The following is a 57,201-nucleotide window of genomic DNA, read 5'->3' as shown; positions in this document are numbered from 1 at the left end:
ATTCTAAAATATACATGGGAGAAGTTTCTTTTTATGAAGGGCCTAATGCTTTAGGCTACAGTAAATTCTTAACTGATAAACTTGTTGACTTAGGATTAAGAATGAGAAGATTTAAAACAGGAACTCCTGCTAGAATACATAGAGATAGCATAGACTTCTCTGTTATGGAATTGCAAAATGGAGATGAGCGTATAACTCCATTCTCATTTTTAAATAATGAATTAGCTAGAAAACAAGAGCCATGTTATTTAACAAGAACAAATTTAAATACTCATGAAATAATAAAGAGTAACCTAGGAAGATCTCCTATGTATGCAGGTGAAATAGATAGTACTGGTGCTAGATATTGTCCATCTATAGAAGATAAAATTGTTAGATTTAGTGACAAGGAATCACATCAAATATTTATAGAGCCAGAAGGAGAAAGTACTAAAGAAATGTACATCCAAGGTATATCAACAAGCTTACCTTACGAAGTACAAATTCAAATGTATAAGAGTGTTCAAGGTCTTGAAAATGCAAGAATAATGAGACCTGCATATGCAATAGAGTATGATTGTATAGATCCAACTCAATTAAAAACAACACTTGAGATAAAAGGTGTAGACAACTTATTTAGTGCTGGTCAATTCAATGGAACTTCAGGTTATGAAGAGGCAGCATCTCAAGGTTTAATTGCAGGTATAAATGCAGCATTAAAAATTCAAGGAAAAGAACCATTTATATTAGATAGATCAGAAGCTTATATAGGTGTTTTAATAGATGATTTAGTTACAAAAGGAACTAATGAACCGTATAGAATGATGACATCTAGATGTGAGTATAGATTATATCTAAGACAAGATAATGCAGATATGAGACTTACTGAAAAGGGTCATGAAATAGGTCTTGTAGATGAAGATAGATACAATAAATATTTAGATAAAAAAGATTTAGTTGAAAAAGAATTAGAAAGATTAAAGACTGAAAGAATTACTCCTAAAGATATAAATCATCTATTAGAAGAAAAGGGGGCATCTCCTATAAAAGTGGGTTACTCTTTATATGAATTCTTAAAAAGACCAGAAGTTGATTATGAAATGATAGAAGCTGCTGGTAAAGGAGCAGGAGAAGAGGTTCCTTATTCAGTAAAAGAACAATGTGTAATAATGACTAAATATGAAGGTTATATAGATAAACAATTAAAACAAATAGATCAATTTAAAAAGCTAGAAAATAAGAAGTTAAATGAAGACTTAAATTATTCAGCTATAGATGGTTTAAGAATAGAAGCTAGACAAAAGCTAGATGCTATAAAGCCTATATCAATAGGACAAGCATCTCGTATATCTGGAGTTTCGCCAGCTGATATATCAGTTTTACTTATCTATCTTGAGCAACAAAGAAGAGGTAGAGGTGAAAAAAATGACTAATGCTGATATATTAAAAAGGTATTGAAGATCTAGGACTAAAATGTAGCGATGAAACTATAGATAAGTTTAGTAAATATAGAGAAATCTTAGTTGAATGGAATCAAAAAATGAATCTTACTGGAATAGAAGAGGAAAAAGAAGTGTATATAAAACACTTTTTAGACTCTGTAGCCGCAGTTAAAAAAGGGTATATAAAAGATGGAATGTCTATAATTGATGTAGGAACTGGAGCTGGATTCCCAGGACTTCCATTAAGAATTTGCTTAGAAAATTCGAAAGTAACTCTTTTAGATTCATTAAATAAAAGAATAAATTTCTTAAGTGAAGTTTGTACAAGTATTAATGTAGATGATATTGAATTAATACATGGAAGAGCAGAAGACTTTGGAAAAGATGAAAAATATAGAGAACAATATGATATAGCGACAGCTAGAGCTGTTGCAGGATTACCTATTTTAATGGAATTTTGTGTACCTTTTATAAAGGTTGGGGGTTACTTTGTATGTTTAAAAGGACCAAATGCAGATACTGAATTAGAAGAATCTAGAAAAGCTATGGAAGTTTTAGGTTTAGAATTTGTAGAAAAGATAGATGTAGAGCTTCCAGAAATAGAGCTAAAACACAACATAGTTGTTTTCAAAAAAGTAAATAGTACGCCAGCAAAATACCCAAGAAAAGCAGGTAAACCAGTAAAAAGCCCAATAAAATAGAATGAAAATGTATATTTCCAAAGAAATATTTTTAAATTATATGTTAAAAAAAATATTTTAGAAGGAATATGTAGTTAAATGAAGAAATATTATACAAATAAGTAACTAAGGTAATTTCGTGTTTTAAATATATTTAGTTTTGGATGAGAGAGGGATGTTATGGAAGATAAAAGAGTTATGGAGATACCTATAGATAATATAGTTCCAAATCCATACCAACCAAGAAGAGTATTTTCACAAGCGGCATTAGAAGAGTTAAGTGAATCTATAAAGGTATATGGTATATTACAGCCTATAACTGTTAGGAGTAAAAGCAACAATGAGTATGAATTAGTAGCAGGAGAGAGAAGGCTTAGGGCATCAAAACTAGCTGGATTAAAAACTATTCCTGCTATAATAAATAATATGTCTGATGAATCTTCAGCTGTATTAGCATTATTAGAAAACTTACAAAGAGAAGATTTAAATTTTATAGAAGAAGCTATGGGTTATGAGAACTTAATAAAAGAGCATGAGTTCACACAACAACAGCTTGCAGCAAAGTTAGGAAAAAATCAATCTACAATAGCTAATAAAATTAGAATACTAAGATTACCAACAGATATAAAAATAAAATTAGTAGAGAATAGTTTAACGGAGAGACATGCTAGAGCTTTATTGAAATTGCCAAATGAAGAACTTATGAGAGAAGTTTTAGAAAAGGTAATAAAATCAGATTTAAATGTAAAGAAAACAGAAAAGCTAATAGCAGATATATTAGAAGATTTAAAACAACCTAAAGATGGTGAAGATAAAAAACAAACTGTCAAAGGTATAATGGGAATGAGAATATACCTTAATACTATCAAGCAAGCATACGAAGCTATAACTAATACAGGATTAGAAGCTAAGTATAAAGAGGTTGATAAAGGTGATCACATAGAGGTTGTTGTAAAGATTCCTAAAAAATAAAAGATTACTGCTTAGCAGTAATCTTTTTTAAAAGGTTAAAGGGGGTTAAGTCTTATGAGCAAGGTAATAGCAGTGTTTAATCAAAAAGGTGGAGTTGGAAAAACAACTACAAATGTAAATTTAAGCGCTAGTGTAGCTAAAATGGGTAAAAAAGTTTTAGTATTAGATCTAGATCCACAGGGGAATTCTACTAGTGGATATGGGATAGAGAAAAATGAAGTCGAAAATACAATTTATGAAGTATTAATAAATAATGATAGTATAGAGAATGCAATAATCAAAACTGAATTTGAAAATATTGATATAGTAGCATCAGCAACAGAATTAGCTGGAGCAGAAATAGAGTTTACAACTGTTGAAGAAAGAGAATATATATTAAAAAAGCAATAGATAAAGTAAGAGATAAATATGATTACATATTTATAGATTGTCCTCCATCTTTAGGTATGCTAACTATAAATTGTTTAACAGCAGTTGATAGTGTTTTAATACCTATACAGTGTGAATACTATGCTTTGGAAGGTGTTAGCCAGCTAATGGAAACTATATCACTAATTAAGAGAAGTCTAAATCCTAATTTAGAGATACAAGGTGTAGTTTTAAGTATGTTTGATGGAAGGGCGAACCTGTCAATTCAAGTAGTAGAAGAAGTAAAAAAATACTTTAAAGGAAGTGTGTATACAACTTTAATTCCAAGAAATGTAAGGTTAGCAGAGGCTCCAAGTCATGGTAAACCAGTTATATACTATGACTCTAGATGTAAAGGTGCTGTTGCATACTTAGAATTAGCAGAAGAATTTATAGATTTAGAGGAGGATGTGATATAGAATGGAAAAAACGACAAGACGTTCAAATAGACTAGGAAAAGGGCTAGGAGCTTTAATTCCAACTATAAAAGAAGAAATAGATTCAAAAGACATTGTTAATATAGATATAAAGAAAATTTATGCAAACCCAGAACAACCTAGAAAAGTTTTTGATGGGGAAAAAATAGAGATATTATCAAATTCTATAAAAAACTATGGAGTTTTACAGCCTATAGTAGTTAAACCAGATGATGAAGGTAAATACATGATAATAGCTGGTGAAAGAAGATACAGAGCTTCAAAAAAAGCTAATTTAAAAGAAATGCCAGCTGTTATAAAAGATATACCTATGAAAGATTTAATGGAAATAGCCCTTATAGAAAACTTACAAAGAGAAGATTTAAACTCTATAGAGGAAGCAATAGCTTATAAAAGTTTAATAGATCATTATAGTGTAACTCAAGAGGAAATTTCTGAAGCAGTCGGAAAAAGTAGACCTCATATAACAAATACTTTAAGACTTTTAAACCTTAGTAAAGAAGTTATGGCTATGGTGGAAGATAATAGAATTACCCCAGGGCATGGTAAAGCTCTTTTGAGAATAACTGATTCAAAAATCCAATTAGAGTTAGCTAACAAAATAATAGAAGAAGAGCTATCTGTTAGAGAAACTGAAAGACTAGCTAAAAAAATAGTAGAAAGCGAAACTCCAGTTGTTGAAAAAAGTAAAAAACAAAAAGATATATATATTGTGGATGTAGAAGAAAGACTTACAAGTCTTTTAGGAACAAAAGTTAATATCTCTAAAGGCAAGAAAAAAGGTAAAATAGAGATAGAGTACTATAATGATGATGATTTAAATGGCATAATATCATTATTATTAGAAGGACAAGAAGCATAAGAGAGGGGACTTAACATGATTTACTTAGATAATGCAGCAACTACATTTCCAAAACCTAAGGAAGTATATTGCGCAGTTTTAGATTGTATGGAAACTTATGGAGCTAATCCAGGGAGAGCTGGTCATAAATTAGCTATGAGAGCAGGAAGAGAGATTTACGAATGTAGAGAGAATATAGCTAAACTTTTAAATGTATCTAATCCTATGAATATAGTGTTTACACATAATGCTACAGACTCTTTAAATCTTGCTATAAAAGGAGTTGTTAAACCTGGAGATCATATTATAACAACAAGCATTGAACATAACTCAGTTATAAGACCTATAAAGTCTTTAGAGAAAAAAGGAGTAGAAAATACTATTGTTAAATGTGATAAATTAGGACAACTAGATCCTGAAGATATAAGAAAAGCAATAAGACCAAATACAAAATTGATTGTTACAACTCATGCATCAAATGTATGTGGAACTATTGTTGATATAGAATCTGTAGGTAATATAGCTAAAGAAAATAATATAGTATACTTAGTGGATGCATCTCAAACATTAGGGGTATATGATGTAGATGTTCAGAAGCTAAATGTAGATATGATAGCAGCTCCAGGGCATAAATGTTTACTTGGACCACAAGGTACAGGTATTTTATATATAAGAGAAGGACTTAATGTCGATATATTAAAAGAAGGTGGAACAGGTAGTAATTCAGAAGACTTATTCCAACCTAACATGATGCCTGACAGATATGAGTCAGGAACTCATAATACACCTGGTATAGCAGGTTTAAATGCAGGAGTTAAGTTTGTTTTAGAAACAGGAATAGATAAAATTAGACATCATGAAGAAGAATTATGTGATTATATGTTAAAAAAATTAAATGAGGTTCCTAATGTTAAAATATATGGACCTTTGGATAGTAAAAAAAGAGCAGCTGTAATTTCTATAAACATAGGGGATATAGATTCAGGAGAATTAACGTACTTGCTAGACGATATGTACGATATTGCTACAAGATCAGGAATTCATTGTTCACCACTTACTCATGAGACAATAGGAACGCTTATACAAGGTACTGTAAGATTTAGTTTTGGATACTTTAATACAAAAGAGGAAATAGATAAAACTGTCGAAGCTTTAATAGAAATAGAAAAAGAAATTAATATGTAAAAATATGGGTGATTTACCTTAGTAGTATGGCTATAAAGGTGGAATCACCTGTATTTTTATGTACTAAATTAAAAATAAATGGCATCTAAAAAAATAAATTAGTGTATTTATGATAAATATAAGTTATAATTTTATTATAAGAAAATGTTTTCTAGGGGGGACAGGCATGGAAATTTTAAGCTTAGGAGAAAAAATTAAGAAATTAAGAAAAGAAAAAACTTAACGCTTAAAGAATTAGCTGGAGAAAGAATTACTGCAGCTCAAATTAGTCATATAGAAAGAGACAAGTCATACACTAGTTACGAGTTATTAGAATATTTAGCAAGCCGTCTTGGTGTAAGTGTAGACTATTTACTAGAAACAAAGGAAATGCAAGCTAAAAAGATAACTGATAATTTAATAATACAAAGTGAAATTTATATAAAATGCAAAGACTTAGAAAAATCAAAAGAAGAAATAAATAAAGTTATGTCGATATGTACAAAGTATCAATTAATAGATAATTATGGGAGATGCAATCTATTACTTGCTACGATAAACCTAAAACAAAAAGATTATAATGCTGCTATAATTAACTTTGAAAAATCATTATATTTTTTCATACAAAATAATGATAAAGAGAATATAGCTAAATGCTATATAAACATAGGTAAAATTTATATGGAAGAAAACTTCCATAAAGGAGCAGTAAGTAACTTTAAATTTGCTGAAGATATTTTAGAAGAAAATAAATTAAATGATTCAAGTGTTAAAAAAGATTTATACAGCAACATATCATTTTGTTATACACAACTAAACAAAGATGATGAAGCTTTAGAGTATATAGAAAAAATTAAAAATTTAGATATAACAGTTAACACAAAAGAAGAAGCTGAGTTAATGGTATCTAAAGCGAATAAATTAATGGGTATGGGTAAATATGAAGAAGCTAAGCAACAATTTAGATTAGCTTTAGAACTTTTAGAAGAAGAAGATAATAAGAATGAATTAGCTAATGTTTATTTGAGAGTATGTGAAGTTTATGAAAATATAGGCGATAGTGAAAAAGCATTAGATTATTCAAAAAGAGCTTATGAAATAAAGAAATATGATGAAGATGAATGTTCAATTAATGTTATTATAAAAATAATACAATCATACATTCAATTAGAAAACTATGAAGAAGCTAGAAAGTATTCAAAGTTAGCACTAGCTAGTTCAATAAAAAATAAAAATAAGTATTTTGAATATAAAGCTCTTAAATATTATTCTCAAATATATAAAAAGAAGAAAATATTAAAATGGCAATAGAATATATACTAAAATGTATAAATATAGTAAATGAACTAAACGATAGGAAAACTCTTGCAGACTTATATATAGAATTAGGTCAACTATATACAGATATCTCAAAAGAAAAAGAACTTGAGTATTATCAAAAAGGTGTTTGTTTATATAAAAACTTAGAAATTATTTAAAAAGACTCTTTAATAAAAGGAGTCTTTTATTTTTATATAGAAAATATTAGGTATAAATGGGCTTGGGGGGATTAGATGTGAAAAGAAATGGTTATTAATAATTGTATTAATTATAATAGTTTTAATAAATCCTAAGACAATAGGGAATGTTAGCAAAAAACTAGGTAAAAAATCTGTGGAGATGCAAGATAAAAAAAGTATAGAAATTAGTCAAAAGTTTAATTGTATAGAATATGAAGATAGTATTGTATATTATGATGGAAAGACATTAAAAAGTGTAGATGAAAATGGAAAAGAAATATTTAAGATAAATCTAAATATAAAAAATTTAAGGCTAGATAGCAATAAATATATAGATGTACTAGATAAAGATAAAAATACTATATATAGTATAAATAAAACTGGAAAAGTTGTTTCAAAAAAAATGTACCGAATAATGGACTTATGTATGTAAGCTTAGATAATGATTCATATGTGTATGCATATAAAAAAGAAAATAAAGATAGTATAAATATTTACGATTTTGAGGGTAACTTGCAGAAAAACTTAGATTTAGAAGGAAAACTAACGGATATAGAATATACATCACAAGGTATATACGTGTGTGATTTAAAAACTGAAAAAGATTTAGAAAGCACAATAACTAAATATGATTACAATGGAAACTTAAAAAATAAAAAAGCATAAAAGACTCTATAATTTTAGATAGTATAGTACAAAAGGATAATATTTACTTAATTGAAAAAATAAGATAAGTAGGGTAGATTATAATTTAAAGGTAATCGATGAATTTGATGTTAAAAATATAAAATATTATAGCAATATAAATAGTGATGGAATTTATGTTATAGAAGAAAACAATAATATAAAACATATAAGCAAGAAAGTTGAAGATATATCTACATCAAGTAATATTGAATATATAGATGGTATTGTTAATATGAAAGAGAACTTTATATTGTATAAAGATAATAAAATAATTAATAAAAAAGGTGAAGAATTAAAAGGTTTTGAAAAGGACATAAAAAGTATAATGTTGATTAACGACTCAACTATAGGTGTTGAATTGGATGATAAAATACAAATATTAAAAGTTAAATAGACAATAGAACAATGAAATAATTTAAATCTATGGTATAGGAATAATCTATAACAAAATATGTCTATATATGTTAAAATTAAGGAAGTATTGTATTATATTAAGGAGATGAGTATTTATGAGAATAGAGTTAGATGCAAAAGGACTGGCATGTCCGAAACCAGTTATAAATACTAAAAAAATTAGATAGTATTGAACAAGGGGTTGTAGAAGTAACTGTAGATAATGATATTGCTAAGGAAAATATATTAAAATTAGCAAAATCAATGAATTTAGAAGCAAATGTATTAAAAACAGAAAAAGATTCTATTTGTATAGAGATTATAAAAGGTGAAAATGTTATAATAGAAGAAAAATCACAAGAGTCTTTAGCTGATACATGTATATTTATAAACTCAGATAGAATGGGAACTGGAAATGATGAATTAGGACATGTACTTATGAAAGGATATATATATACTTTAACAGAAAGTAAGCCATATCCAAAATGTATACTATTTGTTAATAGCGGAATAAAGTTGACAACAGAAAATGAAGCTACAGTAGAAAACCTAAAGATATTACAAGATGCAGGTGTTGAAATATTATCTTGTGGAACATGTTTAGACTACTACGGATTAAAAGAAGAATTAAAAGTTGGAACTGTAACAAATATGTACACGATTGTAGAATCAATGAACAATTCATCAAAAACTATATCTATATAAATTATAAAGACTACATGACAAAGTTTATGTAGTCTTTGTTTATATAAAATCAAAAAATAAAGGCACAATTAGAAAGGAATTCAAAAAAATGAACGAAATGTATATAGTAGCTTTTAACTCAACACACCATGCAATAAGAACAGATAAAGTTTTAAACGAAAAAGATTTAAAGGTAACAACTTTACCAACACCTAGGGAAATAAGTTCTAGCTGCGGAATATCTGTTAGATTTTTAAAAGAGGATATGGATGTAGTTGTAGAGTCTTTAGAAGAAAATGAAATTTTATATCATGGAATTTTCAAAGTAAATAGAGTATCCGGAGGACAAAAAGAAGTAACTAAATTAAGATAGGAGTGATGCAAATGCCAATGAAGCTAAACGTAGGAGATGTTGTAGAACTAAAGAAACCACATCCATGTGGATGCAAAGAATTTGAAATAACTAGAGCAGGAATGGACTTTAAAATAAAATGCTTAAAGTGTGATAGAATGCTGATGTTAGATAGAGAAACTTTAGAAAAAAGAATAAAAAAAGTAAAAGGCTTGTAAAAAAGCGTTTTCTTTTGCTATAATTAAAGTGGGAAAACATTTTACCAAGGGGGAACTTAATTATGGCTATCAAATTTGCAAAAAGAATGGATGGATTAAAAGGATCTGAGATTCGTGAGCTTTTAAAATTGACAGAGAAACCTGAAGTAATATCTTTTGCAGGCGGACTTCCAGCTCCTGAATTATTTCCAGTAGAAGAAATGAAAGAAATATCAAGAATGGTATTAGAAGAATCAGGAAGAGAGGCTCTTCAATATACTACAACAGAGGGATTTGGACCTTTAAGAGAGCAAATAGCTGAAAGAATGAATAGAAAGCTAAAAACTAATGTATCAAAAGATGATCTATTAATAACAAGTGGATCTCAACAAGGTTTAGATTTTGCAGGTAAAATTTTCTTAGACGAAGGAGATGTAGTTTTAGTAGAAAGTCCATCATACTTAGGTGCACTTAATGCTTTTAAAGCTTATTGTCCTAAATTTATAGAAGTACCAACTGACAAAGATGGTATGATAATTGAAGAATTAGAAAATATTTTAGAAACAACAGAAAATGTAAAAATGATATATGTTATACCTGACTTCCAAAATCCAACAGGAAAGACATGGTCTATGGAAAGACGTGAAAGATTCATGGATGTCATAAATAAGTTTGAATTACCAGTAATAGAGGATAATCCATATGGAGAATTAAGATTTGAAGGGGAAATATTACCATCATTAAAGGCTATGGATGAAAAAGGACTAGTTATGTTCTTAGGATCATTCTCAAAAATATTCTGTCCAGGATACAGAATAGGTTGGGTTGCTGCTTCTGAAGAATTATTATCAAAATTCATATTTATTAAACAAGGAGCAGACTTACAAGCATCTACAATATCACAAAGAGAAATAAGTAAATTTATAGATGTTTATGATTTAGATGCACATGTTGAGAATATAAAATCAGTTTATAGCAAACGTAGAGATTTAATGTTAAAAACAATGGACGAAACATTCCCAGAAGGAATAGAACATACATATCCAGAAGGCGGATTATTCACTTGGGTAGAGCTACCAAAACATTTAGATGCAAAAATAATGGAAAAATGTTTAGAAAAAGATGTTGCTTATGTTCCAGGAGGATCATTCTTCCCTAATGGAGGAAACCAAAATACATTCAGATTAAACTACTCTAATATGCCTGAAGATAAAATAGTTGAAGGTATTAAGAGATTAGCAGATGTATTAAAAGATACTTTAGCTCAAGATGCAAATGCTTAAATAAAAATAGTGACCTTTCGGTCACTATTTTTAGGGGAGATTAAGATGAAATATATTAAGGTTATGGGGTTATACCTTATAGGATTAACAAAATAAAAATCTTTATACTATATTAATTTTAGATTTTATTTTTCTTATAATATTAATATTTCCAATTTTAGTATGAAATAAAATAAAATTGACAATTAATTTTATTAGTGATAAAATGTGTAAAGTGTGAGATTATAAATCTCATTTCTCTGCTCTGCGTAGCAGAGCCGTAAGTCCAAAGGGAGGTGAATCGTGTGAAAAATTATGAATTAGTTTACGTAATAAAGCCTAATGCAGATGAAGAAACAAAAACAGCTGTATTAAACAAGGTTAAAGAAGTTGTAGCTACTGAAGGTGAAGTTGAAACTGTAGATACTTGGGGTACTAAGAAATTAGCATACCCAATAGCTAAGTTCACTGAAGGTTACTATGTATTAGTTAACTTTAAGTCAGGTGTTGAAGTTCCTAAGGAAATAGACAGAAACTTAAAGATAAACGAGAACGTAATAAGACATATGATAGTTGTTGCTTAATAACTACTATATAAATTTTACGTAAATAGGCGGTGTTTATATGAATCATGTTGTGCTAGTGGGAAGATTAACAAAGGATCCTGAGTTAAGATATATCCCAGGAACAGGAACAGCCGTTGCATCATTCAGTATTGCCATTGATAGAGATTTCACTAAAAAAGATGGTAGCAAAGATACTGATTTTATACCGGTTGAGGTAATGGGTAAACCTGCTGAATTTTGTGCAAACTATATATCGAAAGGTAGATTAGTTGCTATACAAGGTTCGATAAGAGTAGATAATTATCAAACTCAATCAGGAGAAAAAAGAACTTTCACTAAGGTAAGTGCTCGAAATATACAAGCCTTAGATAGTAATAAAAATAGATCGGATAGTCCATATCCAAATCAAAATCAGAATCAAGGATTCGAGCCTAGTTTCGAACCAAGCTTTGAACCTGCAGGATTAGATCCTCAAGGATTCCAAGCTATAGATGATGATGATATACCATTCTAAAAAGGAGGGAAAAAGACATGATAAACAAGAAGAGACGTAAGAAAAAAAGAGTTTGTCAATTCTGTGCAGATAAAAATGCTAAGATAGACTACAAAAACACTCAAAGATTACAAAAATACGTAACTGAAAGAGGTAAAATATTACCTAGAAGAATAGCTGGTACTTGTGCTAAGCATCAAAGAGAATTAACAGTTGCTATAAAGAGAGCTAGAAACTTAGCTTTATTACCATATACATTAGACTAAGAAAAGGACGAGCCTTTAGGGGGCTCGTTTTTTTATTGGTTAAAACTACTATGATTTATGATATAATATTTATATATTAAGGAGGGGGGACATAGTGAGACTAGATAAAAACTCAGAGATAACGAAGAACATAAAGATTATTGAATGGATGAAAACAGAATTGATAATAAGCCTGGGGGACTTATTTAACCTTTTATTTAAAGGTACTAGACCTGTAGATCAGATTTTACAAGATACTCTAGCTAACATAGTTATGGTTACATATTTACTATCAAAGAGACTTGGGATTAGCTTTAAGGAAATAGATTATAAAATAAAGGAAAAGATAAAGGATGGAATAGAGGAAGACCATAGTGTAGAACGATGGTATGGAGATTTATCTAATCTTAAAAATTACTTAGACAATAGGGAGTGATATTAATTTGAATAATAGAGCTAAATTAACTCAAGCGGCAATAATTACTGCTATAGGAATAGTACTTTGTCTTGGAGCAGTATATATTCCGTTTTTAGGGTTACTTGCGCTTATTCTTCCTGTTCCATATGCTATAATATCAACAACTTCAGGATATAAGTATGCATTAATTTCAGTTATATCCTCTTTTTTTATATTGGTATTAACTGTAGATGTAGTATACGCTTTAAACTTGCTTATAATGTGTATGTTACCAGGGATAGCAGTGGGATATAGAATCAATCAAGATAGCAAAGTAGAAGATGAAAATAAAAGCTTTACGCCTATATACTTTGGAACGATAGCATTTATACTATCTATAATTGTATTTTTTGGAATGTCAAAACTATTATTTAATATAGATTTATTAGCAGATATATCGAAAACTTTAAAAGCAACAGTAGAAGCTCAGTTTGCTATTATGGAAAGTACGAATATGATGCCTAAAGAAAATATAACATCCAAAGATATGATTAATATGTTCCAGAATATGATACCTACAGTGTTATTTATGTATAGCATAATAGCATCACTAATAACATATTATGTAGAAGCCTTTATTTTAAGAAGAACTAAAGTATTAAATTACGATTTACCAAAGTTTTCAGAGTTTTATTTACCAGGAAATGCTATAGTAACATCACTAATATTATATTTATTAGTTATGTTTTTAGAGATGCTGAATATAGGACTTTATACAGATTCAATAATGTTAAATATTCAATTGGTATTTAGTATACTATTTTTAATACAAGGGGTGTCAGTGTCTATTTATTTTATAAAAAGATGGAAAGATAAATCGCCAGGCAAAATAGTATTTGCAGTAATAGCAGTAATTCTATTATCAGGATCCATGATTTTGAGCTTTGTAGGAATGTTAGACAGTGCAATTGATTTTAGAAAGGTAAGAAACTACAAATCCACTTAGGAGGTAGAAATGTTTAATAAGTCGACCTTTAAATTTAATATGCCAGAAATAAATGCATACATAGTGGTTATTGGGATTCTTAGTCTTATATTAATGTATTACAATATATATATAGGTGCCCTTGTATTTGCTGCCTTTATATATATTGTTTTTCATAACTGGAGAACAAGAGATATAAGAAGAAAAGAATGGAATAAGTATATTCAAGATTTAGCTGTAGATATTGATGAAGTAACAAAAAAAGCTATACTAAACTTACCAATACCTTTATGTATTTTAGAGTTTGATGGTAGTGTTACATGGTACAATACTAAGTTCCATGAAATGACAGGAAAAGAAGATACCTTAGGTATGAACATAGAAACTCTTGTTAAAAATATAAATTTAAGAAAAGTACTAAATGAAAATAAAGAGTTATATACCGATATAAACTATAATGGAAGACAGTACACTATAGTTTATAATATTATAAAAAGTGATCAAGAAGACAAAACTAAATATTTAATGATGCTTTACTGGATTGATAAAACTGACTACTTAGATTTAAAAAGTAAGTATGAAGAAGAAAAAAATGTAGTAGCTACTATACAAGTAGATGGATATGATGAAGTATTACAAAGTGCTCCTGAAGAGAGAAGACCTTTAATAAATGTAGATATCGATAAGATATTAGCGTCACTAGAATCAAGTTGCAATGGTGCGCTTGAAAAAACGGCTAATGACAAATACTTTTTAGTTTTAAGTAAGAATGAATTAGACACATTAGAAGCAGATAAATTCTCTATATTAGATAAAATAAGAGAAATTGACCAAGAAAATAATTTACCTGTAACAATAAGTATAGGTATAGGAATAGAAGGAAAAACAATTAATGATAATTTCAAATTAGCAAAAGGAGCATTAGACTTAGCTCTTGGTAGAGGTGGAGATCAAGCCGTAATAAAAACTAAAGACAAGTCTATATTCTACGGAGGAAAATCAAAAGCTGTAGAAAAGAAAACTAAAGTTAAATCAAGACTTATAGGTCATGCTTTAAGAGAGATTATATTAGAAAGCAAGAATATATATATAATGGGACATAAATATCCTGATATGGACGCAATGGGAGCCGCAGGAGGTATTTATGATATATGTAAGTCATGTAATAAAAACGCACACATAGTTTTAAATAGTTCTAACGATTCTATTGAGGAATTTGTAGGTAGATTGAAACAATCTGATTACTACAATAATATATTTATTTCAAGAGAAGATGCTATTAAAAATTGTTCTAAGGACACACTGGTAATAGTAGTTGATACTCATAGACCTAATTTTACTGAATGTCCTGAATTATTAGCTATATCTGATAAAATTGTTGTTATAGACCACCATAGAAGAGGGGTCGAATTTATAAATGATACAGTTCTTTTATTCCATGAAACGTATGTATCATCAACTTGTGAGATGGTAACAGAATTAGTTCAGTATATGGAAGAGGATGTTAAGATAAATAAATTAACAGCAGAAGGATTAATGGCAGGTATAAGTTTAGATACTAAAAACTTTGCATTTAAAACAGGAGTTAGAACATTTGAAGCAGCATCATATCTGAAAAAAGCAGGAGCAGATACAATTGAAGTTAAGAAGTTATTTAACTCGAATTTAGAAGATTTCGTAACAAAAGCAGAGATAATTCAAAGCACTAAAGTTATAAATGATAAGATATGTTTAGCTTACTGCAAGTCGGATATAAATAATATAAATGTAGTTGTAGCTCAAGCTGCAGATGAACTTTTAAGTATAAAAGATGTAGAAGCATCATTTGTATTAGGTAAAACTAAATCAGGAACTATATTTATAAGTGCTAGATCATTAGGGTCTATTAACGTGCATGTATTAATGGAAAAACTAGGTGGCGGAGGCCACATTGATATAGCAGGAGCTCAACTTGAAGGAGTATCTTTAGAAGAAGGATATAAGATGGTATCAGACATCATAACACAATATCTAGAGGAGGAAGAAGAGTAATGAAAGTTATATTATTAAAAGACATAAAAGGAACAGGAAAAAAAGGTGATGTAAAGGAAGTTAGTGATGGATACGCTAGAAACTTTTTATTCCCTAAAAAATTAGCAGTTCAAGCTGGAAATACAGAGTTAAAAGAATTAAAAGAAAAACAAACATCTCAACAAATAAAAGAACAAAAAGAATACGAAGCAGCAGTTGAATTAGGAAAGAAAATGGAAGAAATGAATATAACTATGTATTCTAAAGCTGGTGATGGTGGAAGATTATTTGGTTCTATAACATCTAAAGATATAGCAGCTCAAATAAAAAAAGAGCATGGAATAGATGTAGATAAGAGAAAAGTGATGTTAGATGAGCCTATAAGAGTTTTAGGTTCAAGATTTGTTGAAATAAAAATACATCAAAAGTAGTTACTAAAATGAGAGTAGACGTAAAAGAAAAACAATAAGAAAAACACTAGAGGTGAGATAAATGGAGGATATAGGTAGAATTCCTCCACATAGTGTGGAGTCTGAGCAATCTATACTAGGATCTATACTATTAGATAAAGAAGCTATAATAACTGTTACAGAAACTATAAAACCTGAAGATTTTTATAAAGAAGCTCATAAAATTATTTATGAGTGCATGATGAAGTTAAACAATAAAAATGAACCTATAGATTTGATAACTCTTACAGAGGAGTTAAAGAAACAGGGCCATTTAGAAGATGTAGGAGGAATAAGCTATATAACTAGTTTATCTACTATAGTACCTACAACTTCTAATGTTAAATATTATGCAGATATAGTAAAAGAGAAATCAGTTTTAAGGAAGCTTATAAGAGTATCTAATGATATATTAAACTTAGGATATGATAGTTCAATAAAAGTAGAAGACATTTTAGAAAAAGCAGAAAAGCAAATATTTGATATATCTCAAGAAAAATCTAGCGAAGATTTCCAAGCTATAAATTCAGTACTTATGGATACATATGACATGATAGAAAAGTTATATACAAATAAGGAAGACATAACTGGAATAACTACTGGATTTGATGATTTAAATAAGAAAACTAATGGACTACAAAGAACAGACTTGATACTTGTTGCAGCACGTCCTGCAATGGGTAAAACAGCATTTTCGCTTAACTTAGTCCAAAATGCAGCGCTTAAAGGTGATGCATCTGTAGCTGTATTTAGTTTAGAGATGTCAAAAGAACAATTAGTTCAACGTATGCTATCTGCACAATCTCATGTAGAATTGAAAAAGATAAAAACTGGTAACTTAGATGAAAATGACTGGCCTAGAATTATAGATGCTATGTCTGTTTTATCTAATGCCAACATATATATAGACGATACACCTGGTATAAAAATAGGTGAGTTAAGATCAAAGTGTAGAAAACTAAAAATTGAAAAAGGTTTAGACCTGATTCTTATAGATTACCTTCAACTTATGGAAGGTGATGGAGGTAATGAAAGTAGGCAACAAGAAATATCAAAAATTTCTAGATCTTTGAAAATAATAGCTAAGGAATTAAACTGTCCTGTAGTAGCATTATCTCAGTTATCACGTGCACCAGAACAAAGATCAGACCATAGACCTATGTTAGCCGATTTAAGAGAATCTGGAGCTATAGAGCAGGATGCAGATATAGTAATGTTCCTATACAGAGATGAGTATTATCATCCTGATTCAGAAAGAAAGAATATAGGAGAAATTATAATAGCTAAAAATAGACATGGGGAAACTGGATCAGTTGAACTTGTTTGGTTAGGTGAAATACAAAAATTTGCGAATAAAGCTAGAGAAATGTAATAAAAAAATATCCACATGTTGATAATTTTATAAAAAAATAATCATATGTGGATATTTTTTATTTTAATTATAAAAACGATATCCACAATTTCCACAGATACTCTGTGGATAAATAGTGGATAAAAACAAATTAAAAAAGCAAGCTAAACTAGCTTGCTTTCTTATAATTAGTATAATTTTTTCAACGGGGGAGAAAAAATGATAAATATAATATATATATATCCAAATACAGAGTTTATAAACAATGAAATAAACATATGTAGAATAATTGATGATAAATATAAAGAAACTATAGTCGTATATGGTATTAAGGAAAATAATAAAGTAAAAATATACATTACAAATACATTTACAGGAGATAATAAATTAGTAAAAAAGGCTAACAATGTAAATGATATGATTAGATTTATAGAAACTAATGAACACGAAATAAAAATCCTAGAAAGCTTAGAATATGTGGAAAAATACATACTAAATAAAATAGGTTAATAAAAAAGGTTTTGAAAATAAAGCGAATGTTTGGTAAAATAAGAAAGTAAGTGTTCGAATAAAATAATTAGAGGTGAATTAATATGAAGACTGTTGCTATAGTAGGCTCTCAATGGGGAGACGAAGGTAAAGGTAAAGTTATAGACTATTTAGCTACACAAGCTGATGTAGTAGTAAGAGGACAAGGTGGAAACAATGCAGGTCATACATTAGTTGTTGATGGAAAGAAATATGCATTACACCTAATACCATCAGGAGTATTAAATCCAGAAACTATAAATGTAATAGGTAACGGAATAGTATTTGATCCAAAAGGATTTTTAGAAGAGTTAGCTAAATTAAATGCAGATAATATAGATACTAAAAATATAAAAATAAGTGATAGAGCACATGTTATATTCCCATATCACAAAGAATTAGATGCTTTAGCTGAAGAAGCTAGAGGAGATAATAAGATAGGTACTACTAAAAAAGGTATAGGACCTTGTTACATGGATAAAACAGAGAGATCTGGAATAAGAATATGTGATTTAATGGATAAAGATATATTCGCTAAAAAATTAAAAGCTCAAATAGATGCTAAGAATAAAATAGTTAAGAATATATATGGAGCAGAAGAGTTTGACTTTGATGCTATATACAATGAATACCTAGGATATGCAGAGCAAATAAGATCTTACGTAGATGATACATCAGTTGTTGTATACGAAGCTATAAAAGCAGGAAAGAAAGTCTTATTTGAAGGAGCTCAAGGTACATTACTAGATTTAGATTTAGGAACGTATCCGTTCGTAACATCTTCTCATCCTACATCAGGAGGATTCTCTGTAGGAGCTGGTGTTGGACCTAACATGATAAAAGATGTTGTAGGTATAGTAAAATCTTACACTACTAGAGTTGGAGAAGGACCATTTGTTACAGAGTTAAACGATGAAACAGGGGACAAGATAAGAACTCAAGGAAGAGAGTTCGGAACAACTACAGGTAGAGCAAGAAGATGTGGATGGTTTGATGCTGTAATAGTTAGATATGCTGCTAGAGTTAATGGATTAACTAGTATATCTTTAATGCTATTAGATGTTTTAACTGGATTTGATACAGTTAAAATATGTACATCTTACAAAATGGGAGACAAAGTTTTAAGAGAGTTCCCAGCTTCATTAGAAGATTTAGCTAAGTGCGAGCCTATATATGAAGAATTAGAAGGATGGTCTGAAGATTTAACAGGTATGGAAACATATGAAGAACTTCCTGAAAATGCTAAGAAATATATAGCTAAAATAGAAGAATTAGTTGGAGTAAATGTAGATATGGTTTCAGTTGGACCAAACAGAGCTCAAACTATAGTAAGAAAAAATATATTCTAATTTTATAATATATAAAATCAAAAGCTATGTTAAAGCATTATATAATGTCTTAACATAGCTTTATTTTATTTTTATATTAATTTATCTATATTTAATTGACTTAAAATATCTTTTTTAACTTTAAATCTAATAGTTTTTAAAGGATCAACAACTTGGCAAACTTCTATATCACTAGTTAAACTCATTAGCATAACTAGGTCATTTTTGGATAAGTTGCATTTAGGAAGTAAAATATCAAACATATCTTCGATAGCTATTTCATAAGCCTCATCTAAAGTTTCAGCAGAAGCTACAGTATAATAAGCATCTTCAGTTTCTAAGATAGGATTCTTTATTGTTAAGCTATCTATTACTTCAACTTTTACATCAACTAGAGCTCCTATTTCAGCTCCGCTTACTCCGATTTCACCATCACCCATAACAGCATGGATATCTCCAAGAGATAATAAAGATCCTTCTACTGATATAGGAAGATATACACTAGAGCCTTCAGCTATAATCTTACAGTCCATGTTACCACCGTGACTACCAGGAGTTCCACAATTTATAGACTTATTATCGCTTGGAGCAACACCTATAACACCAATCATTTTATTTAAAGGAAGTTCTAAATTATTAAATAAAGCTTTTTCATTTTCTATTTTTAAAATATTATGAGTCATAGTATCTAGTTTATTACCAAGAACTCCAACTCCAGGACCTGTCATGGCAAGAGCATTGCCTTTTAATTCAATAGAATTTATACTAACTTTTAAAGTCTGGTTAGGCATAGAATTTTCTATGTATAAAGGTCCAGTTGCTGGATTTACTCTATCAAAGTCTATACTATCCATATTGTCATCACTACATGTTATTTGACTACACATGCAATCATGAGTTTCAAAAACTACATTGCTTCCTGATTTTACTTTAAGAACTGGATTATTTAAGCTTGAAAATGTAAATGTATGATTTTCTTTGTTTATGAAGTTCATAAATTTACCTCCTTTATTTAGTATAAGAATATTATATTACAATAGTATTAATAAAATATTTTTATAATATAATCTTTAAAAAAATATAAAAAATTAACAAGATTACTAAATTTTACTGTAAATTATGCTTAAATAAATGGATTAAACCATTGAAAATAGGGTATTTAAATAATTTGCTTAAAAAAATTAAAAAATTTCACAAAAAGTGTTGACTAAAGTTAATAAAGCTAATATAATAGTATTTGTTGATACGGCAGAGAAAAAAGTCGAAACAACATCTCAGCAAAGATGATCCATTAGCTCAGTCGGTAGAGCACCTGACTTTTAATCAGGGTGTCCCGCGTTCGAGTCGCGGATGGATCACCATTTTTTTGCAAGGCCCATTGGTCAAGCGGTCAAGACACCGCCCTTTCACGGCGGTAACAGGGGTTCGATTCCCCTATGGGTCACCAATATTTGGGATTATAGCTCAGCTGGGAGAGCACCTGCCTTACAAGCAGGGGGTCACAGGTTCGAGCCCTGTTAATCCCACCATATATGCGGCCTGGTAGTTCAGCTGGTTAGAATGCCAGCCTGTCACGCTGGAGGTCGAGGGTTCGAGTCCCTTCCAGGTCGCCAAACACACATTGCTAGTGTGGCTCAACGGTAGAGCAGCTGACTTGTAATCAGCAGGTTGTAGGTTCGATTCCTATCACTAGCTCCAAAAAGATGATCCATTAGCTCAGTCGGTAGAGCACCTGACTTTTAATCAGGGTGTCCCGCGTTCGAGTCGCGGATGGATCACCATTTTTTTTGTAAAATATAATATGGCCCATTGGTCAAGCGGTCAAGACACCGCCCTTTCACGGCGGTAACAGGGGTTCGATTCCCCTATGGGTCACCAGCATTTGGGATTATAGCTCAGCTGGGAGAGCACCTGCCTTACAAGCAGGGGGTCACAGGTTCGAGCCCTGTTAATCCCACCAGTAAACTCTTGGATTTTATCTAAGAGTTTTTTTTGTGTTCAAAAAAGCTATATATACATAATGAATTCAGAGCAAACCGAGTTTTTATTATAAAAATGTATTATAACTTAAGAAGTATTTACAAATTATGTATAATAGTTATATAAACATATAAAAAATATATACAGGGGATATTATGATAGAAATAATTTTATGCGAAGATCAAATAGAACATCAAAAAAATATAGAAAGAAATTTAGAAAATATATTATGTGAAAAAAATATTGATTACAATTTAAACATATATTCAACTGGGGAAGAACTACTTAATAATTATAATCAAGGTGGGGATATATTTATACTAGACATTCAGATGGACGAGATAACTGGAATGGATGTAGCCAGAAAGATAAGAGAAATTGATAAAAATAAACCAGAAATAATTTTTACAACGTCACTTATTGAATACATACAAGAAGGATATGAAGTGAGGGCTTATAGATATTTACTAAAGCCTATACAATATGATGATTTTAAGAAGCATATTTTGAGTTGTATAGATGAAGTTATAAATAAAAGAGATAAATTTGTGTTAGTTGAAAATAAAAATGAAACTTACAAAATAAATATAGAAGATATAACTTATATTGAAATTCAAAGAAAAGATATGACTATATACACGGAAAATAAAATTTATGAGACTAAAATGACCATGGATAAAATTGAAAAGGAATTGAAAAACCATAATTTTTATAGATGTCATAAAAGTTTCTTAGTGAATATAAATTATGTAGAAAATATAAAACAATATATAGCTATATTAGATAATAAAGAAGAGATTTTAGTTAGTAGGCATAGATTTAAAGATTTTAAGCATAAGTTTTTAAGTTCTTTAGGAGAAAAACTATGTTAGATGTTGAGTTAATGTCAAGGATAGCTACAGGGGCATGTCCATTTATTGAGTATTTTGTTCTTTTAAAAATATTGAACTGTTTAGAAGAAAGAAAATATGAAAATAGATATTTAGATATAGTATTTTTGTTAATTGGTGCTTTAGATTCTATAATTTTATTCAGTAGAGAAACACAATACTATGGTTTCATAATAAATTTAAAATGGATATCTTTTATTTTATTTATAAAACTAAACTATAAAATAACTAATTACAAAGTATTGTTATATTATTTAACTTATACTACAGTTCAATATGTAATTGGGCAATGGTTAATTTATATAGTTTTCTTTTTTGTAACAGGCCATTCTGAGTATGCTTCAACTACATCAGAATATAACTATAATATAATATTTATTATAGAAAGTTCAATTAATATATTTATTAATATAAGCTATATTAATCTAATTAAAAGATTTAGAGATACAGATAAAGAAAAAGTAAGTGTAATAATTATAATAGGATGTATAATAAGTAATTTTACAGTAGCTATTATGAATAGTCTGCCTACATGGACATATATGTTTAGAATGAATTATTCTTATGATCATCTTAATGTATTTAATATAAATGTAACCCCTAAGCTGTCTTTTACAAGTAGTTTTTTACTTTTAATGATAGTTTTTAAAATCATTAAAGACATTAAAGAAAAAAGTGAAGAGCGTTTATTAAAAGAAAAAATAGATATTCAGTACAAGTATTATTTAAATCTTCAAGAATCTCAAAATAAAGTTAAAAAACTTTATCATGATATAAATAATCATATATTTTGTATAAAAAATCTAAGTTATGACAAAGAAGATGTAAATAAATATATAGAAGAAATGAGTAAGGAATTAAGAGAATTTAAAGAAATACATAATACTGGGAATATGATATTAGATATTATATTAAATGAAAAACAAAATATTTGTAATGAAAATAATATAGATTTAACTTGTGATGTTAATTTTTCTAAATGTAATTTTATAGAAATGACAGATGTATGTAGCATATTTTCAAATATATTAGATAATGCAATAGAAGCGTGCAATAAAACTTATATTGATAAAAAATATATAAAAATAAGGGGAACTCTTGTTAAATCATATTATGTTATACGCTGTGAAAATTCTAAAACAAATAAATTAGAGATAAAAAATAGTAAAATTATAACTAGCAAGAAAGATAAATTTATTCATGGAATAGGACTAAAAAGTGTTAAATCTTCACTTAAAAAATATAATGGAGATTTAGAAATAGAGGATTTTAAAAATAAATTTTTATTACAAATTTATATACCTATAGATGAAAACATGACAGTTGGGGCTACAAAAGTACCAGTTGTACTATAAATATTGAATCAAAAAAAATAAGGTGTTATCTTTTAAACGTAAAAGATAACACCTTATTTTTTGATTTTAGGGGCATAAATATGAATTACAAAAGGGAGGGTATATTTTGAAGATTAGTTTTAAGTTAGCAATTGCTTATATGAAAGAGCAAAAAGGAAGGACTATCGCATTAATAACAAGTATAGCGTTAGCTGTAATACTAGTATTTTCATTAAATGTAATACCAGAAACACAAAGTAAACTAGAAATAAAAGAAGCATATAAAAATTATAGTGACTATCATGTTGAATATAGTAATTTAAGCGATGATATAGTTAATAAGTTAAAAAAGATAAAGAAGTAACTGAAGTTAATGATATTTTGGGGTTAGGTAAAATTGTAGGAAAAAACGGAACATCAATTCAATTAAATTCATATAGCGATAAATTTATAGATTCATATGGATATCAATTATCGAAAGGAAGCAATCCTAAAAATTCAAATGAAATAGTTATAGAGCAAAAAGCATTAAAAGAAATGGGCTTAAGTGATGATTTAAACCAAGAAATTGATTTTAAAATTGTAAAGTATTATGTTGATAAAAATAATGAAAATCAAATATTTAGTAAAGATAAAAAGTTCAAACTTGTTGGGGTAGTAAAAAAGCCAGATGCTTACTATGAAGATTCAAGTAGTTATGCAAGTGAAAATGAGTACTATGGAGTAAAGGCTTTTACTAAAGATAATAGCAATGAATCTATATTACCAAATAATTTAGTAACTCATGGTGGAACTTTATATTTAAACTCATCTAGACCTGATATTGGAAAAGCTTATGAAATTATAAATAAATATGGATTAAATGATTCAAATTTCATGGTAAATGCATCACTAACACAAGTTTTAGATGATTACTCAATGTCAAAGGGAACAACATATACAATGAAGCGAAAGTTATATCCAATGTTAGCGGCAACATTAGTTATATGTAATATATTTAGTATAGTACTTATAGATATGACAAAACAAATAGGTATATTGAGAGCAATTGGTTTATCTAAAAAGAAAGTAAGATTTATGATTGCTATAGAAAGTATTGTTGTATTAGCATTAGGTCTTATATTTGGATTCTTGATAGGAACGTTAGCTTCATATGCTGGATTTTACATTATTTATGGGAGGTTTGTAAATCTTTACATAAGTAAAGCTAGTATATATGAGCCTATGTTAATGGCTATCATAGCTGTGTTTATATCAAGTTTAGTACCAATATATAAAAGTGGAAAAATTTCGCCTGTAGAGGCTATTAGAAGCAGTGATAAATTTAATAAAAAACAGAAAAATAGATTTTATTATAAATTAGTAAGAAAGGTTTTTGGATTTTCAGGAGAAATGGCTTACAAAAAACTTTTGGAGAAATAAAATAAGAACAATACTTTGTATTATATCCATAAGTTTGGGAGGAGTACTTTTTATAGATACGATTGCAATGTCAAAAAATGAAGATAAAAGCTTAGATAATACTACTATGCCTCTTATGATGATGGGAAATAGTGATATAAAATTATCTCATAATCCTAATAATGCAGATTCTAATTTTACAAAATTTAGTAAAGATGAAATAGAAAAAATATCAAATATAAAAGAGGTAAAAAGTGTAAAGCCAGTTATTGAGTTAACTGGAATATTTATAACTAACTCTAAAGATTTAACCAAAGAGTATAAAAGTGTAAATGCGATAGTTGATGAAAATAAAAACTTAGAAGAATATGTAGATATTGAAGGCAATAACAATGAGAGTTTAAAAAACATAGACCAATATATTGAAAAAGGGAAAAATATAAATGATAAAAGTAAAGGTAAGTATCCAAAAGCTTTAGTAACGAATTATTTTTACTCTAATGCATCACCTAATACAAAGTTATTAAATGATATGAAAGTAGGCGATTTAATAAATATAAAAATTCCTGTTACAAAAAACAATAAAGTAGAGTATAAAAATGAAAAGATAGAGGTTGCTGGGATTTTAAACGGAGACTATGTTTTAAGAGAAGGTGGATTATCAACTGGGTTAAAAATTGTATTAAATGAAGATGATTTTAAAAATATAAGTGGACGAGAAAATTATAATAAACTAAATATACAAATTGAGAAAGGAACTGATAAAAAATCTCAAAATGAAATAGAAAAAGTTATAAAAAATAATCCATTTTCAAAATTTGAAAGTAAGTACAATTATAAAAATTTCTATATAAAACAAAGTGAAAGAAACACAAAAGAAACACTAGTAATTGTAGCTTTAATATTACTAATATCATCTATAAATGTATTATGCATAATAAAAGCCAACATAATGACTAGAATGAATGAACTTTCAACATTAAGAGCTATAGGAATGAGTCCTAAAAAACTTAAAAATATGATTGTAAAAGAAAATATAATGTATTCAGTTTTTGCATCTATATTGGCAAGTATAATTGCTACTCATAACATTTATAAATTTACAAAACTTGTAAATGAAATACATAAAGAAGGATTAGGAACTAAAGAAGCTATAAAATTTACATTGCCAATATTTGAAAGTGTAGAATTTTTAATAGTATCTATAATTATGTGTTTAATAGCAGTATTTTTATGTAAAAAGAAGATAGAAAAAATGAGTATAGTAGAGGGGTTAAGTACAAATGAATAAAGGTGGGGATTTTGTGACAAATATATTAGAGATAACAAATTTAAATAAAATATATGGCAAAGGTGACAATAAAGTACAAGCATTAAAAGATATAACTTTATCTATAGAAAAAGGCAAATTTACAGCTATAATAGGTCCGAGTGGAAGCGGTAAAAGTACACTTTTAAATTGTATTGCAGGACTAGACACTGTATCATCAGGTAAAGTAATGTTAAAAGGGAAAGACATTTCAACTTTAAATGAAAATAAATTATCTAAATTAAGAAGTGAAGAATTTGGATTTATATTTCAAAGTTTTAACTTAATCCCAGTTATAAATGTATATGAGAATATAATACTTCCAATATCTATAGACGATAAAAAAGTAGATAAAAAATACATAGACAGTATAATTGATAAGTTAGGTCTTAAAGATAAAATTAATAAATTTCCTAATGAGTTAAGTGGAGGTCAACAACAGAGGGTAGCTATTGCGAGAGCTTTAGCTAATAAACCTAAAATAATATTTGCAGATGAGCCAACAGGAAATTTAGATAGTAAAACAACAGAAGAAGTTATGGATTTATTAGGAAGTTGTGTGAAAGATTTTGGACAAACATTAGTTATGATAACTCATAATAATGAAATTGCTAATATGGCAGATATTTGTATTGAAATTAAAGATGGAAAATTATATATGGATAAGAAGATTGTCTAGTAATTAAAAAAATGACTAAGTTAGAAAATACGGAGATTTTCTACTTAGTCATTTTTTGTTCCCATCTTAAATCATTACCTATAAACTTAACCATTCTAAATCTATCAAATATTCTAGAGAATATTCTTTGTGCGTATATATCTCCTAATTGCATAGGTGATAAGTTAGTTGAAATTATAGTTTTCTTTCCTGATAATAGACGAGTATTTAAAATATTAAATAATTCACTATTAGTAAAAGAGTTAGTAAGCTCTGTTCCTAAATCATCAATTATTAAAAGATCACAATCAAATAAATTATTATAATTATCTTTTGTTATATGATCATCTGAATTTTTAAACTTATATTCTTCTATTATTTCAAACATTTTAAAAGCAGTCTGATATATAACTAAGTAACCCTTATCTAAAAGTTCTTTTGCAACACAGTTACACATAAAACTTTTCCCTAAACCTGTGTCTCCATAGAAAAGCATATTTTCATCGTTATCTTTATCAAAATTCATAACAAAACCTTCACATATAGATAATATCTCTAATATATTTTCTTGAGGAGATACTCCAGAAGAATCTTCTCTTTGAGTAGAGAATATAGATTCATCAAAAGTAGAAAAGTTTTGATGATGAAGAACTCTAGATAAATTAGACATATGATAGGCCTCGTTTATTATTCTTTGCTTAAGGCAATTACACTTGTGTCCATTTCCTAAAAATCCTGTATCTTTACACATAGAACAATCATGCTTAACTTCTAAATACCCATTAGGTACACGATTATCTGATAAGAGTCTTTCTTTCTTTTTCTTTAATTCGTTCATTTGAGCTTTAGTTTCATTTAATATAGACTCTTTATCTTTAGGATTTAAAAGAATTAATTTAGCGAGTTTTAATCCTATCTTACCTATTTCCTCATCTATTTGTTTAATTTCAGGTATTCTAGAGTACACTTTCTTTTTTCTTTCTTGTAAATCACGTTCAGATTGATCTCTTTTTCGCTCATAAGAAGTAAGAATATCTCTCAATGTTGATTCTTTCATATATTAATCACCTACCTAAAATTATTTATCTAAATTTGCCTTTTTGGCTTTCTTGAAGTATTTTTTCTAATTCATCTGGACTATATTTGGTAAAAGTCTGATTTATATTATGGAATCTAGTTTTAACTTGTTTAGGAGCAGTATTAGAAGATTTTGAATTAACTTTTTTAGTTTCTGATTGTTTCTTAAATTCTTCTTCTGACGCTTTTAAGTCTTCTAACGTTTTAATATTTTTATCATTCCAACTCTTAACAATTCCGTTAATATAAGCTATAGAAGGATTAGAAATATTTTTAGACTTAGAACATGCTTCTAAAATAAGTTCTATATCAAATTTATATTTATCAAACCATACATCCATAATTTCCTTTTCAGCTTTTGTAGCTTGTCTAGAAAATCCGAGTTCATTAAATACTGTTTTATACATCATAAATCGCTTACTTCTTTGAGCAAAGCTATTTTTAACATCTTCAACAGTATAAAGACTAGCATCATACCAGTTTCTAATTATACCTTCTACATAACTAACAGGTTTAGCAACTCCAGTCTGTTCTTTAACGTGTTCATAAGCGCATACTATCATTTCTGTGCTCATATTATATTTATCTATCATATCCATAATTGTAATCTTCTCATTAGATTGAAGATGTCTACCTATAATTTGATTTATAGAATTAAACATTTTTCTAATTTCAGGATTGTCATTTATGCTAACGATAGTATTAACATCAGATTTAACTGAATTATTTGCGTTTAGTATATTATCAATATATATTTTTTCAAATCTAAAAACTCTATTGAAAAACTAAAATCATCTAGCCCATCATTTTTATGTTTTTTATTAAATTCTTGTCTTCCCAAAAATCCCAAGCTGCCAATACATCAGATAATGGTACATTTAAATTTTTTGCAATAGAATTATTATTAAACTTAGGGTTAGAAGTCTCATCACATGCATATCTATAGCCTAAAAGATAAACTTGTACGTATAATCCATTAGCCATTGGCATAAATATATCTATAAATATGTTATCAATAGTAGTTTGTCCTAAATCTATTTCATTGACTTCTTTAAAGAACATTTTATCACCTCAGATTGATTATAACATAAAATCTATTACAAATTATGATGTAGAGAATTAAAAAAATATTCATTTAACTACAAAGGGGGATTTAAAATTGATTATTGATTTTAGAAGGAAAAATAGAAAAATTATATCTTTTATGATCATAGGTATTATTTTTCTAGGAGGGCTATTTTATTTTAATAAAGAAGCTGATAAGCCTGTTTCAAATATAAAAACAGAGAATATGAGTTCTTATAAGATGGATGTAATATTAGATGATGAAAGTAAGCGTTTGATGTGCAATCAAAATGTACAATACGTTAATGATACTAAAAATGAGTTAAAGAGTATTTATTTTCACATATACCCAAATGCATTTTCAAAAGAAGAGTTTGCTCCATTTGAAAAACCTCAAATGAAACAAGCATATCCAAATGGATTTAATGAAGGGTACATAGATATTAAAAATATATTAATTGGTGGAGAAAAAGTTAAATTTAATATTGATGGTAATAAAGAAGATATATTAGAAGTACGCTTGGACAAACCTTTAAAGCAAAATGAATCTGTATCTATAGATATGAAGTTTAATGTAAAGATACCTAACTCAGTTGGTAGATTTGGATATGGAAATGATACTATAAACGTTACAAATTGGTTCCCTATAGCTTGTGTATATGATGATAGAGGATGGAACACAAAAAGCTATGAAAGTATAGGTGATCCATTCTATAGTGATGTAAGTAATTATAAAGTTACTCTTTTAGCTCCATCTAAATATAAATTTGGGACTACTGGAAAGGTAACAGAATCAAAATCAAGTGATAAAAAATCTATGTACAATATAGAAGCAAATAAAGTAAGAGATTTTGCTTTTGTTTTAAGTGATAAATTTAATGTTAAAAAAGATTATACAAAAGATACAGAAATATTAACTTATAATTTAGATAAAAAATTCTCTGATTTATCTACAACAATAGCAAAAGATTCTATAGAAATATTCAGTGATATGTTTGGTAAATACCCATATGATACATATTCTGTTATAGCAAGTGACTTTTACATAGGGGGTATGGAGTATCCAACTTTATCTATGATAGATAAAAGCTTATATAATTCTAAAAATAAATTTTTATTAGAATATGTAATAGCTCATGAAACTGCACATCAATGGTGGTATAGTGTAGTTGGAAATGATGAAGTTAATGAGCCTTGGTTAGATGAAGCTTTAACTGAATATTCTACAGTACTTTACTTTGAAAAAAAATATGGTAAAGAAACAGCTACAAGATTAATGAGCACTATGGAAAAACAATCAAAATCGTATTCTAGTCAAGATATGTTTAAGCCTTCAAGCAAATATAAAAATTCAATGGATTATAGTTTAAACGTATACACTAAAGGTGCAGTAGTATTCCATAACATAAGAGAAGAAGTAGGAGATAAAGTATTTTTTAAAGTATTAAAAGAATACTATGAAACATATAAGTTTAAAAATGCAAATGGATCCCAATTTATGGAGTTATGGAGAAAAAATGGAGTAGATATAGATAACATAATAAAGAAATGTAAGTAAATTTTAGGTAGAGCCTTAAAAAATATTTTAAGGCTCTATTTTTTTGGTATAATATAATTTATGATTGTAAAAGAAAGAGGTGCCACATGATAGAATACAGTTCTATAGGAAGTGGAAGTAGTGGAAATTGTCATTATATTGGATGTAAGAACACTAAGGTTTTAGTTGATGCAGGCCTTAGCGGAAAGAGAATAACAACTAATTTAAAAGATTTAGATATAGATGCAAATGAATTAAAGGGAATATTTATAACACACGAACATTCAGACCATATAAAAGGAGCTGGAATATTATCAAGGAAATTTGATATACCTATATTTGCTAATGTGAAAACATGGTGTGCAATGAAGGATAAAATAGGGGATATAAAAGATAAAAATATGAAAGTTTTTGAAAATGATAAAACTTATTCATTAGATGATTTAATAATAAGACCATTTTCGACATCTCATGACTCTGCAGATTCTGTGGGATATAATTTTTATAATGATAAACAAGAAAAAATATCTATTGCAACAGATATAGGGTGTATAACAGAAAATTTAAAGAAACATTTATATAAATCTAAATTAGTAGTATTGGAATCTAATTATGATCCAAACATGCTTATGATGGGTTCTTATCCATATGCTTTAAAAAAGAGGGTTATGTCTGAAATAGGACATTTATCAAATGAAGAAGCAGCTAAGTTTTGCGTGGAACTAATTAACCAAGGAACAGAATCCATATTACTTGCACATTTAAGCAAAGAAAATAATTTTCCAGAATTAGCGTATGAAACAACTAAGGGAATTTTATTACAAAACAACATGATAGTTGGACAAGATCTTAAGTTAGATGTTCTTTTAAGAGAAGATGCATCAGATATATATAGACTATAGAAACAGGAGACATTTATGAATATAACTATAATAAGCGTTGGAAAGCTTAAAGAGAAGTATTTAAAATTAGGAATAGATGAATTTAAAAAGAGACTATCTAAGTATTGTAAACTTGATATGATAGAGCTAGATGATGAAAAGTGTCCAGAAAGTTTAAGTGAAAAGGACATGGAAATTGTAAAAAATAAAGAAGGCCAAAAGATTTTATCAAAGGTAAAGAGTAATAGTTATGTTATAGCTTTAGCTATAGATGGAAAGAATTTGTCATCTGAAGAATTAGCAGACACTATGAGTAAATTAGCTGTTAGAGGGAATAGCCATATTACTTTTATAATAGGAGGATCATTAGGTCTAGCAGATGAAGTTTTAAAAAGAGCAGATTATAAGTTGTCTTTCTCTAAGATGACATTTCCTCATCAAATGATGAAGTTAATATTATTAGAACAAGTTTATAGAGCATATAGAATAAATAATAATGAACCGTATCACAAGTAAGGGAGCACGGTTTTAAATATAAAAATGATTGTTTATTTTAGATGAAAATCTGTTATAATAATTATATAAATAAAAAATGCTTAGTGCGTCAACACTAAGCATCCTTAGAACATTTATTTTGTTTTAGGGCTATCGGAATAAGTTAATAAAAATTAGCATTAAGGAATTAGCACTGATCTTTGCCGGATGGAGTGCTTTTTTCTTTGCTCTTAATTTCTATATCAAGTCCGATTACTTTAACTTTAATTCGTATGTAATTAAAAAATATGTTACTTTTGCTAGTAAAACTAACAAGAATAACTGAAAGTACTGTTATTAATAAGAATTCAAGCATATCCGATACCACCTCCTTTGAGTTTAGTGAAAATCACCAACAACCCAGGGAGGGTAAAACGTCCAAAACCTCCGTAGCCATCCATCTACGGATATAAAATTTACTTAGTTAGTATAACATAAAATATAATTTTAATATATATAATTTAGATAGTTCTGCAAAAGGTATAGGTAAAAATATATATTCTAATTAAGGAGGTTCAGTCTGTTATTAAATGGAGAAAAAATCATTTTAGAACCGTTGGACATAGATAAACATGCAAAAGGATACTTAAAAGTATCGCAGGATGAAAATATTCATAAATATGTTGGGAATATAGTACCGAAAAATTTAGAAGAGATTGTAGAATTACTTAAGCTATATGAGATGTATTTTATGAATTGGATGATAAAATTAAGATATACACAAGAATTAATCGGCATAATTAGATTAGGAAAGCCTAACCAAGATAAATGACTAATAGTTTCTGGTGAATCACAGAGATTACATTCTAATTACTGGAGAAAAGGTCATATGAAAGAAGTAAAAAAACTATTATATAACTATGCCTTTGATAATTTAGGAATTGATATTTTATATGATGATGTATGGTAAGGAAATACTAATTCGATTAAATCTCTTGAATCTTATGGATATAAATTAATTGAAGTATAAACTGATATATTTAATAAAACAGGTCAAATCAAAGAAAAATATATATACTCATTGGAAAAAGAGGATTATTTGAAGAGGGACAGTAGATAAAAATAAATCAAAACGTGCTCCGTAGAGTAAGGTACGGAGAACCATACCATAAATAATGGATACATGGCTTGCAAGTACGATAAATACAAATGACTTTATTAAAAAAACAATACTGGCAAGTAATAAGCTGACGTTCTATGTTAAGTACGTCAGCTATTTTATTAGTTTTATTCTTTAGATAACACCAATTTGGCAAAATCCTCAAAATAAAAGCTATCTAGTGATTTAGTATCCCCTACTAAATTAAAAAAACAGCTAGGAATTTCTCGAAGCTTTAAATTCTTATTGATGCATGGAGTACATCCTTTATCGTGATTAGTAGGATGAAATGGACATTTTAAGTCTGTGCAAGTACAATTATTTGACATATGATTACCACCTATTTTTTTGTTTACTTAAATTATATAGAAAATAGGTGATTTTAGAAACTTATTTTTAGAAGTTAAATTTAGTCAATAAATTAAGTTAAAATTGATGAGAGAGTTAAAAAGGCTCTCTTTCTATTTGACAATAGAAAAACAAGCTCCGTATAGTAAGGTATGGAGAACCGTATTATAAGTAGATTATGTCGTTTTTAAAATAAATTAAATAATGAATTTTTTAGTAATCTCTATATTGTTAATATTGATATCATTTTTGCCAATTAATTTATATTTGCGTATTAGTGCTAGTATTTTGCTTTTACCATTTTTATATATTTTATTTATAATATCATATTCTTACTATCAATTCTCAGATAGAGGCGGGGATTTACAGTCAAAAATACATTATTTGATTATAAATAAGATTAGTTATAAAGAAAATGCAAAAACATTAGATATAGGTGTTGGCAGTGCCTCACTTATAACTAAGCTAGCCAAATCATTTACTAAACCATCTCTTGTAGGAATTGATTATTGGGCAAATGACTGGGAATATTCAAAATAAATATGTGAAACTAATGCTAAATATGAAGGTGTAGCAGATAGAATTAAGTTTATACAAGCAAGTGAATCTGACTTACCATTTAGAGAAAAAGAATTTGATATAGTAGTGAGTTGTTTAACTTTTCATGAAGTAAAAGACGAGGCTGACAAAAAAGTATTAAAGAAGCTTTAAGGGTTCTTAAAAAGATGGAGAATTTGTATTTCTAGATTTATTCCTTGATGAAAAAATATTTGGTGAAAATGATGAGTTCTTTAATAGAATTAGGTCACTTGGAATTTCAGAAATTAAAGTTGAAAAGCTTGAAAATATAATTAAGTTGCCACCTATATAAAAGTTATTAGGAAATGCTATGGTTATTTGAGGGAAAACATAAGATAAGAACAAATGATAAAATAATAACTCATGTTTATTAAAATAATAAACTAATCAGTAATGTATTTTATGAAATTCACATATAGCCTTAGGCATTTATAAAAATTGCCTAAGGCTATTTTTATAAGGAAGAATATATTATATATATGTATTATTTTCCTTTTAACTTAGCGGTTACAATTAGCTAAATTATAAGATATAATAAACTTAAAATATTAACATAATAGTATATATATATGTTAATTATAATTAAAATAACCTGGAGGCAAGATAATGAGTAAAAAAGAATTTTCTGATTTAGAAGATCAAATTATGTCTACAGTTAGCAATGCACTTAAAGCAATAGATTTTGCTAATTTAAAAAAGGATATTACAGATAAAACTGGGGATACCTTAAATCAATTTAAATCAAAGTTTAATGGATATAGTGAAAAGTATATGAATTTAAATAAAAAACCTAAAAATGATATATCAACATACATTAGCAAGAAACCAGCCGGAAGCGTATCAGGAATAATTTATATATTATTCGGAGTTAGTGGAACCTTAGTTTTTGGATTTTCATTATTTACAACTCTAATACTTAAGATGTTATTCAGTGGTGGGATTATAAGTATAGGTAGTAATATTATTTTGGGAGTTGGATTTTTATTCTTTGCAGTAAGTTTAGCTTTGTTACTAAGGGGAATAACATTAAGAAAAAGAGTAAAGCGTTTTAAGACATACGTAAGATTTATTAATAACAATAGTTATTTTTTAATTAATGATTTAGCAAGATTTTCAAAAGAAAAAGATAGTTTTGTTGTTAAAGAATTAAGCAAAATGATAGATCAAGGTATGTTTTTAGAAGGACACATAGATGAAGAAAAAACTTACTTTATGATAAATGATGAAGTTTATAACGACTATTTAAATTTAAAAAATCAACAAATAGCTAAAGAAAGTAATGATGAAAAACTAAATGAAGAGATCTATGATTCAGAGAAAGAAAAAATAGAAGCTACAATTAAAATAGGAAGAAGTTATATTGAGCAAATAAAAAATGTAAGAAATGATCTTTGTAAAGAAGAAATAGCTGTTAAATTAGATAAGTTAGGAAATATTGCAACCCAAATCCTTAGTCAGGTTGAAAAGAATCCTAACAAGATACAAGAAGTTAATAAATTTATAAATCATTATCTTCCTATTACTATAAAATTAATTAATTCATACAAAGATATAAATGATCAAGTAGTTCAAGGTGAAAATATAGAAAATGCTAAAAATGAAATTGAAAAAAGTATTGATCTTATTAATAGTGCTTTTGAAAACTTACTAGATGATTTATTTGAAGATGTTGTTTTAGATGTTTCTACAGATATTTCTGTTCTTAAAACATTATTTAAACAAGAAGGATTGGTAGAAGAGGATTTTAAAAAGTAAGTTTTAAATAAAAGGGAGGTATTAAGAATGAGTGATGAATTTAAAGAACAATCTATTGATATAAAGCCAGAATTAACTTTTGAACCATTTCAAGAGGAAATTATTGATTTAAAAGTAAAAGAAGAAAAAATAGAAGAGAAAATAGTTGATGAAATGCAACTTACAGAAGAAGAACAAAAAATGGTTGACCAATTTGTAGATAAAATACAGATAAATAACTCAAATTCTATTTTACAATATGGAGCTGGTGCTCAAAAGAAAATTTCTGATTTCTCACAGTCAGCATTAAATAATGTAAAAACGAAAGATTTAGGTGAAATTGGAGATATATTATCTAGTGTAGTTCATGAATTAAAGACTTTTGAAGAATCTGAAGATAAAAAAGGAATTTTAGGTTTCTTTAAAAAAGGTAAGGATAAAATTTCTTACATGAAAATAAAATATGAGAATGTAGACAACAATATAGGGAAAATGTGTAGTATTCTTGAAGCGCATCAAATACAGCTTTTAAAAGATATTGCTATGTTAGACAAGATGTATGAAATAAATAAAGCATATTTTAAAGAGCTTTATATGTATATATTAGCGGGTAAAAAGAAGCTTCAAAAACTAGAAAAAGAAGAACTTTCTAAATTACAGGAAAAAGCAAGAACTAGTGGTAATCCTCAGGATGCTCAGGAATTAAATGATTTTGTTGCTCTTTGTAATAGATTTGAAAAGAAAATTCATGATTTAGAATTAACTAAAATGATTTCATTACAAATGGCTCCTCAAATTCGTTTAATTCAAAATAATGATTCATTAATGTCTGAAAAAATACAATCTACAATTATAAATACTATTCCACTTTGGAAGAATCAAATGGTTTTAGCGCTTGGGGTTGCTCATGCTGCTAATGCTGCAAGAGTCCAAAGAGAAGTAACAGATATGACAAATGAACTTTTACGAAAAAATGCAGAAATATTAAAAACTTCAACTATAGAGACTGCAAAAGAATCTGAAAGAGGAATTGTTGATATTGAAACGCTTAGAGCTACAAATGAGTCGTTAATTTCAACTCTTGATGAAATACTTAATATACAAACAGAAGGACGTCAAAAACGTAGAGAAGCAGAAGCAGAATTAATAAATATTGAAAATCAATTAAAAAATAAACTTATAGAATTTAAATATTAATATAAGCCGTATCACAAGTAAGTGATGCGGTTTTATTTTTTTATGAAAAATTATAATTGACATATCGAAAAATGTGAATATAATAATCGTATAAGATTAATCGTATACGATAAAAAGGAATGGAGAAATTTAAAAATGAAAATAATAGCATTAGAATTTTATAAAAATGGATTTATGAAAGAAGCACTTGCATTTGGAGGATCAGTTGAAAAAGAAAAAATAGATCCAAATAAAAATTACGAATCAAGTTTACAAAATTATTTAATAGATACTGGAAAAGAAGTTATATTAGTGGATACAGGAGTACCAGTTGAGACAAAAGATGTAGAACCAAAACCTGAACAAATGATATACACTGGTGAAAAAGTTAATAATTTTGTAGATGCATTAAAAAAGCAGGATATGAACCAAAAGATATAGATAAAGTTATAGTTACACATAAACATCAAGACCATACAGGAGAACTTAGATTATTTGATGATTCTAAAATATATATCAGAAATAGAAGCTCAATCAATGGACTTAAAGGGTAACAATATAGCAAGAGTTAACTTTGAAGATGGAGAGTACAAAAACTTTAAAGAAAGTCAAAAAATTACTGACAACATATTCATGCTACCTGCGTATGGACATACAAAAGGGAATTCTATAGTAGTAGCAGAGTTTGAAGGATTACATTATATGTTCCATGGTGATGTAACTTATACAGATGAAGCACTTAGACAAAATGCATTATCAGTAGTGTTTGAAGATAAAGAGTTAGCAAAACAAATTTTAAATAATGTTAGAGAATTTGTAAAAGAAAATAAGACTGTATATTTATCAACTCATACACCTGAAGCTTTAATATCATTAAAAGAAAATAAAGTTATGGAACTTTAGAAAGGTATATATAAATATAATCAAGAATCATATAGAGGATATAAAACTATATAAGGTAAAAACAGGAGGCATTAAAATGAATAAAAAAGAGATATTAGATGTTTTAAATTTTAGACACGCATGCAAAGAATTTGATTCTAATAAGAAAATAACCCAAGGTGAATTTGAAGTAATACTTGAAGCAGGAAGACTTTCTCCAAGTTCTATGGGAATCGAACCTTGGAAATTCTTAGTTATAGAAAATCAAGAATTAAAAAATGAATTAGGAGAAGTTTGTTGGGGTGGAAAAACACAAATACCAACATGTAGCCACTTAGTAGTATATTTAGGTAGAACTGCTAAAGAATTAAGATTTGATTCAAACTATATAGATTATTTATTAAAAGATATTAAACATTTACCAGAAGACATTGCTAATAAGTATAAAGGTATAATGAAGTCTATAGAGGATGTTAGATTTAAAGATGATAAAGATTTAGAAAATTATTCTTCAGAACAAGTTCATATTGCATTAGCTAATATGATGAGTTTAGCAGCTATGCAAGGAATAGACTCTTGTGCTATTGGGGGTATAGATCACAATAAAGTAGAAAAGATACTAGTGGATAGAGGATTATTAGACACAGACAAGTTCAATATTGTATTATGTGCTGCATTTGGATATAGAGTTAATAATCCAGAAGAAAAACTAAGACAATCAATGGATCAAGTAGTTGATTGGGTAAAATAATATATATTATAAATATAATAAAGCTAGATGGATTAATAAATACTTCATCTAGCTTACTTGTTTCTATATAAATTTAATAACAAAAGTTGAAAAAAATATATTGGAAATTTATAAAAACATTATGAATCAGTAATATGAAATTATTTGATACATACTGGAAAAGAAGTTATAATAAATAAAAAATAGTATAGTTTTTTAGGAGGATGTACCATGCACGAAAATTTAAAATTAGAAAATCAACTTTGTTTTAAAATATACTCAGTATCTAAGAGTATAGTTAGAATATATGGACCTTTATTAAAAGAGATAGATTTAACATATCCACAGTATCTAACTATGATGGTTCTGTGGGAACATAAAAAATTACCTTTTAAAGAAATAAGTTCTAAGTTAAAAATGAAGACTGGTACATTGACTCCTATTTTAAATAAATTGGAAAGCAACGGGTATTTAGAAAAAGTTAAAGATGAAAATGATGATAGAAAAATTTATATAGTTGTTACTAAAAAAGGATTAGAAATTGAAGGCAAGGCAAAAGATATTCCAAGAAGAATAGCAGAAAATCTTAATTTAAAAGAAGAGGACTATATAAAATATCTTCATGAGTTTGATGGGTTAGTAAAAAATTAGATTGTATAGAAAAATATATTAAATAGATAAATGTAAATAAGTATTATTATAGTACTTATACAGAGGTGGTTAAAAAATGGAATTTAATAAAAATTGGATAGATGCTGTAAACTATAGAACCTCAAGAAGAGCATATATAAATAAAAAATTAGAAACAAAAGATATAAGTAAAATAAAAGAATTAATTTATAAAATAAATGAAGAAACTGGATTGAATTTTCAATTTATAGAAGATTGTTCAAAGTTATTTAAAGGATTTTCAGCATCATATGGATTAATAAAAGGATTAAATTCATGTATAGCTTTAGTAGGAAATAAAAATATCGATGATTATAAAACTAAAGTTGGATATTATGGAGAAATGTTAGTACTAGAATCAACTTGCATGAATTTAGGAACTTGTTGGATAGGTGGAACTTACGATAAAAATGAATGTAAAAAATATATAGATATAAATCAAGATGAAGAACTAATTTGTGTAATAGCAGTAGGGGAAGTTTTAGAAGATAAGAGCATAAGAGAAAAATTAATTTCTAAAATGAATAAAAGTAAAAAATCATTTGATCAAGTATTACTAGAAAAAGACACTGAGTTATTACCAAGTTGGATAAAGGAAGGCATTGAGTTTGTAATAAAAGCGCCTTCTGCATTAAATAAGCATCCAGTAGGCTATTCTTTTTTAGATAATGAAGTAAAAGCGTATACCGTATCAGATAAGTATGGATATGAAGATATTGATTTAGGAATTTCTATGTTGCACTTTGAGTTAGGTGCAAAGAGCCAAAATCATAACGGTAATTGGAATTATATAAATGGTGAAAAAATTTATATGTAAAATTAAAAAATTGATCGTATGTAAAATATTTTTCTAAAAGAATATTTTATATAGTATTATTTAATAAAAAAGAAGGAGATACCTTTAACATATGGATTCTCCTTCTTTTAATTTTTTATAAGATAATAATTGATATATTTTATCTTAAATAGACTAAAATAAATTTATTTGATGTTTATTCTATCCATACACTAAAGTATTAAACATGCCACCGGCTCCATCAGTAAAGTTATTAGAAATATGATGAGATATATAGCAATGGATAGGCCAAATTCCAGGATTACATGCTTTAAACACTACATCCCATGTCTCTCCAGCAACTACTAATACTGTATTTTTCATTAGTCTATTGCTAGGTATAATTGGATTACCATCGGAACTTTCTAACCAAAATTGATGCACATGACGATGCATAGGATGAGGGTTTATTTGTATACCTCCGAATCTTAGGCGCACAATATCGACATATCGGATAGGCATAGGTTCGGTAGCTGGAAAATTCTTACCATTTATAGTAAACACATTAAAGTCCATAGCAAAAGGATTGAGATTATATTGACCGGGTTTTACTTTTTCTCCTTTTTTAATCCAACAAGACTCCATTCCTGCAGTAGCATTAGATAGTCTTTATTAATATTTATTTCATGTAGATTAAGAATTGCAAAGCCACCTATTAATCCTAGCATATCCTGCTTTACTACATTAACGTGAGAATGATACATATGGGTTCCAGGTGGATTAGTTATTTTAAATGATTAAGGTTACTCTTTTATTTTCAATATATTAAAAAATGTTGACATGGAAACAAAAAACTATAAAATATTGTTAACTAGGAAACAAAGGAGTGATACTATGATAGATTTAAGTCTTAAGTTAGAAAGAGATAACGAGGTATGGAACTGGTTAAAAAATCAAGAAAATAAATTGATTTCAGCAGGTCATATAGGAACTCATATAGATGTGTATAATAAAAGTGAAATACCACAAAGTTATATTAAATCAAGAGGTGTAATAGTAGATTGTAGTAATTATAATCTAGATAAAGAAATAGGTATTGAATGCATACAAGATAAAATAATTAATAATGGAGATTTTATTATTTTTAAAACAAATATAGGAGAAAAATATCCTTATGGAAGTGATATCTATATAAAAAATCATAATCAACTAAGTTTAGAACTAATAGATTATTTAATAGATAGAGAAGTTAATTTTATAGGAATAGATTGTGCAGGAATAAGAAGAGGAAAAGAACACTTTGAAGCTGATATAAAATGTGAAAATAATAATGTTTATGTAGTAGAAAATCTGGATTTATCACAAATTAATTCTTATGAAAAAGAAATAAATATTTATACTATATGGATAAATAATCCTTTTTCAACAGGGTTAGCGGTAAGAGTTTTAATTGATTTTATGGAGGAGTAATATGAACAATGAGAAACTATTAATTAAGACAATAGAAATTGTAGAATTATTTGAATTATTTAATAAAGCAAATTTTCAAGACATATATAATGGATTGAATATAAATGAGGTTCACACAATTGATTTTATAGGAGGTAGTATAAACCCTAAACTTACAGATGTAGCAAATTTTTTGAATATAACAAGAGGTGGAGCAACAAAAATAACTAAAAGATTAATAAATCAAGGGTATATTCAAGATTATAAATTAGATGAAAATAAAAAAGAAAAGTATTTTAAATTAACAAATACAGGTAATGATATTTTTAATAAACATAAATTAATACATGAAGAAAGTATCAGAAAAGATTCAAGGATATTTTCTGAACTTAGTAAAGAAGAAAAAATAACTATATTTAAATTTTTAGATATTTTAGAATCCGATTTAATTAATAAATTAAAGAGCAGGCACATATAAGTTTAAATTATTTAATTCAGTAGAAATTAAATTTATAATATTAAAATAACAATTAGAGGTATGATTATTTTAATCAGGTTGAGATAAATAAAGACTTACCTATATTAGGGGGTTCTCATGTTTTATTGATAAAAATTAACTAACCGTTAACTTTTATCAATAAAACATGAGAACCCTTCAATTGTTTAAAGTATATAGCTTTGATATCATTTAGTTAATAAAGTTAGAACTTAAATAAGATTATAAGTAAAAGGAGGGTTTAACGTTATGAAAATAAGTGAGGTTATTAGGCATTATAGAAAAAAGGAAAATCTTACACAAGAACAAGTCGCTAATTATTTAAATATAAGTGCACCAGCAGTAAATAAATGGGAAAAAGAAACATCATATCCAGATATAACACTGTTAGCGCCTCTTGCACGTGTTTTAAAAATTGATATTAATACTTTATTATCATTAATGAGGATTTAACAGATGTAGAAGTAGAAAATTTTGTAGAAGAAGTAGTTCAAATATCAGAAAAATATGGATATGAAAAAGCATTTGAAAAAGGATGTAATTTAATTAAACAATATCCAAGTTGTGATGAATTAATATATTGGGTATCTCTAGCATTAAGAATAGAGTTATTGATATCTAAAATTGAGGGAAAAGATAAATATGAAAAGAATATTATTGACTGGCTGCAACTAGTAGCAGCAAGTAGCAAAGAAAAAATAGCTTCTATGGCTAAATTACTTTTATCAGTAATATATAAAGAGAAAAAAGAGTATGGAAAAGCTCAGGAAATATTAGATAAGATTCCAGACATAGAAGTAGATAAGACGTTTCAACAGGCATCATTATTTAAAAGTAGTGGGAAAATTGATGATGCTTATGCTGTTTGTGAGGGTATGTTATTAAAAAATGCCCATGACACATTGAATGTTTTAATTTTTATAATATCGATGCTATGTGAAGAAAATAAATTCAGTGAGGCAGAAGAATACTTAGAGAGTGTTAAAAAACATGTTGAAGCATTTGATTTAGGAACATATCATAAATATCCATTAGAGTTACTTTTAGCAAAAGAAAAACAGGATAAAGAAAGAATTATAGAAAGTATTGTAAATATGGTAAATGAAGCAGGGAGTATGGATGATTCTTTGAAGTCAAAATTATATAAACATAGAAATACTAATGAGGATAATGAAAAGAGCGAGGATTGGTATAGAAGTTTAGTGGTAGAGTTAATTAAAAAAGATAATACGCTTGACTTTGTAAAAAATGATTCTAGAATAAAATTTCTACTGAACTAACATTAAATTTTAAACTGTAAATTTAATGGTTTATAAAGAAATACTTGGTAATATTAGTGAGTTTTTTTAGACTATTAACTCACTACAAATTCAAAATAGTATTGTTAATAAGCTTAATAACATAATTGAGATACCATAAATTTTGTTTGAAAAATTATGATTAAATGCAACTGCTATTCATGGGAATAAATAAAAAATATAGCATAAACAAGGTGTCAACACATTAAAATCTATTAACATAAATAATCTATAGTTCATACTATATTAGTAAATTTCATATTATGGGAAATATGTTTTTTAAGGAGTGAATAAGTATGAACAATGAAACTGCCATGATTGTAGATATACCATTCAATACAGATACAAATCCATTTTGGCCAGAATTTGATGATAGATTTATTGATGTAAAAAACAATCAAAAACAAAAGAATGGATTGATTATAGAATAGATATATTTATGAAATATACGGGGAAAAGTTTGATGAATCAAACTAATCAAGATTTTAAATGTGTTGTGAGATATGCAAAAGAAAGTGAAAATTTGATATTTGATGCATTATCTAAATATCCTAAACTTCCTGATAATATAATTTTTACAGGTGATGGAGATAGTTATATAGAAAAATTAATAGATGGATATAAATATATTTATCATATTAGAATAGATAGTGATAATATGTTTTCTAGTAACTATATAGAAGAATTAAGCAAGGTTAAATATTATGAAGAACTACAATGTATATTAAGTCAAAACGGATATTTATACGATTCAAATGAAAATAGATTAGCTGATATGTTCCACACATCTCCTTCAGTTTATGCACTTGTATATACAGTAGATGATTTTATATGTGGATTTCAACATCGATTAGAAAATAGTCATTGGGGTGCTGTTAAACTAGTGAAAGAAGTTATTGAAAGTCATAGCTATGCGTTAATTACTCATAAAAAAATATTGATAATAACTTTGATCTTATACTTCAAGTAGGATATCCGCTTATAAGGACGAGAGAAATGTTTGGAGAAGAAAAAGAAACAGTTTTAAAAGAGTTTAATTTAATATAAAAAAATTAAGTATTAGAGTAGAAGGTTAGTCATCAAATGATAATGATTCTTCTACTTTTTAATTTTAAAATAATATATATAATTTGAACAATAATAATTAAGGAACTCAATAAAGTGGAAATTTTAATAGGAGATTTTAAAAAATTTAACAATTGACTTTAATGGCTTGTACCTAAGTGTATAAGCCATTTTTAGATTAAATCTAGAAAATGAAAGTTAGCAATCTAAATATTTTTTTATGGAAATAGTTGACAATCTAACCGTACGTATATAATATCTATATTGAAAGAACGAACATAATTATGTTAAAGTAATAACCAAAATTTTGTATACAAAATCATTTTCAAAAGAAACAAATCTTTAATTTTCAATCTTTTACCAATAAAATAAATAAAATTAGATATTTTTTTAGTATTAATTGTTGTTTATATAATAAATATAGACAATATTTATATTATTTTTATACCAAACTGTATTCTAAAAACATTCCTCTTAAATTTTTACAAAAACAAAAATTTCAAAATGACAGTCTGAAGGCTTAACTAATATTTTTATGCATTAATTTAATGTTATTTAAGTTAGGGTTAAAATTTTCAAAAGTATTAATTAAAAATTTAACAAGGGAGATGGGTTTTAATGTTTAAAAGAAATTTAGCTATTTTAACAATTGCAGGGTTATCTTGCGGATTTTTAGCACCTACAGTAAGTTTTGCAGATAGTCAAACTAAGGAAGAATTACCTCAAGCTTATAATGTTACAGCAGATAAAGATTTAAAAGATGTATTAAAAAATGTATCTGAAGATTACAAGGTAAAAGATAATGCAGATCAATATGAATTAGTTAAAAAAGAAAAAGATGACTTAGGATTTACTCATTATACTCTAAAACCTAAAGCTGATGGTTATTTTGCAGATACAGCTGAGGTTAAGATACACACAGATAAAACTGGAAAAGTTGTTTTTGTAAATGGGGATTTAGATCAAGGTAAATTGGAAGTTAAAAATGAAACTAAAATAGATAAAGATAAAGCTATTGAGTCAGCTTTCAAATCAATAGAAAAATCACGCGATGAAGTTAAAAATTTATCAGGTAAAGATGTAGTACAAGACGCTAAAATTGTTGTTGATGAAAAAAGTAATAGAGCAGTATATGCATTAGACTTAGCATACACTGTTCCAGAACCTGCTCACTGGATAATTAAAGTAGATGCAGAAAATGGTAATGTAGTTGAAAAACAAAATGTTTTAGAGGAAGCAGCTCAAGCAACAGGTAGCGGAATTGGTTCGGATGGACAAGTTAAAACTCCTTTAAATATAACTGAAGATAATGGTAATTTCCAAATGATAGATAGTACTCATAAAGGGAAAATAACGACTATAGGATTTGAGTCTTTCCAAGGAGATAATATAATTGGGAATGTCATTTCAAATATAAAGAATTTTTTCGATCAAGATAAAGCAGCTGTAGATGCTCACTATTTTACAAATCAAGTTTATAACTATTACAAAGATACTCATAATAGAGAAAGTTATGATGGTAATGGTGGAGATATAAATTCATATATACATGTTCCAGACCCAGAATACGGGGGAAATTGGAGCAATGCAGCTTGGACTGGAGCAGAGATGATTTATGGTGATGGAGATCAAAAAACAGAAAACTCGTTTACAGCAGCAAATGATGTTATTGCCCATGAGATAACACATGGAGTTACATCATCATCAGCTGATTTAGTTTACCAATATCAACCAGGAGCATTAAATGAATCATTCTCAGATGTATTTGGTTATTTTGTAGATAGTGATGACTGGCAAATGGGAGAAGATTTATATAAAACACCTGGTGAAGCTATAAGAGACTTACAAGATCCTACAAAACATGGACAACCAGCAAATATGAAAGACTATAAAAACTATAGTATATATTATGATAGAGGTGGAGTTCATATAAATAGTGGTATACCTAACAAAGCAGCATACAACACTATAACTAAGATAGGAAAAGAAAAAGCAGAGAAAGTATACTATAGAGCTCTTACTCAATATCTAACAAGACAATCACAATTTAAAGATGCTAAAAGTTCTTTAATTCAATCAGCAAAAGATCTTTATGGAGATCAAGTAGCTAATGATGTTAAAGCTGCATGGGATCAAGTTGGAGTAAAATAATCTAAGTCTTAAAATAAATTAGTAAACTTTTTAATATACATCTCATATAAATAAATCATATTAATTTATATATGATATGAGTAGTTATTAAAAAATAAATTGACAAATAAAGTTGTATAGATTATTATTTTAAATAACTTTAATATAAATCCTGAGAAAAGGGATAGTAGCTAAATTTAGGTTCAATATAGAGAGCTGAGGGTGGTGGAATCTTAGCAAGAAGTGATTTAGTGAATGGGCCTTTGAGGAGTAAATTGAAATCACAAGTATGTGATAGTAGACTTTACCGTGTGTCGCACGTTATAGCGAATAGGGTATGATAGTACCTGAAATTGAGTGATGTACAAATAATTTTTTGTACGTAAATTAGGTGGCAACGCGGATAGACTCCGTCCTATTAATATAGGACGGAGTTTTTTTAATTCAAAAAATTAAAGGTGGTGATAAATATGATGTGAACAGGTACCTCAAAAGACGGTGATTTATATCATTGGAAATTTACAATGAAAAATAATAACAATTTAAAAAAACTAGGAGGACATAATTATGAAAACAAATACAAGAAAATTAGTTTTAAATTCTCTACTACTAGCGATTGGGCTACTATTGCATCAAATAACACCAACTATCGGGTTGCCAATTCAGCCAGATATGACATTAATAATGTTATTTACTATAATAATTTTAAATAAAGATGATTATAAAACTTCACTTGTATGTGGAGTTATAACTGGAATTTTTACTGCATTGACTACAAAGTTTCCAGGAGGACAATTACCGAATATATTAGATAAAATTATTACAACAAATATAATATATGTTTTAGTATTTATTATGTATAAGTTTCCATTTATAAAAAAATTTAGAGAAAAAACTCAAGATTTTATAATATCTTTAATAATATTGCCAATAGGAACATTAGTAAGTGGAGCAACCTTTTTATTATCTGCATTAATTTTAGTAGGATTACCTGGTACTTTTAAATCATTATTTTTAATAGCAGTAGTCCCTGCGGTTTTAATTAATTTAGTTTGTGGATTGTTTTTAATAAAGGTAGTAAGTATTTCTGTAAAAAGAATCGGATATAAGGACTTAAAAAGTATAAGTAAATAAGTTTTTAAATGTTAAATTATTTTATATAAGAAGAGATGTTTTAAAAATAATAATCTCTTCTTATATAATTAAACTGTAAATTTAAGAGATATTAATATTACAACTATAGCAGTTGTTAAAATAGGTATAACTACAGAAGTAATGAAAATATCTTTATAAGACTCTTTATGAGTTAATCCGCAAATAGCAAGTGTAGTAATTACAGCGCCATTATGAGGGAGAGTATCTAAACCACCAGAAGAAAGAGAAGCTATTCTATGGAGAATTTCAGGAGAAATATTTAAAGCATGACTCATTTGTAAATAAGTAGGTGCAAGTGCATCAAGGGATATTCCAAGTCCTCCTGAAGCTGAAGCCGTAAGTCCACAAATTAAGTTTACTGATAAAGCTTCTGATATTATTGGATTTGATGAAATACCAAAAATAAATGTTTGAATAACACTAAATACTGCTAATGATTTTACAACACTTCCATATCCAACAATTGCGCTTGAATTAAGAAGTGGTCTGAAGGAATTAGAAACACCTATATCTAGAACTGATTTTAAATTTTTTATGTTTTTGTAGTTAGTTAATATTATAAATAAATCAGCTAGGACTATTGCAATTATAACACTCCAAGTTCCAGAAACATTACTTAAAGTAGTATTAAAGCTACTTAAGTATTCACCATCTATATTTTCATAATAGATTTTTGAAAAGAATAAATTAGTAATAAAAATTATAATTATAGGAGTAAAAGCTTTAAAAATAGTAGGTAAATTTTCATAATTTTCCTCAACAGAATTATCATTATAGTTACCGTAACCTTCGTTATTTTTTCTAGCAGATTTAACGCGTTTAGTAAGCCATAACATTCCAAGTGTTAGCATTAAAATACTTGCAAAAATTCCTATAACAGGGGCTGCAAATGTATCTGTTCCAAAGTATTTCATGGGTATAACATTTTGAATTTCTGGAGATCCGGGCATAGCTGTCATTGTAAATGTAAATGCACCGAGAGCTATAGTTCCAGGTATAAGCCTTTTAGGAATATCAGCTTCTTTAAATAACATAGATGCAATTGGATAAAGTATAAATGCAACAACAAATAAGGAAACCCCTCCATATGTAAGAAGTGATCCAGATAAAACAACTGCTAATACAGATTTATTTTTTCCAATTTTCTTAGTTATAAAGTGAGCTATAGATTTTGCATATCCAGCTTCCTCCATTAATTTTGCAAAAACCGCACCGGTCATAAAAAGAGGGAAGTAGTTTTTTATAAAATTTGCAAATCCGACCATATATATTTCTGTATAATTTGCCATTAGATGGCTATTAAATCCTGTAGTAAGGATTATTGTTAATAGAGCAATTATTGGAGCTGTTATTATTGTTGAGTAACCTTTATAAGCAAGGTACATGATAAGTATCAATGATAAAATTAATCCTAAGATGCTAAACATTATTAATTAATGTCATAAAAATTATGACAATCTCCTTTCGTTATTTTATAAGGTATATCATACCTATTTATTTTACCCAGTAAAAAATATATAAAACATTAATAATAATGATAATTATTTCTATTTTTCAAAATTAATATAAAAAGCAACTTTTATACTCTATTAAGCTCATGTCATAAAATCAGTAGAATTTAGTGATATAATTAAAGTAATATTTCTTACTTTATATATATGTGAAAATAATTAATAGAAATTTTTCATAAGGGGGAAAGCAAATGAGAAGAAAATCTATATAAAAAATAACTTACAAATTTTGAATAGGGGTGATTAGTATATTTATGGAAAATTTTAAAAAAATATTTATTTCTTTAATAACAAATCCAATATTGATACTTTTATATTGGATATTTTGTTATGAATTATCTTCATTATGCATGTATGGAAGAATGAATAATAATATTTATGTCTTTTTTATATGCCTATTATTGATAATATGTATAGTTTTATTTACTATATTTAAAGTCACAAAAAACAAATGCTATAAGTATAGTAAAACAATTAAATTTAAATACATTTTTATTGTAATTATTTTAACGATAACATCATTTTACGGAGTTAAAATATACAAGAGCTCAGTAAATTATGGAGGAAAGTTATCTTGGGTTATAGAACGATTAAAAAGTGAAAGAAAAGTAAAGTTTGAAAATAATAATATATATGAAGATGGTGTTGGAGGCATATTTGAAGACATTAATAAAAAATATAAGTTGCCAAAAGAATTGTATATGTCAGATAACTTTTCATTAAAATTTAAACCAGATGGAACAATTACATCTTTTGATACATTTATATATGGTAAAGATGATAAAGGGAAAGAAAGAAGTTATTTAATAACCTATGATAAAAATAAGTCTAAGGATATTACATTAATTTTAAATGGTTATGCTGATCCTAAATATAACTATGATAAATTATTAAACCCATTAATCGAAACAGTTAAAGTTATTCCGGTTAAGGAAACTGTTGATAAGTGGAATCAAGATAATTATGGATTAGTTTACTATGGAAAAAGAAATTGGGGATATAATTCTGATGGAATTATCAATATCAATGAAAAGGGAGAACTATCAGGTATTGAGCAAACAGATTCTAAAATTGTGGGATACACTGTATCTTTATTTACTCCAGGAAATGAAGGAATAACTCCTGCTAGATATAATTTAGTAAACAATTCAAGTTGGAGTAAATCATGTTTACTTCCTCAGCCAGAAGATTATGAGCAGGAATCGGGAGGATCAGATAAAAGTAAAGAGCAATTTTATCTAACTAAAGAAGTTGGATATAAAGTTAATTTAGTAGATAAAGCATTAGGAAGTAGTTTGTACTCACTTAGTAAGACTACTGATTCAGGAAAAATATGGGAAGTTATAAATAAGGATCCCTTTAATGGAACGATTGGAAGTGTTAGCGGAATTAAGTTTATAAATGATAGTATTGGATTTATAACTACAATAAGACCTTCTGGCACTGAAGGATCATTATATAGAACAGATGATGGAGGTCTATCTTTTAACCTGGTAGAGTACCCTATACAGGAAGTAACATTAGATAATTTAGGAGTTATAAAGCCTTTTGATATGCCAGGGATGCCTTATGAGAAGGATGATGTTTTATATATGTCAATTGGACAAGGTCCAGATGGAGACTACAAAGGAGATACTGAAGCTCTTTATAAATCAAAAAATAAAGGTGAAACTTGGGAATTTGTAAAACTACATTAAAAAATTATATTATGAATTTAAGAAAAACGTACTTATTAATAAGTACGTTTTTTATTCAAAAAAAATTAAAATTTGAAATATAAAAATTATATAATGGATATTTTAAAATAGAGTGGTTAATATATGATTATAAAGTAGAAAATTAAAAATAGCATAAATTTAATTATTTATATCTACTTTATTATTTGTAAAAATTAATAATAAATTACTTTATTTTAAGGAGTGACTTTTATGGTACATGAAAATGGTAATGATAATAGTATAATGAGATGGATAGGAAGATTTCTATTAGTTGCAGTTATTTTAGTTATAACATCATTTGTAACACCAGGATTTACAATACAGGGTATATGGTCATTTTTATTAGCAGCTGTTGTAATTTCAGTACTAGACTATTTAGTAGAAATGTTTATGGGAGTAGATGCATCTCCTTTTGGAAAAGGAATAAAAGGATTTTTAATAGCAGCAATAATAATATATGCAGCTCAATTTTTAGTACCTAATATGGGAGTATCTATTATAGGTGCTTTATTAGCAGCTGTAGTTATAGGAATTTTAGATGCTATATTCCCTGCGAAAGCTATGTAAATAAAATATTAAAATAAAAAGTACTAACTACAGTAGTTAGTACTTTTTATTTTAATATAAATAGTTTTAAATAAAACTTTTTGTTTCAACCTTGTTTATGGTGGTATATAATAAAAGGTAAGATAGTTTTATTTAAAACTAATGAAAGGGGAGATCTTATGAAAAATTTAAATTTTATAGAAAATTTAATGATTATACACCATTTTACAAAAAATGTATTTAAATACTCATCAATAAAAGAATTAGATTCTAATCTTAATGAAACACATGCAAAAATTTTACTATTTGTTCATAAACATGAACATAAACAAATGAGTAAAATTAATAAATTTATAGGTATTCAAAAAGGTGCATTCACAACATCAGTGGATATTTTAATTGATAACGGATATGTAGTAAAAGTTAAATCAAAAAAGATAAGAGATTTACAAATTTAGAATTAACTCAAAAAGGTGAACAAATTGCAGTTGAGTTAGAAGAAAATTTATATAAAAGTATAAATAACATGTTTGATGATATGGAAAATGAAGAAAGAAAAGAAATAAATGAAGCTTTAAATACACTATCAAAATTTTGTATAAAAATAGAAGAAAGTGACAAATAGGAGGGCAAGATGGAAGATAAAAAAATTAGACTTTTAAGAGATGAAAAAGTTTCAAAAGCTATACTTAAATTATCAATACCTATGGTTATGGGTATGATGATTCAAGTTTTATATAATTTAGTAGATACTTACTTTATAGGGATGTTAAATGATGCAAATCAATTAGCGGCAGCAAATATATCTCTTCCTGTATTTATGATGCTTATGGCTATTGCAGGAATTATAGGATCAGGATCGTCTTCATATATATCAAGATGTTTAGGAAATAAGGATTATGAAGAAGCGAATAAGACTATATCGATAGCGACTGGTATTTTGATTATAATGAGTATAATTGTTATGATAGCTGGAATATTTATGTCTCCTAATATTGCAAAAGGACTAGGGGCAAATGATGCTACCTTTAATTATACTTATAAGTATATATTTATAATGTTTATTGGAGCAATTCCTGTGATGTGTAGTTATGCATTAGGGCAACTTTTAAGATCAGAAGGAAATATAATGCAATCTGTAATAGGTCTTACATTAGGAACTGTTATAAATATAGTTTTAGATCCAGTTTTTATATTTGGACTTAAGATGGAGATAACTGGAGCTGCAATAGCAACTATAATAGGTCAAACATCCACTTTAATTTACTTTATGTATGCATTTTTAAAAGGAAAAACTACTTTAAAAATAAATTTAAAGAAATTTAAATATGATAAAAATATATTTAAAGAAATATTTACAATAGGAGTTCCTGCATCTCTAAATCAAATGTTAATGGGTGTAGCAACTGTTATTGTAAATAATATAGCAGTAGGCTATGGAACATTAACTGTTGCAGGTATGGGAGTTGCTATGAAAATAATGACTATAGGAACATTTGTATTTATGGGATTCTCTGCTGGATGTCAACCATTAGTTGGGTATAATTATGGATGTAATAATATTCCTAGAGTTAAAGAAATTATTAAAAAAGGTATAATAATAACTTCTATGATAGGATTAATCTTAGCTTTAATATTTGGGGTATTTGCTAATCCTTTAATAGGATTATTTACAAGTGAACCTGAGGTTATAAACAAAGGAACTATTATACTTAGAGCTTTAATTATATCACTTCCTTTTGTAGGAGGTCAGATGATATCTACAACTTCAGCTCAATCTATGGGTAAAGTTGTTGTAGCATTTATATTATCTATATCAAGACAAGGATTATTATATATGCCTCTTTTAATTATATTAAACAAAGTGTTTGGTTTTTCAGGATTTATTTATGCTCAACCTATAACTGATATGATTATGTTAACATTCTCATCTGTTTTATTATTTAAGGTGATGCCTAAAGAGAATAATAGTTACGAATTAAAAGAAGAGCTTTAATCAAACAAAATGCTATAGCAGGAACAGGGGTATGTTGTGGGAATTATATGTAAAAAATACCAAACAGATAATAAAAGAATATAAATAGATTAAAAATGGTTATGCTATAAATTTTTATAGCATAACCATTTTAATTAACTAGTAATAATAAGGGCTAGAGATTATAGATAATGTTAATCCAAAAAATGCTAGTATAAATAATAATATAGGCACTAAGAAAGTTAAAACAATTGGTAATACTAAGTTAGTTCCACCTTTAGATAATAGTACTCTATGTTTTATATCTTCTTTAAGCCCATCCACAGAACTTAATTGTTTTTGTACATATTTTAAATATAAGCTATTCCCATATAAGCCGCATACAATATTTGTACCTATATGTAAAATCCAACCTAAAAATGGTATGCAAGCAAATATTATATTAGCTATTATTAGCCCTACTCCATATCCATACATTTTTCTATAGAATAGCCAATTTGATGTAAAAAAGAATGATGCCCAGTTCCAAGATGTACTTTTTTCTAATTCTTGCATTTCTTTGAATTTGGGTATGTAATACTCAGTATTTTTTTGAATGAAATTTATCATATCATCATTTCCCAATCTGCCTTTAAAGAGCCATCCCCACTTATATCAGTGAACTTTTTATAAGTTTCATTGTTAGTAATAGTATCTTTAATATTTGTGGTAGCATCTTTTATTGAATCTTCAATAGATTTTAAGCTATTTCCACAGTTCGAACAAAACTTATCTGATGACAAATTTTTATGTCCACATTTAGAACAAAATACAGTTTCATTATTTTTTTCCATTGTACTCCTCCTTATAAAATTTATTTTTGACCTAAAAATTAAATAATTTCCCTTATAAAATATATTTCACAGGATAATAACATTATTAGACCTATGTTAACAAAACAAGTTTAGATTATAATACAAAAACTTATCATTTTCAATGATAAATGACCATAAAATGGAAATATAAATTTGATATGAATATTATTTAATTAAAAACTACAAAGTAAAGAAGATTGACTATTTACAGTTTGGGGTATTAGAATAATCTTATATTAAAGGAAAGGATTAAAATATGAAAAAATATTTAAATTATTAAGCTTATCAATTTGTATTTTATTGATAGGAGCATTTTTTGTTGGATGTAGCAAAGATTCATCTGAACAAATAAGTTTTCTTAATTATGGAGAAAATATAGACAAAGAAACAGTAAAAGAATTTGAGAAAAAATACGGCATAAAGGTTAATGTTGAAACATTTGATGATATGGAAACAATGTATCAAAAAATTAGCAAAGGTGGAGTTAAATACGATGTTATTTTAGTATCTGATGCTTTAATGCCAAGAATGATTAAAAAAGGACTTATACAAGAATTAAATAAAGACAATATACCTAACATATCTCAAATGGATAAAGATTATTTAAATCTTCAAATAGATCCAGGAAATAAATATTCAGTACCTTATATGTTTGGAACAGTAGGCCTTATTTATAACAAAGATGTAGTTAAGGAAAAAGTGGATAGTTGGGATATTTTATGGGATGAAAAATATAAAGATAAAGTATTTATGTTTGATACTTATAGAGATACTATGGGAGCTGCTTTAAAGAAACTTGGATACTCTTTAAACTCGAAAAATCCAAAAGAAATAGAAGAGGCTAAAGAATTGTTGATAAAACAAAGAGAAACAGTAAATCCTATATATGGTGTTGATAATGGAACTACAATGATTCCATCAGGTGAGTCTGATATAAATATGATATGGTCAGGAGAAGGATTAAATCTTCAAGATGAGAATCCTAATTTAGTTTATGTAGTTCCTAAAGAAGGAGCAAATTTCTGGATAGATAGTTTATGTATACCTAAAAATGCTGAGAATGTTGAAGGAGCAGAGAAATTTATAAACTTTGTTAGTGATAAAGAAAGTGCGTTGAGAATAGCTGATGAAATCGGATACACTACTCCAAATAAAGAAGCTAGATTAGCTCAACCTGATAATGTAAGAAACAACCCAAATGCATATATGCCTAAAGAAGTAATGGATAGATGTGAAATTTATGAAGATTTTCCAATGGATATTAAAAAAATATATGATAATGCATGGGTAAATATAAAATCAGATAATTAATAAAAAAAGATCTTTAAAAGATCTTTTTATTAATTATATTATTGCTAAATTTAATTTTATGTAAATCTAAAATAGATATTTTCTATAGAAATTTTACTTAGTGTAATAGATTTAAAAATAAAAAAAATGATATAATTTACTAAAAATTACCAAAATAAGCAAAGGATTGCGAGGAGACAAAATGGCATATAAATGGACTGATGATTTACTAACTGGTAATGTACAAATTGATACAGAACATAAAGAATTAATAAAAGCAATAAATGATTTATTAGAAGCTTGTAGTAAAGGTAAGGGTAGAGCTGAATTAGAAAAGACAGTGAAATTTTTATCTTCTTACACTAGAACGCATTTTGGGCATGAAGAAGTTTTACAGAAAAAATACAATTATCCTGATTACAATAATCATAAAAAGTATCATCAACATTTTATAGATACTGTTGATAATATACAGAAAAAACTCTTAGCAGAAGGCCCAAGTATTGTTTTAGTGGGTGAAATTAATAGTAAGGTTGCTAATTGGATAATTAGTCATATAAAAAGAGAAGATGTAAAGGTTGCCGCGCATATAAGAAATAATTCTAAATAATTAAAAGGAGGGTGTATTATTAAAACATATATCCTCCTTTTTCATTTATTTTATCAGTTTATATTATGTAAGTTTGCATAGTGATATAATATTAAAAAATGATTTAGATAACAAAACGGAGGATTATTTTATGGATAAACAATTTACGAGCTTAAGTAATGGAGTAAAGATACCGCTTGTAGGATTTGGTACATACAAGTCAGGTAATGATGAAGATACATCTGAAATAGTAAAGAATGCTCTCGAAATAGGCTATAAAATGATAGATACAGCTTCATTTTATGGGAATGAAAAAGGTATAGGTAAAGGCATAAAAGAGAGTGAAATAGATAGAGAAGAAATATTTTTAGTAACAAAGCTTTGGAATGAAGATCATGGATATGATAGCACTATTAAAGCTTTTAATAAATCGTTAAAGAATTTAGATGTAGATTATATAGATTTATACCTAATTCATTGGCCAAATAAATTAAATGCTGAAACATGGAAAGCTTTTGAATATTTATATTCTATAGGAAAAGTTAAAGCTATAGGAGTTTGTAATTTTAAAGCAAATCACTTAGAAGAGTTAAAAAAGATTGCAACTATAATGCCAATGATAAATCAAGTGGAGATGCATCCGTTTAGCATTAAAAGTGAAATGATCAGCTATTGTAAAGAAAATGATATTCAAGTGATTGCATGGAGTCCTATAAGCAGAGGAAGAATATTTTCGAATGATTTAATGATTAACTTAGCAGAGAAATATAATAAAACAATAGCACAAGTAGTATTGAGATGGCATATTCAAAAAGGGGTTATACCTATTCCAAAATCATCAAATGAAAATAGGATAAAAGAAAATATAGGAATTTTTGACTTTGAAATTTCTACTGAAGATATTATAAAAATTGACTTATTGAATGAAGGATATGACGTATCTGTATCTAAACCGCCTATGAATACAACATATAATGATTAAATATATTTTGACAAGATTATTTCCCGGGACAAGTATAAATTTGAGTAATAAAAAATATGAAACTCTATATAGAGTTTCATATTTTTTGTATATATTTATAAAATATTATATTAATTATCATCTTTTTCTAATATGA

At 27.4% G+C, this 57,201-nt stretch carries 68 protein-coding genes, 8 tRNA genes, 3 pseudogenes and 1 other annotated feature (1 of these 80 only partly in view); of the genes and pseudogenes, 69 read left to right on the top strand and 10 right to left on the bottom strand.

Features of this window, described 5'->3' with window-relative positions:
• From mnmG to LEQ07_RS09575, 26 genes and pseudogenes are all read left to right on the top strand, one after another.
• On the top strand, positions 1-1,412 hold the 3' portion of the coding sequence (gene mnmG / locus LEQ07_RS09690) for a tRNA uridine-5-carboxymethylaminomethyl(34) synthesis enzyme MnmG (protein ID WP_263330456.1). 484 nt of this gene lie to the left of the window's left edge; only the last 1,412 of its 1,896 coding nucleotides appear in the window; the start codon falls outside the window, past its left edge; the stop codon is at positions 1,410-1,412.
• Positions 1,413-1,519: 107 nt separating this feature from the next.
• Positions 1,520-2,122, top strand: a complete 603-nt coding sequence (rsmG, locus tag LEQ07_RS09685; protein WP_263330455.1) for a 16S rRNA (guanine(527)-N(7))-methyltransferase RsmG — start codon at positions 1,520-1,522, stop codon at positions 2,120-2,122.
• A 159-nt stretch (positions 2,123-2,281) separates the two neighbouring features.
• Positions 2,282-3,073, top strand: a complete 792-nt coding sequence (gene noc / locus LEQ07_RS09680) for a nucleoid occlusion protein (RefSeq protein WP_021427994.1) — start codon at positions 2,282-2,284, stop codon at positions 3,071-3,073.
• Between the two features lie 54 nt (positions 3,074-3,127).
• Positions 3,128-3,900: pseudogene (locus LEQ07_RS22530) on the top strand (ParA family protein).
• A 1-nt stretch (position 3,901) separates the two neighbouring features.
• The gene (locus LEQ07_RS09670; protein WP_025161513.1) at positions 3,902-4,780 is read left to right on the top strand and encodes a ParB/RepB/Spo0J family partition protein; all 879 of its coding nucleotides are present in this window, start codon (positions 3,902-3,904) and stop codon (positions 4,778-4,780) included.
• Between the two features lie 15 nt (positions 4,781-4,795).
• Positions 4,796-5,944, top strand: coding sequence for an aminotransferase class V-fold PLP-dependent enzyme (locus LEQ07_RS09665; RefSeq protein WP_263330454.1), 1,149 nt, complete (start codon positions 4,796-4,798; stop codon positions 5,942-5,944).
• A gap of 201 nt (positions 5,945-6,145) precedes the next feature.
• Positions 6,146-6,238, top strand: a pseudogene (locus LEQ07_RS22525) (hypothetical protein); the annotation flags it as partial.
• A gap of 75 nt (positions 6,239-6,313) precedes the next feature.
• A complete protein-coding gene (locus LEQ07_RS09660) occupies positions 6,314-7,234 on the top strand; it encodes a tetratricopeptide repeat protein (RefSeq protein WP_317852055.1) in 921 nt (306 codons plus the stop codon).
• Entirely contained in the window at positions 7,225-7,401 is a 177-nt protein-coding gene (locus LEQ07_RS20105; RefSeq protein WP_317852054.1) for a hypothetical protein, read from the top strand. Before LEQ07_RS09660 ends, LEQ07_RS20105 begins: the two co-directional genes overlap by 10 nt.
• 181 nt (positions 7,402-7,582) lie before the next feature.
• A complete protein-coding gene (locus LEQ07_RS09655) occupies positions 7,583-7,855 on the top strand; it encodes a DUF5711 family protein (protein ID WP_263330453.1) in 273 nt (90 codons plus the stop codon).
• Entirely contained in the window at positions 7,846-8,088 is a 243-nt protein-coding gene (locus tag LEQ07_RS09650; RefSeq protein WP_263330452.1) for a hypothetical protein, read from the top strand. The genes LEQ07_RS09655 and LEQ07_RS09650 overlap by 10 nt, the downstream gene beginning before the upstream one ends.
• 253 nt (positions 8,089-8,341) lie before the next feature.
• The gene (locus LEQ07_RS09645; RefSeq protein ID WP_263330451.1) at positions 8,342-8,503 is read left to right on the top strand and encodes a hypothetical protein; all 162 of its coding nucleotides are present in this window, start codon (positions 8,342-8,344) and stop codon (positions 8,501-8,503) included.
• A gap of 167 nt (positions 8,504-8,670) precedes the next feature.
• Positions 8,671-9,207, top strand: a complete 537-nt coding sequence (yedF, locus tag LEQ07_RS09640; RefSeq protein WP_332843081.1) for a sulfurtransferase-like selenium metabolism protein YedF — start codon at positions 8,671-8,673, stop codon at positions 9,205-9,207.
• Between the two features lie 88 nt (positions 9,208-9,295).
• Positions 9,296-9,559: a DUF3343 domain-containing protein gene (locus LEQ07_RS09635; RefSeq protein WP_263330449.1), complete on the top strand. Its 264-nt coding sequence runs from the start codon at positions 9,296-9,298 to the stop codon at positions 9,557-9,559.
• Positions 9,560-9,570: 11 nt separating this feature from the next.
• Positions 9,571-9,756, top strand: a complete 186-nt coding sequence (locus LEQ07_RS09630) for a DUF951 domain-containing protein (RefSeq protein ID WP_021428122.1) — start codon at positions 9,571-9,573, stop codon at positions 9,754-9,756.
• Positions 9,757-9,818: 62 nt separating this feature from the next.
• Positions 9,819-11,018, top strand: a complete 1,200-nt coding sequence (locus LEQ07_RS09625; protein WP_263330447.1) for an aminotransferase-like domain-containing protein — start codon at positions 9,819-9,821, stop codon at positions 11,016-11,018.
• A gap of 284 nt (positions 11,019-11,302) precedes the next feature.
• Positions 11,303-11,581 (top strand): 30S ribosomal protein S6, encoded by a 279-nt coding sequence (rpsF, locus tag LEQ07_RS09620; protein WP_046822662.1) that lies wholly within the window; start codon positions 11,303-11,305, stop codon positions 11,579-11,581.
• A 40-nt stretch (positions 11,582-11,621) separates the two neighbouring features.
• Positions 11,622-12,077 (top strand): single-stranded DNA-binding protein, encoded by a 456-nt coding sequence (locus LEQ07_RS09615; RefSeq protein ID WP_021434331.1) that lies wholly within the window; start codon positions 11,622-11,624, stop codon positions 12,075-12,077.
• Between the two features lie 17 nt (positions 12,078-12,094).
• A complete protein-coding gene (rpsR, locus tag LEQ07_RS09610) occupies positions 12,095-12,322 on the top strand; it encodes a 30S ribosomal protein S18 (RefSeq protein ID WP_021127409.1) in 228 nt (75 codons plus the stop codon).
• 94 nt (positions 12,323-12,416) lie between these two features.
• On the top strand, positions 12,417-12,737 hold the full coding sequence (locus tag LEQ07_RS09605; protein WP_021428034.1) for a MazG-like family protein: 321 nt from the start codon (positions 12,417-12,419) through the stop codon (positions 12,735-12,737).
• 7 nt (positions 12,738-12,744) lie between these two features.
• The gene (locus LEQ07_RS09600; protein WP_046822661.1) at positions 12,745-13,704 is read left to right on the top strand and encodes a YybS family protein; all 960 of its coding nucleotides are present in this window, start codon (positions 12,745-12,747) and stop codon (positions 13,702-13,704) included.
• A gap of 9 nt (positions 13,705-13,713) precedes the next feature.
• Complete coding sequence (locus LEQ07_RS09595) at positions 13,714-15,714, top strand: DHH family phosphoesterase (protein WP_263330416.1); 2,001 nt, start codon at positions 13,714-13,716, stop codon at positions 15,712-15,714.
• A pseudogene (rplI, locus tag LEQ07_RS09590) lies at positions 15,714-16,162 on the top strand (50S ribosomal protein L9). The gene LEQ07_RS09595 and the pseudogene rplI overlap by 1 nt, the downstream one beginning before the upstream one ends.
• Positions 16,163-16,185: 23 nt before the next feature.
• Positions 16,186-17,514, top strand: coding sequence for a replicative DNA helicase (gene dnaB, locus LEQ07_RS09585; protein ID WP_046822658.1), 1,329 nt, complete (start codon positions 16,186-16,188; stop codon positions 17,512-17,514).
• Positions 17,515-17,712: 198 nt separating this feature from the next.
• Positions 17,713-18,003 carry a hypothetical protein gene (locus LEQ07_RS09580; protein ID WP_263330415.1) on the top strand — a complete coding sequence of 97 codons (291 nt, stop codon included), beginning with the start codon at positions 17,713-17,715 and terminating at the stop codon, positions 18,001-18,003.
• Between the two features lie 83 nt (positions 18,004-18,086).
• Positions 18,087-19,370, top strand: a complete 1,284-nt coding sequence (locus tag LEQ07_RS09575; RefSeq protein WP_021428046.1) for an adenylosuccinate synthase — start codon at positions 18,087-18,089, stop codon at positions 19,368-19,370.
• 71 nt (positions 19,371-19,441) lie between these two features.
• Here the strand turns inward: LEQ07_RS09575 and LEQ07_RS09570 are convergent, their stop codons facing one another.
• Positions 19,442-20,344, bottom strand: coding sequence for an acetamidase/formamidase family protein (locus tag LEQ07_RS09570; RefSeq protein ID WP_035118266.1), 903 nt, complete (start codon positions 20,342-20,344; stop codon positions 19,442-19,444).
• Positions 20,345-20,634: 290 nt separating this feature from the next.
• Here LEQ07_RS09570 and LEQ07_RS09565 point away from each other — a divergent pair.
• From LEQ07_RS09565 to LEQ07_RS09500, 14 genes are all read left to right on the top strand, one after another.
• A tRNA-Lys gene (locus tag LEQ07_RS09565) sits at positions 20,635-20,710 on the top strand.
• 11 nt (positions 20,711-20,721) lie between these two features.
• A tRNA-Glu gene (locus LEQ07_RS09560) sits at positions 20,722-20,796 on the top strand.
• Between the two features lie 6 nt (positions 20,797-20,802).
• Positions 20,803-20,878 (top strand) — tRNA-Val (locus tag LEQ07_RS09555).
• A gap of 7 nt (positions 20,879-20,885) precedes the next feature.
• Positions 20,886-20,962: transfer RNA gene (locus tag LEQ07_RS09550), tRNA-Asp, on the top strand.
• 10 nt (positions 20,963-20,972) lie between these two features.
• Positions 20,973-21,047: transfer RNA gene (locus LEQ07_RS09545), tRNA-Thr, on the top strand.
• Between the two features lie 7 nt (positions 21,048-21,054).
• Positions 21,055-21,130 (top strand) — tRNA-Lys (locus LEQ07_RS09540).
• A gap of 22 nt (positions 21,131-21,152) precedes the next feature.
• Positions 21,153-21,227, top strand: a tRNA-Glu gene (locus LEQ07_RS09535).
• A 6-nt stretch (positions 21,228-21,233) separates the two neighbouring features.
• A tRNA-Val gene (locus LEQ07_RS09530) sits at positions 21,234-21,309 on the top strand.
• Positions 21,310-21,484: 175 nt separating this feature from the next.
• The gene (locus LEQ07_RS09525) at positions 21,485-22,201 is read left to right on the top strand and encodes a LytR/AlgR family response regulator transcription factor (RefSeq protein WP_263330414.1); all 717 of its coding nucleotides are present in this window, start codon (positions 21,485-21,487) and stop codon (positions 22,199-22,201) included.
• Positions 22,195-23,574 carry a sensor histidine kinase gene (locus tag LEQ07_RS09520; RefSeq protein ID WP_263330413.1) on the top strand — a complete coding sequence of 460 codons (1,380 nt, stop codon included), beginning with the start codon at positions 22,195-22,197 and terminating at the stop codon, positions 23,572-23,574. The genes LEQ07_RS09525 and LEQ07_RS09520 overlap by 7 nt, the downstream gene beginning before the upstream one ends.
• A 106-nt stretch (positions 23,575-23,680) precedes the next feature.
• Complete coding sequence (locus LEQ07_RS09515; RefSeq protein WP_263330412.1) at positions 23,681-23,917, top strand: hypothetical protein; 237 nt, start codon at positions 23,681-23,683, stop codon at positions 23,915-23,917.
• 17 nt (positions 23,918-23,934) lie between these two features.
• Entirely contained in the window at positions 23,935-24,975 is a 1,041-nt protein-coding gene (locus LEQ07_RS09510; protein WP_263330411.1) for an ABC transporter permease, read from the top strand.
• Between the two features lie 67 nt (positions 24,976-25,042).
• Positions 25,043-26,245 (top strand): ABC transporter permease, encoded by a 1,203-nt coding sequence (locus tag LEQ07_RS09505; RefSeq protein WP_263330410.1) that lies wholly within the window; start codon positions 25,043-25,045, stop codon positions 26,243-26,245.
• On the top strand, positions 26,238-26,942 hold the full coding sequence (locus LEQ07_RS09500) for an ABC transporter ATP-binding protein (RefSeq protein ID WP_046823219.1): 705 nt from the start codon (positions 26,238-26,240) through the stop codon (positions 26,940-26,942). The genes LEQ07_RS09505 and LEQ07_RS09500 overlap by 8 nt, the downstream gene beginning before the upstream one ends.
• A 40-nt stretch (positions 26,943-26,982) precedes the next feature.
• On the opposite strand, the gene LEQ07_RS09495 is transcribed toward LEQ07_RS09500, so the two are convergent.
• The 3 genes from LEQ07_RS09495 to LEQ07_RS09485 form a co-directional block, all read right to left on the bottom strand.
• A complete protein-coding gene (locus LEQ07_RS09495; protein WP_021428073.1) occupies positions 26,983-27,978 on the bottom strand; it encodes an ATP-binding protein in 996 nt (331 codons plus the stop codon).
• Between the two features lie 25 nt (positions 27,979-28,003).
• Positions 28,004-28,660 (bottom strand): DnaD domain protein, encoded by a 657-nt coding sequence (locus LEQ07_RS09490; protein WP_263330408.1) that lies wholly within the window; start codon positions 28,658-28,660, stop codon positions 28,004-28,006.
• 133 nt (positions 28,661-28,793) lie between these two features.
• On the bottom strand, positions 28,794-29,060 hold the full coding sequence (locus LEQ07_RS09485; protein WP_263330407.1) for a hypothetical protein: 267 nt from the start codon (positions 29,058-29,060) through the stop codon (positions 28,794-28,796).
• A gap of 97 nt (positions 29,061-29,157) precedes the next feature.
• Between LEQ07_RS09485 and LEQ07_RS09480 the strand changes: the two genes are divergently transcribed.
• From LEQ07_RS09480 to rlmH, 3 genes are all read left to right on the top strand, one after another.
• Positions 29,158-30,621: a M1 family metallopeptidase gene (locus tag LEQ07_RS09480; RefSeq protein ID WP_052952040.1), complete on the top strand. Its 1,464-nt coding sequence runs from the start codon at positions 29,158-29,160 to the stop codon at positions 30,619-30,621.
• 86 nt (positions 30,622-30,707) lie between these two features.
• Entirely contained in the window at positions 30,708-31,502 is a 795-nt protein-coding gene (locus tag LEQ07_RS09475) for an MBL fold metallo-hydrolase (RefSeq protein WP_046823217.1), read from the top strand.
• A gap of 15 nt (positions 31,503-31,517) precedes the next feature.
• Positions 31,518-31,997: a 23S rRNA (pseudouridine(1915)-N(3))-methyltransferase RlmH gene (rlmH, locus tag LEQ07_RS09470; RefSeq protein ID WP_046823216.1), complete on the top strand. Its 480-nt coding sequence runs from the start codon at positions 31,518-31,520 to the stop codon at positions 31,995-31,997.
• Between the two features lie 166 nt (positions 31,998-32,163).
• Here rlmH and LEQ07_RS09465 read toward each other — a convergent pair whose 3' ends face one another.
• Positions 32,164-32,331: a hypothetical protein gene (locus LEQ07_RS09465; RefSeq protein WP_263330404.1), complete on the bottom strand. Its 168-nt coding sequence runs from the start codon at positions 32,329-32,331 to the stop codon at positions 32,164-32,166.
• 240 nt (positions 32,332-32,571) lie between these two features.
• Between LEQ07_RS09465 and LEQ07_RS09460 the strand changes: the two genes are divergently transcribed.
• A complete protein-coding gene (locus tag LEQ07_RS09460) occupies positions 32,572-32,787 on the top strand; it encodes a hypothetical protein (protein WP_263330402.1) in 216 nt (71 codons plus the stop codon).
• Positions 32,788-33,242: 455 nt separating this feature from the next.
• Here the strand turns inward: LEQ07_RS09460 and LEQ07_RS09455 are convergent, their stop codons facing one another.
• Positions 33,243-33,443 (bottom strand): DUF6485 family protein, encoded by a 201-nt coding sequence (locus LEQ07_RS09455; protein ID WP_142729566.1) that lies wholly within the window; start codon positions 33,441-33,443, stop codon positions 33,243-33,245.
• A 307-nt stretch (positions 33,444-33,750) separates the two neighbouring features.
• Here LEQ07_RS09455 and LEQ07_RS09450 point away from each other — a divergent pair, with 307 nt between their 5' ends.
• The 10 genes from LEQ07_RS09450 (at position 33,751) to LEQ07_RS09415 (ending at position 40,049) form a co-directional block, all read left to right on the top strand.
• Entirely contained in the window at positions 33,751-34,002 is a 252-nt protein-coding gene (locus LEQ07_RS09450; protein WP_263330398.1) for a hypothetical protein, read from the top strand.
• Positions 34,003-34,173: a class I SAM-dependent methyltransferase gene (locus tag LEQ07_RS23010; RefSeq protein ID WP_442952418.1), complete on the top strand. Its 171-nt coding sequence runs from the start codon at positions 34,003-34,005 to the stop codon at positions 34,171-34,173.
• Positions 34,174-34,647: 474 nt separating this feature from the next.
• Positions 34,648-35,796: a 5-bromo-4-chloroindolyl phosphate hydrolysis family protein gene (locus LEQ07_RS09445; protein WP_263330396.1), complete on the top strand. Its 1,149-nt coding sequence runs from the start codon at positions 34,648-34,650 to the stop codon at positions 35,794-35,796.
• A gap of 27 nt (positions 35,797-35,823) precedes the next feature.
• Positions 35,824-36,972: a toxic anion resistance protein gene (locus LEQ07_RS09440; RefSeq protein ID WP_263330395.1), complete on the top strand. Its 1,149-nt coding sequence runs from the start codon at positions 35,824-35,826 to the stop codon at positions 36,970-36,972.
• A gap of 135 nt (positions 36,973-37,107) precedes the next feature.
• Complete coding sequence (locus LEQ07_RS09435; RefSeq protein ID WP_263330394.1) at positions 37,108-37,392, top strand: hypothetical protein; 285 nt, start codon at positions 37,108-37,110, stop codon at positions 37,390-37,392.
• Positions 37,359-37,505, top strand: coding sequence for an MBL fold metallo-hydrolase (locus LEQ07_RS23005; protein ID WP_442952417.1), 147 nt, complete (start codon positions 37,359-37,361; stop codon positions 37,503-37,505). Before LEQ07_RS09435 ends, LEQ07_RS23005 begins: the two co-directional genes overlap by 34 nt.
• On the top strand, positions 37,447-37,854 hold the full coding sequence (locus LEQ07_RS09430) for a hypothetical protein (protein ID WP_263330392.1): 408 nt from the start codon (positions 37,447-37,449) through the stop codon (positions 37,852-37,854). The genes LEQ07_RS23005 and LEQ07_RS09430 overlap by 59 nt, the downstream gene beginning before the upstream one ends.
• 76 nt (positions 37,855-37,930) lie before the next feature.
• Positions 37,931-38,584: an NAD(P)H-dependent oxidoreductase gene (locus LEQ07_RS09425; protein WP_263330390.1), complete on the top strand. Its 654-nt coding sequence runs from the start codon at positions 37,931-37,933 to the stop codon at positions 38,582-38,584.
• 210 nt (positions 38,585-38,794) lie between these two features.
• The gene (locus LEQ07_RS09420; protein WP_263330389.1) at positions 38,795-39,214 is read left to right on the top strand and encodes a MarR family winged helix-turn-helix transcriptional regulator; all 420 of its coding nucleotides are present in this window, start codon (positions 38,795-38,797) and stop codon (positions 39,212-39,214) included.
• A 76-nt stretch (positions 39,215-39,290) separates the two neighbouring features.
• Positions 39,291-40,049: a nitroreductase family protein gene (locus LEQ07_RS09415; RefSeq protein ID WP_263330387.1), complete on the top strand. Its 759-nt coding sequence runs from the start codon at positions 39,291-39,293 to the stop codon at positions 40,047-40,049.
• 180 nt (positions 40,050-40,229) lie between these two features.
• On the opposite strand, the gene LEQ07_RS09410 is transcribed toward LEQ07_RS09415, so the two are convergent.
• Positions 40,230-40,652 (bottom strand): multicopper oxidase domain-containing protein, encoded by a 423-nt coding sequence (locus LEQ07_RS09410; RefSeq protein ID WP_332843079.1) that lies wholly within the window; start codon positions 40,650-40,652, stop codon positions 40,230-40,232.
• 249 nt (positions 40,653-40,901) lie between these two features.
• On the opposite strand from LEQ07_RS09410, the gene LEQ07_RS09405 reads away from it, so the two are divergent.
• From LEQ07_RS09405 to LEQ07_RS09370, 8 genes are all read left to right on the top strand, one after another.
• A complete protein-coding gene (locus LEQ07_RS09405; RefSeq protein WP_263330384.1) occupies positions 40,902-41,477 on the top strand; it encodes a cyclase family protein in 576 nt (191 codons plus the stop codon).
• 1 nt (position 41,478) lies between these two features.
• A complete protein-coding gene (locus LEQ07_RS09400) occupies positions 41,479-41,934 on the top strand; it encodes a MarR family transcriptional regulator (RefSeq protein ID WP_046823203.1) in 456 nt (151 codons plus the stop codon).
• 267 nt (positions 41,935-42,201) lie between these two features.
• Positions 42,202-42,405 (top strand): helix-turn-helix domain-containing protein, encoded by a 204-nt coding sequence (locus LEQ07_RS09395; RefSeq protein WP_263330383.1) that lies wholly within the window; start codon positions 42,202-42,204, stop codon positions 42,403-42,405.
• A gap of 158 nt (positions 42,406-42,563) precedes the next feature.
• Entirely contained in the window at positions 42,564-43,232 is a 669-nt protein-coding gene (locus LEQ07_RS09390) for a hypothetical protein (RefSeq protein ID WP_263330382.1), read from the top strand.
• A 314-nt stretch (positions 43,233-43,546) separates the two neighbouring features.
• Complete coding sequence (locus tag LEQ07_RS09385) at positions 43,547-43,681, top strand: hypothetical protein (protein ID WP_263330381.1); 135 nt, start codon at positions 43,547-43,549, stop codon at positions 43,679-43,681.
• A 32-nt stretch (positions 43,682-43,713) separates the two neighbouring features.
• A complete protein-coding gene (locus LEQ07_RS09380) occupies positions 43,714-44,220 on the top strand; it encodes a hypothetical protein (protein WP_263330379.1) in 507 nt (168 codons plus the stop codon).
• A 713-nt stretch (positions 44,221-44,933) separates the two neighbouring features.
• The gene (locus LEQ07_RS09375; RefSeq protein ID WP_046821569.1) at positions 44,934-46,466 is read left to right on the top strand and encodes a M4 family metallopeptidase; all 1,533 of its coding nucleotides are present in this window, start codon (positions 44,934-44,936) and stop codon (positions 46,464-46,466) included.
• Between the two features lie 144 nt (positions 46,467-46,610).
• Positions 46,611-46,866, top strand: a binding site (T-box leader).
• Positions 46,867-47,012: 146 nt separating this feature from the next.
• Complete coding sequence (locus LEQ07_RS09370) at positions 47,013-47,579, top strand: tryptophan transporter (RefSeq protein WP_052951930.1); 567 nt, start codon at positions 47,013-47,015, stop codon at positions 47,577-47,579.
• A gap of 68 nt (positions 47,580-47,647) precedes the next feature.
• Here the strand turns inward: LEQ07_RS09370 and LEQ07_RS09365 are convergent, their stop codons facing one another.
• A complete protein-coding gene (locus tag LEQ07_RS09365) occupies positions 47,648-49,027 on the bottom strand; it encodes a GntP family permease (protein WP_263330377.1) in 1,380 nt (459 codons plus the stop codon).
• Positions 49,028-49,365: 338 nt separating this feature from the next.
• Between LEQ07_RS09365 and LEQ07_RS09360 the strand changes: the two genes are divergently transcribed.
• The 4 genes from LEQ07_RS09360 to LEQ07_RS09345 all read left to right on the top strand — a co-directional run bounded on the left by LEQ07_RS09360 (position 49,366) and on the right by LEQ07_RS09345 (position 53,371).
• A complete protein-coding gene (locus LEQ07_RS09360) occupies positions 49,366-50,808 on the top strand; it encodes a WD40/YVTN/BNR-like repeat-containing protein (RefSeq protein ID WP_263330376.1) in 1,443 nt (480 codons plus the stop codon).
• A gap of 231 nt (positions 50,809-51,039) precedes the next feature.
• Complete coding sequence (locus tag LEQ07_RS09355; RefSeq protein ID WP_263330375.1) at positions 51,040-51,396, top strand: phage holin family protein; 357 nt, start codon at positions 51,040-51,042, stop codon at positions 51,394-51,396.
• A 158-nt stretch (positions 51,397-51,554) separates the two neighbouring features.
• On the top strand, positions 51,555-51,833 hold the full coding sequence (locus LEQ07_RS09350; protein ID WP_263330374.1) for a MarR family transcriptional regulator: 279 nt from the start codon (positions 51,555-51,557) through the stop codon (positions 51,831-51,833).
• Between the two features lie 176 nt (positions 51,834-52,009).
• The gene (locus LEQ07_RS09345) at positions 52,010-53,371 is read left to right on the top strand and encodes an MATE family efflux transporter (protein WP_263330372.1); all 1,362 of its coding nucleotides are present in this window, start codon (positions 52,010-52,012) and stop codon (positions 53,369-53,371) included.
• A 138-nt stretch (positions 53,372-53,509) separates the two neighbouring features.
• On the opposite strand, the gene LEQ07_RS09340 is transcribed toward LEQ07_RS09345, so the two are convergent.
• The gene (locus LEQ07_RS09340) at positions 53,510-53,959 is read right to left on the bottom strand and encodes a DUF2628 domain-containing protein (RefSeq protein ID WP_263330370.1); all 450 of its coding nucleotides are present in this window, start codon (positions 53,957-53,959) and stop codon (positions 53,510-53,512) included.
• Positions 53,956-54,183, bottom strand: coding sequence for a zinc-ribbon domain-containing protein (locus LEQ07_RS09335; RefSeq protein WP_263330368.1), 228 nt, complete (start codon positions 54,181-54,183; stop codon positions 53,956-53,958). Before LEQ07_RS09335 ends, LEQ07_RS09340 begins: the two co-directional genes overlap by 4 nt.
• Positions 54,184-54,504: 321 nt before the next feature.
• On the opposite strand from LEQ07_RS09335, the gene LEQ07_RS09330 reads away from it, so the two are divergent.
• The 3 genes from LEQ07_RS09330 (at position 54,505) to LEQ07_RS09320 (ending at position 57,065) form a co-directional block, all read left to right on the top strand.
• Complete coding sequence (locus LEQ07_RS09330; protein WP_263330367.1) at positions 54,505-55,515, top strand: ABC transporter substrate-binding protein; 1,011 nt, start codon at positions 54,505-54,507, stop codon at positions 55,513-55,515.
• Positions 55,516-55,696: 181 nt separating this feature from the next.
• Positions 55,697-56,104, top strand: coding sequence for a bacteriohemerythrin (locus LEQ07_RS09325; RefSeq protein WP_263330365.1), 408 nt, complete (start codon positions 55,697-55,699; stop codon positions 56,102-56,104).
• A 130-nt stretch (positions 56,105-56,234) separates the two neighbouring features.
• On the top strand, positions 56,235-57,065 hold the full coding sequence (locus tag LEQ07_RS09320; RefSeq protein WP_263330364.1) for an aldo/keto reductase: 831 nt from the start codon (positions 56,235-56,237) through the stop codon (positions 57,063-57,065).
• The last annotated feature ends 136 nt before the right edge of the window (positions 57,066-57,201 follow it).

Origin of the sequence: Paraclostridium sp. AKS73, from assembly GCF_025671395.1 — a bacterium.
GTDB classification, from domain to species: domain Bacteria; phylum Bacillota; class Clostridia; order Peptostreptococcales; family Peptostreptococcaceae; genus Paraclostridium; species Paraclostridium benzoelyticum.
The sequence above is the reverse complement of the archived record's forward strand: the minus strand, read 5'-3'. Positions and strand labels throughout refer to the sequence as shown.

What these genes read in the sequence shown, in the direction of transcription:
- rsmG (WP_263330455.1), top strand. Translation starts at nt 1,520, where the DNA reads ATGAATCTTACTGGAATAGAAGAGGAAAAAGAAGTGTATATAAAACAC.
- noc (WP_021427994.1), top strand. Translation starts at nt 2,282, where the DNA reads ATGGAAGATAAAAGAGTTATGGAGATACCTATAGATAATATAGTTCCA.
- LEQ07_RS09670 (WP_025161513.1), top strand. Translation starts at nt 3,902, where the DNA reads ATGGAAAAAACGACAAGACGTTCAAATAGACTAGGAAAAGGGCTAGGA.
- LEQ07_RS09665 (WP_263330454.1), top strand. Translation starts at nt 4,796, where the DNA reads ATGATTTACTTAGATAATGCAGCAACTACATTTCCAAAACCTAAGGAA.
- LEQ07_RS09660 (WP_317852055.1), top strand. Translation starts at nt 6,314, where the DNA reads ATGCAAGCTAAAAAGATAACTGATAATTTAATAATACAAAGTGAAATT.
- LEQ07_RS20105 (WP_317852054.1), top strand. Translation starts at nt 7,225, where the DNA reads ATGGCAATAGAATATATACTAAAATGTATAAATATAGTAAATGAACTA.
- LEQ07_RS09655 (WP_263330453.1), top strand. Translation starts at nt 7,583, where the DNA reads ATGCAAGATAAAAAAAGTATAGAAATTAGTCAAAAGTTTAATTGTATA.
- LEQ07_RS09650 (WP_263330452.1), top strand. Translation starts at nt 7,846, where the DNA reads ATGTATGTAAGCTTAGATAATGATTCATATGTGTATGCATATAAAAAA.
- LEQ07_RS09645 (WP_263330451.1), top strand. Translation starts at nt 8,342, where the DNA reads ATGAAAGAGAACTTTATATTGTATAAAGATAATAAAATAATTAATAAA.
- LEQ07_RS09635 (WP_263330449.1), top strand. Translation starts at nt 9,296, where the DNA reads ATGAACGAAATGTATATAGTAGCTTTTAACTCAACACACCATGCAATA.
- LEQ07_RS09630 (WP_021428122.1), top strand. Translation starts at nt 9,571, where the DNA reads ATGCCAATGAAGCTAAACGTAGGAGATGTTGTAGAACTAAAGAAACCA.
- LEQ07_RS09625 (WP_263330447.1), top strand. Translation starts at nt 9,819, where the DNA reads ATGGCTATCAAATTTGCAAAAAGAATGGATGGATTAAAAGGATCTGAG.
- LEQ07_RS09615 (WP_021434331.1), top strand. Translation starts at nt 11,622, where the DNA reads ATGAATCATGTTGTGCTAGTGGGAAGATTAACAAAGGATCCTGAGTTA.
- rpsR (WP_021127409.1), top strand. Translation starts at nt 12,095, where the DNA reads ATGATAAACAAGAAGAGACGTAAGAAAAAAAGAGTTTGTCAATTCTGT.
- LEQ07_RS09595 (WP_263330416.1), top strand. Translation starts at nt 13,714, where the DNA reads ATGTTTAATAAGTCGACCTTTAAATTTAATATGCCAGAAATAAATGCA.
- dnaB (WP_046822658.1), top strand. Translation starts at nt 16,186, where the DNA reads ATGGAGGATATAGGTAGAATTCCTCCACATAGTGTGGAGTCTGAGCAA.
- LEQ07_RS09580 (WP_263330415.1), top strand. Translation starts at nt 17,713, where the DNA reads ATGATAAATATAATATATATATATCCAAATACAGAGTTTATAAACAAT.
- LEQ07_RS09575 (WP_021428046.1), top strand. Translation starts at nt 18,087, where the DNA reads ATGAAGACTGTTGCTATAGTAGGCTCTCAATGGGGAGACGAAGGTAAA.
- LEQ07_RS09570 (WP_035118266.1), bottom strand. Translation starts at nt 20,344, where the DNA reads ATGAACTTCATAAACAAAGAAAATCATACATTTACATTTTCAAGCTTA.
- LEQ07_RS09525 (WP_263330414.1), top strand. Translation starts at nt 21,485, where the DNA reads ATGATAGAAATAATTTTATGCGAAGATCAAATAGAACATCAAAAAAAT.
- LEQ07_RS09520 (WP_263330413.1), top strand. Translation starts at nt 22,195, where the DNA reads ATGTTAGATGTTGAGTTAATGTCAAGGATAGCTACAGGGGCATGTCCA.
- LEQ07_RS09505 (WP_263330410.1), top strand. Translation starts at nt 25,043, where the DNA reads ATGTCAAAAAATGAAGATAAAAGCTTAGATAATACTACTATGCCTCTT.
- LEQ07_RS09500 (WP_046823219.1), top strand. Translation starts at nt 26,238, where the DNA reads ATGAATAAAGGTGGGGATTTTGTGACAAATATATTAGAGATAACAAAT.
- LEQ07_RS09495 (WP_021428073.1), bottom strand. Translation starts at nt 27,978, where the DNA reads ATGAAAGAATCAACATTGAGAGATATTCTTACTTCTTATGAGCGAAAA.
- LEQ07_RS09490 (WP_263330408.1), bottom strand. Translation starts at nt 28,660, where the DNA reads ATGTTTAATTCTATAAATCAAATTATAGGTAGACATCTTCAATCTAAT.
- LEQ07_RS09485 (WP_263330407.1), bottom strand. Translation starts at nt 29,060, where the DNA reads ATGTTCTTTAAAGAAGTCAATGAAATAGATTTAGGACAAACTACTATT.
- LEQ07_RS09475 (WP_046823217.1), top strand. Translation starts at nt 30,708, where the DNA reads ATGATAGAATACAGTTCTATAGGAAGTGGAAGTAGTGGAAATTGTCAT.
- rlmH (WP_046823216.1), top strand. Translation starts at nt 31,518, where the DNA reads ATGAATATAACTATAATAAGCGTTGGAAAGCTTAAAGAGAAGTATTTA.
- LEQ07_RS09465 (WP_263330404.1), bottom strand. Translation starts at nt 32,331, where the DNA reads ATGCTTGAATTCTTATTAATAACAGTACTTTCAGTTATTCTTGTTAGT.
- LEQ07_RS09455 (WP_142729566.1), bottom strand. Translation starts at nt 33,443, where the DNA reads ATGTCAAATAATTGTACTTGCACAGACTTAAAATGTCCATTTCATCCT.
- LEQ07_RS09445 (WP_263330396.1), top strand. Translation starts at nt 34,648, where the DNA reads ATGAGTAAAAAAGAATTTTCTGATTTAGAAGATCAAATTATGTCTACA.
- LEQ07_RS09440 (WP_263330395.1), top strand. Translation starts at nt 35,824, where the DNA reads ATGAGTGATGAATTTAAAGAACAATCTATTGATATAAAGCCAGAATTA.
- LEQ07_RS09435 (WP_263330394.1), top strand. Translation starts at nt 37,108, where the DNA reads ATGAAAATAATAGCATTAGAATTTTATAAAAATGGATTTATGAAAGAA.
- LEQ07_RS09425 (WP_263330390.1), top strand. Translation starts at nt 37,931, where the DNA reads ATGAATAAAAAAGAGATATTAGATGTTTTAAATTTTAGACACGCATGC.
- LEQ07_RS09420 (WP_263330389.1), top strand. Translation starts at nt 38,795, where the DNA reads ATGCACGAAAATTTAAAATTAGAAAATCAACTTTGTTTTAAAATATAC.
- LEQ07_RS09415 (WP_263330387.1), top strand. Translation starts at nt 39,291, where the DNA reads ATGGAATTTAATAAAAATTGGATAGATGCTGTAAACTATAGAACCTCA.
- LEQ07_RS09410 (WP_332843079.1), bottom strand. Translation starts at nt 40,652, where the DNA reads ATGGAGTCTTGTTGGATTAAAAAAGGAGAAAAAGTAAAACCCGGTCAA.
- LEQ07_RS09405 (WP_263330384.1), top strand. Translation starts at nt 40,902, where the DNA reads ATGATAGATTTAAGTCTTAAGTTAGAAAGAGATAACGAGGTATGGAAC.
- LEQ07_RS09400 (WP_046823203.1), top strand. Translation starts at nt 41,479, where the DNA reads ATGAACAATGAGAAACTATTAATTAAGACAATAGAAATTGTAGAATTA.
- LEQ07_RS09395 (WP_263330383.1), top strand. Translation starts at nt 42,202, where the DNA reads ATGAAAATAAGTGAGGTTATTAGGCATTATAGAAAAAAGGAAAATCTT.
- LEQ07_RS09385 (WP_263330381.1), top strand. Translation starts at nt 43,547, where the DNA reads ATGAACAATGAAACTGCCATGATTGTAGATATACCATTCAATACAGAT.
- LEQ07_RS09380 (WP_263330379.1), top strand. Translation starts at nt 43,714, where the DNA reads ATGAATCAAACTAATCAAGATTTTAAATGTGTTGTGAGATATGCAAAA.
- LEQ07_RS09375 (WP_046821569.1), top strand. Translation starts at nt 44,934, where the DNA reads ATGTTTAAAAGAAATTTAGCTATTTTAACAATTGCAGGGTTATCTTGC.
- LEQ07_RS09370 (WP_052951930.1), top strand. Translation starts at nt 47,013, where the DNA reads ATGAAAACAAATACAAGAAAATTAGTTTTAAATTCTCTACTACTAGCG.
- LEQ07_RS09365 (WP_263330377.1), bottom strand. Translation starts at nt 49,027, where the DNA reads ATGTTTAGCATCTTAGGATTAATTTTATCATTGATACTTATCATGTAC.
- LEQ07_RS09360 (WP_263330376.1), top strand. Translation starts at nt 49,366, where the DNA reads ATGGAAAATTTTAAAAAAATATTTATTTCTTTAATAACAAATCCAATA.
- LEQ07_RS09355 (WP_263330375.1), top strand. Translation starts at nt 51,040, where the DNA reads ATGGTACATGAAAATGGTAATGATAATAGTATAATGAGATGGATAGGA.
- LEQ07_RS09350 (WP_263330374.1), top strand. Translation starts at nt 51,555, where the DNA reads ATGAAAAATTTAAATTTTATAGAAAATTTAATGATTATACACCATTTT.
- LEQ07_RS09345 (WP_263330372.1), top strand. Translation starts at nt 52,010, where the DNA reads ATGGAAGATAAAAAAATTAGACTTTTAAGAGATGAAAAAGTTTCAAAA.
- LEQ07_RS09340 (WP_263330370.1), bottom strand. Translation starts at nt 53,959, where the DNA reads ATGATAAATTTCATTCAAAAAAATACTGAGTATTACATACCCAAATTC.
- LEQ07_RS09335 (WP_263330368.1), bottom strand. Translation starts at nt 54,183, where the DNA reads ATGGAAAAAAATAATGAAACTGTATTTTGTTCTAAATGTGGACATAAA.
- LEQ07_RS09325 (WP_263330365.1), top strand. Translation starts at nt 55,697, where the DNA reads ATGGCATATAAATGGACTGATGATTTACTAACTGGTAATGTACAAATT.
- LEQ07_RS09320 (WP_263330364.1), top strand. Translation starts at nt 56,235, where the DNA reads ATGGATAAACAATTTACGAGCTTAAGTAATGGAGTAAAGATACCGCTT.